This is a genomic window from Winogradskyella pacifica, from assembly GCF_013403915.1.
Taxonomy (GTDB): Bacteria; Bacteroidota; Bacteroidia; order Flavobacteriales; family Flavobacteriaceae; genus Winogradskyella; species Winogradskyella pacifica.
On the sequence record NZ_JABFDI010000012.1, the window covers coordinates 57,672 to 115,342 of the forward strand.

Here is a 57,671-nt window from a genome sequence, read left to right on the forward strand (position 1 = left end):
AAAGTTGTCTCTATCGTTTAAAAAATTCAATTTTTCTCGGTATTTAGTAATCGTACCTTTTTCTAAAACTACGACTGCTATAGCATCTTCGTTTTCGGATAAATTATCCATTCTAGTTCCTAAAACATCATACACCACAGAGTGACCAGAGTATTCATGGTTATTTCCATCTAACCCTACTCTATTTACACCAATGCAATACGTCATGTTCTCTATAGCTCTAGCTTCTAACAAGGCATCCCAAGCTTTTATGCGCACTTTTGGCCAATTAGCCACATAAATTAAAAGATCGTAATCTTCGACATTTCTAGCCCAAACCGGGAAACGTAGATCGTAGCATACCAACGGACAAATTTTCCAACCTTTATAGTTAAACATTACTTTCTCAGTTCCGGCTGTGTAAACGTTGTGTTCGCCTGCTAACGTAAAGGTGTGGCGTTTATCGTAAGTTGTAATTGCACCAGAAGGCTCCACACAAACCATACGATTATAGTAATTGTTATTTTCAAAAATTACGAGACTTCCCATAATAGCCGCCTCTTTTTCTTTTGCCAATTGTGTTAACCAAACCATAGTGTCGCCAGTCATAGTTTCAGCGACTAATTTAGGATTCATGGTAAAACCAGACGTAAACATTTCTGGTAAAACAATAAGATCAACACCTTTTGTAATGGTGTTGATCTTATCATTTAGTAAACGTCTATTTTCTTTGGGGTTTTCCCAAACCAAAGACGTTTGTATTAAGGCTACGTTTAAAACGTTAGACATAGTTATATTTTTCGTTTTGCTTTTTCTACTTTTTCAGTAAGCTTAGATAATTTATCTAGCCACTTACTATCATCAACAGGTGACAATTTACCTTTTCTTTTTAACTTCTCATATTTCTGCTGAGACTTGTTTAATTTATCTTCAGCTTTTTTCAAGTTAGATTCTAGCTTTGCTTGTTTTTCTAATGCTTTTTTAGCCTTTTTTTCAGCTTTTTCGGCTTTTTTCTGTGCTTTCTCAGCATCAGCTTTTTCCTTCTCTAAATTTTTAGCAGCTTTCTCCTTTTCTTTTACGGCTTTTTCTTCTTCTTTCTTAAGCTTTGCTGCTGCTTTTTCAGATTTTACAGATTCAGCCTTTGCGGTTTCGGCCTCTAATTTTGCCTTCGCTTCAACTTCTTTAGCTTTTGCTGCTTCTAATTTAGCTGCGGCCTCCATTTTCACTTTTTCTGCAATTGCAGCAGCTTCCTTAAAAATAATAGCTTTTTCTTCTAAACTCAAAGTAGCTGTTACATCTTTTCCTTCTAAAAAGATTTTCTCATTTTTGACCTCATAAATTTTTCCTTCTTTGGTTACTTCTTGCGCGTTTAAAAACAGCACAAACACTAGGCCAACACAAGTTAATATATATTTCATAATTTTTTATTTATTTAAGTTATTCATTTTTTCTTTTGCTTCTTCAAACTCTTCTTTTAAATCGTTTAATTTTTCGGACCATTCGTCCTCTTCATTTGGTGATAGTTTCCCTTTTTTCTTTAGCTTTTCATATTTCTTTTGTTGTTTTTCTAAACGTTTCGTTGTCTTTAAAAAATCATCACGAGCATCTTCTTTTGCTTCTTGCTGTTCTTTTAATGCTTCTTGCTGTTCTTCAAGCTCATCTTGTTTCTCTTCTACAGCTTCTTCTCGTTCTTTTAACGCTTTCTGTTTCGCTTTAAGATCCTCTTCTAGCGCTTCTGCTTCTGCTTTAGCTTTTCTATTCGCTTTTAAAGTCGATTCAATTTCAGACTTACGTTCTTCTGTCAATGTTTCGGTAATATCGATTCCATTGTTTTTAATAGAATTACCTTTTATCTCATAGACGTTTCCATCTTCAGTAATAACACGTTCAGTGCTACCGCAAGACATCATTAAACTTACTAAAAAACACACACATACATAGTGAAATTTCATACTTTATTTTATATTTTGTTTCTATTAATTTAGACACAAAATACCTCCTGAAGTCACCGTATTACGAAAGTTTTAACATTAAATGCTGTTCAAAATTTCAGCAGCTTTAACCAAAGTCTCATCCGTTTTCGCAAAACAAAATCGCAACACTTTATCGTCTTGATTGTTAGTATTAAATACCGAAAGTGGAATGGCTGCAATTTTAAATTCTTTGGTTAATCGTTTTGCGAAATCCACATCCGATTCATTTGTTATTTCAGAATAATCCAACACCTGAAAATAAGTGCCTTGTGACGGTTGAAACTTAAATCTAGATTCTGAAATTAAACTCAAAAACAAATCACGCTTCCGCTGAAAAAAAGTATTTAATCCTAAGTACGTTTCTGGGTCTTGCATATAATCGGAAATTCCTTTTTGCGACGGATGATGAACCGAAAAGACATTAAACTGATGCACTTTTCTAAATTCTACCATTAACGCTTCTGGCGCACAGCAATAGCCAATTTTCCAACCTGTGTTATGAAATGTTTTCCCGAAGGAAGCGCATATAAAACTGCGTTGTTTTAAATCTTCAAATAAACACGCGCTTTGATGTTGTGCGTCATCAAACACAATATGTTCGTAAACCTCATCACTCAATATAATAATATCGGTGTTTCTGGTTAATTTTTGAAGTTGAAGCATATCATCCTTAGACCATATCGTTCCACTTGGATTATGAGGCGAATTGATAATAATCATTTTTGTTTGAGGCGAAATTTTTGAAGCCACCTCTTCCCAATTCACACTGTAATTTGGCGCAGATAGTTGAACCGGAATCGTTTTCCCTCCATTAATTTCAACAGCGGGCTCATAACAATCATAAGCGGGCTTAAACATAATTACCTCATCATTTCGTCTTATAAATGCTGAAATAATTGTGTAAATGGCTTGGGTTGCTCCTGCTGTAACTGTAATTTCTTTTTCAGGATGATAGGTGCTTTTATAGAGTAATTGATATTTATGGGCAATCGCTAAACGCAACTCTAAATTACCTGCCATTGGCGCATATTGGTTATACCCATTATTCATGGCATTCGTAACCAAATCATTCAACTTTTGAGAACTTGGATAATTAGGAAAGCCTTGTGACAGGTTTATGGCATGATGCTCTTTAGCCAAAGCACTCATTACAGTAAAAATGGTGGTGCCCACGTTCGGTAATTTTGATTTGATTTTCATAAAAAGTGGTCTTTATATCTCAAAACATTAAAGATATAAAACAAGCTTTTCTATCTTTACAAAAACTAATAAAATATTAACTATGCGCTTTTTAAAAATTCTTTTTCTTTTCGTTGTTTTTCAAGCTTCAGCCCAACAAGGTGGTATGTGGATCCCTTCACTTTTAGAAGGTATGAATGAAGATGAAATGCAAAGTTTGGGCAGTAAATTAACAGCTCAAGATATTTACGATGTCAATAATTCTAGCTTAAAAGATGCCATTGGTCATTTTAATGGTGGTTGTACTAGTGAAGTGATTTCAGACCAAGGTTTAGTACTGACCAATCACCACTGTGGTTACAGTCAGATTCAATCCCATTCGTCTTTAGAAAACGATTATTTAAAAGATGGTTTTTGGGCCATGAATTTAGATGAAGAATTACCAAACGAAGGCTTATTCATTGAATTTATAGTAAGTATTCACGATGTATCTGAAGTGGTTTTAAAAGGTATTACGGATACTATGACGGAAACTGAAAAGCAATCTCTAATTTCTAAAAACAGTAATGCAGCATTAAAAACTTGGCCTAAAGAATCGTGGCAAGATGTAAAAACAAAAGCCTTTTATGAGGGGAATCAATACTTCTTATTTGTAACAGAACGTTTTGATGATATCCGTTTGGTGGGAACACCTCCAACTAGTATTGGTAAATTTGGAAGCGATACCGACAACTGGGTTTTCCCTAGACATACTGGTGATTTTTCGTTATTCAGAATTTATGCAGACGCTAATAATCGTCCGGCAAAATACAGCAAAGACAACAAACCATACAAGCCAAAACATTTTCTACCAATCTCTTTAGATGGTGTTGAAGAAGGTGATTTTACTATGGTTTTTGGTTTCCCAGGAACGACTAGCGAATATTTACCAGCTGTTGCGATAGAACATATCACAAAAGATTACAACCCTACGAATATTGCGATTCGTGAAGCGGCTTTAAAAGTCATTGATCAAAAAATGAAAGAAAGTGACGCCGTGAGAATTAAATATGCCTCTAAACAAGCACGAATTGCTAACTCTTGGAAACGATGGATTGGTGAAAACTTAGGAATTGAAAAAAGTAATGCCGTTGAAAAACGTCGCGAATTTGAAGCCACATTCACCAAGGCTTTAAAAGAAAAAGGACTAGAAGACAAATACGGAAACATTCTTCCAGAATTTGACAGACTTTACAAAGATTTTGCACCTATAAATATTAAGCGCAGAAACTTTATAGAGGTCTTCTTAACCACCAATGAATTAATGCAAATGACCTTTAGAGCGTATCAAGTTGAGCAGGCTTTAATCGCCAACTCTGAGAATCTAGAAAGAGGAAAAGAAGTTTTAACGGGTCAGTTACAAGGTATTCATAAAAATTATGATGTAGATTTAGATAAAGGTGTGTACGAAAATGTAATGCCTTTATATGGAAAATCTGTAGATGCATCAATTTACGATAAAACAGCGTTTACCAATTTAGAATCGGCATTACAATTATTAGAAGGTGATGCAGAAACCGTAATTAAAAATCTTAATGACGATGCTGCCTATGCCTATGCAAAACCTATAATTGCAGAGTTTTTTGACACGCTTAATCCTGAATATTTACAAAAAAACGAACCCATAACGGCTTTACAAACTAAGTACATGACGGCACTTATGGAAGCTTTACCTAATGAGCGTTATTTTCCGGATGCTAATAGTACACTTCGTGTTACTTACGGTCAAGTAAGAGGGTATTCTCCAAGAGACGCGGTGTATTACGAACCCGTAAGTTACTTAGATGGTGTTATTGAAAAGTACATTCCGGGTGATTACGAATTCGATGTGCCTCAAAAATTAATTGAATTATATGAAGCGAAAGACTACGGACAATATGCTGACAGTAACGGAAAAGTACCTGTTTGCTTTTTAGGAACAAATCATACTACAGGTGGAAACTCTGGAAGTCCTGCAATTGATGCGCATGGAAATTTAGTCGGATTAAACTTCGACCGTGTTTGGGAAGGGACCATGAGTGACATGAATTACGATCCTGAAATTTGCCGAAATATTATGGTAGATTTACGCTACGTACTTTTTATTGTCGATAAATATGCTGGAGCAAAACATCTGATTGATGAAATGGAATTGGTGCATCCTAAGACCGATAGCTCTAAGAAAAAGAAGAAAAGAAAAAGTAAAAAGAAGTAAGCAGTATTTTAGTATTCAGTTGGCAGTTGCCAGTATATAAAAATATTAAGCTCTCACACGTTTCACAAACTTGTGAGAGCTTTTTTTATGGGCTACATCTTTAGAGGCTTCTCGATACAATTTTCTCGTACCTCGAAAATCACTCGAAGTGACGTAATGATTGTAATTAGAAGTTTTTAAAATTGAAACACAAGTATCAGTTCGAGTGGAATTGCTTTTTTTTGCAATTTTGTAGTTCGACTGCGCTCAGTAAAGCTATCGAGAACCTGTAAGCGTTAAATCTTAATTACTTCAATATACTCTTCACAATTTTTAAATGGTGATTGGTATGTGCATCCAAGAACTGCACAACTTTATATTTATTTATATTACCAAATAAAGGATGCTTAAAATAAGCATTGTCGTCTAAACTAGATATCGTTGTTATCTTCGCTCTCGCTTCTGCTAATTGTAATAAAATATCAGCCTCTAAAATGACTTCAGGTGGTGTCACATATTTTGGTGCTTTCGCTTTTCCTCTTGGAAAGAATCTAAACTTCAATAACAATTTACCTATAAAACTAAAATTATCCTCATACAAAGCCGGGTCTGAATTCTGCATTGTTGTCACCACAGCGTTAATCACTTTTAAGCTATGATCTAAATGCCAAGCGACATTAGCTTTTGAAACATTAGTATTTAGAATTTCACATTGTGGAATATAACCTTCAATTTGGTTTAATGCATTTTGTAAAACTGTAATATCTAACTTTTTCATTTAAATTTATTTTGTTGAAAGGTAATTAAAATGAATCTGGCTAAAAAGTTTGTTTTGTCAAATGCACTAACGATTGAAACGGCATCCTTTTTTGAGGCACGAGAAAAAGATATAGTGAAAAGCGTGGTTTAATTTGGTGCTAAAAACCAAATTAAAATTGCCCAAATAAAAAAACCCCAAACACGAATGCTTGGGATTTTTAAAATTCAGTTTCTATTAATGAGATTGCCACGTCGCTATAAAGCGCCCCGCAATGACATTCTTTGATTAGTATCTGTAATGCTCAGGCTTATAAGGACCTTCAACTTTCACACCAATATAATCAGCTTGGTATTCTGCCAATTCAGTCAACTCAACACCAATTTTTTCTAAGTGTAATTTTGCTACTTTTTCGTCTAAAACTTTAGGTAACATGTAAACATCGTTTTCGTAGTTTGCACTGTTTTTCCAAAGTTCAATCTGCGCTAAAGTCTGATTTGTAAATGAATTACTCATTACAAAACTTGGATGACCAGTTGCACAACCTAAGTTTACTAAACGACCTTCAGCAAGTAAAATAATATCTTTTCCGTTGATGTTGTATTTGTCTACTTGAGGCTTAATGGTATCTTTAGTAGCACCATGTTTCTCGTTTAACCAACCTACTTGAATTTCGTTATCAAAGTGACCAATATTTGCTACAATCACTTTGTCTTTCATTGCTTCGAAATGTTCAGCACGTACGATATCTTTATTTCCAGTTGTTGTGATAATAATATCAGAATTACCAACAACAGTTTCTAATTTCTTTACTTCAAAACCGTCCATTGCAGCTTGTAACGCACAAATCGGGTCAATTTCTGTAACGGTAACAATAGAACCTGCACCTTTAAAAGAAGCCGCTGTACCTTTACCAACATCACCATAACCACAAACCGTTACACGTTTACCAGCTAACATAATATCTGTTGCGCGACGAATTGCATCTACTGCAGATTCTTTACAACCGTATTTATTATCAAACTTAGATTTAGTTACAGAATCATTCACGTTAATTGCTGGCATTGTTAAAGTACCATTCTTAACACGCTCGTAAAGTCTGTGAACTCCAGTCGTTGTTTCTTCCGAAAGACCTTTTATACCTTCTGATAATTCTGGGTATTTATCTAAAACCATATTAGTTAAATCACCACCATCATCTAAAATCATGTTTAATGGCTTACGATCTTCACCAAAGAATAATGTTTGTTCAATACACCAATCAAATTCTTCTTCTGTTAATCCTTTCCATGCATAAACCGCAGTTCCTGCAGCAGCAATTGCAGCAGCAGCTTGATCTTGCGTAGAGAAAATATTACAAGAACTCCAAGTTACTTCAGCTCCAAGAGCTTGTAAAGTTTCTATTAAAACTGCTGTTTGAATCGTCATGTGAAGACATCCAGCAATTCGCGCTCCTTTTAAAGGCTGCTCATTTTTGTATTCTTCACGTAAACTCATTAAACCTGGCATTTCTGCTTCAGCTAAATTAATTTCTTTTCTTCCCCAAGCCGCAAGCGACATATCTTTTACCTTGTTAGGCACGTAAGCAACTGTTTTATTACTCATATTATTTTCTTTGTTTTTATATTTTAAAACACCTTTGGGTTTAGCACTTAAATAGTTAAATTCGCTTATCTAAAAAATGCTAAATCTGCCTTAGGCGATGCAAAGATAATCAATAACATTCAGAATTCTAAATGCCACTATACAAATCCATTAGTGTAAATTCACAAACTACTGTTAAAATCTGGAAGATTGAAGAATCTTATGATGCTCTATTTCAGCCCCTAGACCTAAAACCACAAAGTTTACAACGTGTGTTAGGCATGAAAAGTGAGCTACATCAACGTGGTTTTTTAAGTGTTAGACATTTGCTACACGAGTTTGGTTATACAGACCAAGATTTATATTATGACGATAATGGAAAACCGCACCTTAAAGATGGAAAACACATTTCCATAACCCATTCCTTTACATTTGCTGGTGTTATTATTAGTGATAATGAAGTCGGAATTGATATCGAAAAACAACGTGAAAAAATAGAAGTCATAGCACATAAATTTGTCGATTATGAATCTAATTATTTAAAATCTACAGACGAAGATTACATTAATAGATTGACCGTCATTTGGGGAATTAAGGAATCTCTTTATAAGCTTTTTGCTACTCCAGGCATGTTATTTAAAGAGCATTTTTTGGTCATTCCATTTATGCTAAAAGATGGAGAAACTGTCGCTTGGATAGATTATAAAAACAAAAAACACAGATATAACACGGCTTTTTTAGAGTTTGAAGGTTTTACTTGTGCTTATGTGGTTCCATAATGAATAATCTCCTCAAAAATATAATCGACGCTGTAAAAAAGGACATTAAACAATTAGCTGTTTTAATAGATCCTGATAAGATGAGGATTGAAACCGTTTCTAGTTTTATAGCTAAAGTCAACCAATCTATTGCTACACATATTTTTGTTGGAGGAAGCGAAGTTGACGACGGTTTAACTGAAACTTTAGTCATCGAAATAAAAAAATACACCGCACTTCCTATAATTCTATTTCCTGGAGATGTCATTCAAATTACAGATAAAGCGGATGGCATTTTATTTTTGTCTTTAATTTCTGGACGAAATCCTGATTATTTAATAGGAAAACAAGTAGAAGCCGTTTCAAAATTAGCCAAAACTAATCTTGAAATTATTCCAACAGGCTATGTGCTTATAGAAAACGGAAAAGAAACCGCAGTACAACGTGTTAGTGAAACAAAACCGATTAAACGAAGTGACATTCAAATTATAAAAGACACCGCTAAAGCTGGTGAATTATTAGGAATGAAACTTATTTATCTCGAAGCTGGTAGCGGAGCCACACACCCTATTGAACCTCATATTATTTCTGAAGTTAAACAACTATTAAACATCCCGTTGATAGTTGGAGGTGGCATTAGAAGTAAAGCAGAAATAGAATCCGCCTATAAAGCAGGAGCAGATTTGGTGGTCATTGGAACAGCTTTTGAAGAGGAAGAATCCTTCTTTAATGAATTAAAAAACTTAACCTAATATGGAAATATCAGTAGATCTTACGCTTTCACCGTTACAAAATGATTACGAAAAGCATGTCATTAATTTTATTAAAGCACTGCGCAATTCAAAATTTAAAGTTTTAGAAAACCCCTTAAGCACACAAATATTTGGAAACTATGATGAGCTTATGCCTTTTCTAACTCAAGAAATAAAGCGTTCTCTTAATGATGTGGATATTTCTGTGCTCACCATGAAATTAGTTAAGACAAATAGAAGCGACTATGAACCAAATTTTTGATTTCTTTCTAGAGCCCTATAGAACAGCTTCAACATTCAATATTATTATTGAAATTATAGCCGTAATATTTGGTATTGCTAGTGTTTGGTATGCTCAAAGAGAAAACATATTAGTATTTCCTACAGGAATCATTAATACCGTTATTTTTGTTTATCTGTGTTATGTATTTACTCTATATGGTGATTTAACCATTAACATTTACTACACTTTAATGAGTGTTTATGGTTGGTATATGTGGAAAAAAACCATAAAAGGAGAAGAAATATCTGTAACAAAATCGACTTCAAAAGATTGGAAAACAGCGATTCTAATCTTTACGACGACCATTATATTTGTCGTTTGTGTCTATTTGTATTTTGATCGCTTTGATAGAATAACAGATTATATAGATACAATAACAACTGGTATTTTCTTTGCAGCTATGTGGCTAATGGCAAATAAAAAAATAGAACATTGGATTTTGTGGATTGTTGCAGATATCATTTCTATTCCCTTATATTTTGTAAAAGGATTAGGGTTTACCGGACTGCAATTCATCATATTTTTAATATTAGCAATTCAAGGCTATAGAGCATGGAAGACGCACTTAAACAACAACCATCAAACTGCATAAAAGTAGTTTTATTTGGTCCTGAATCTACAGGAAAAACAACACTTTCGACACAGTTAGCCAAGCATTATAATACCGTTTGGGTACCAGAGTATTCACGAACTTATCTTCAAGATAAGTGGGACAATGAGGGGAAAATTTGCGAACCCAAAGACATACTTCCCATAGCAATTGGGCAAATGAAACTTGAAAACGAATTAGCACAAAAAACGGACTCAGTTTTAATTTGTGACACTAATTTACTGGAAACTAAGGTCTATAGCGAAGTATATTACCAAGGAGCATGTGACCCGATTTTAAATATATATGCTCTAAAAAATTTTTATAATCTTTACTTTTTAACCTATATTGACACACCTTGGGAAGATGACGACCTGAGAGACAAGCCCAATGAACGCGAACATATGTTTAATGCTTTCGAATCTGCTTTAAAAACCTATAAAAAACCTTATATAATTTTAAAAGGGAATAAAAAAGAACGACTAGAACTAGCTGTTAAGCATATTGATAACTTATTAATGAACAAGATATGAGTTTTACTGAAAACGACATCTACCAAATAGAATCTAACGATTTAACTTTAACAGGAATTAAAAATCAAATCGAGATTTTTGAAACCGGAATTCCATTTACAAATGTTTCAGATGCGGCTACATTAAATAACGGAATTATGCCATTAAACGATTCTAAAATTGAAGCGTATGTTGCATTATTTGAGGCCGAGAAAGATAAAAAATCGTTATTAAAGTTTGTGCCAGCTTCTGGAGCAGCAACACGGATGTTCAAATTTCTGTTCAAATTTGTTGGTGAATATAATTCCAATGAGCAATCTCTAAATTCATATATAAATAAAAACAACCTTAGAGAGCTATCCTTATTTATGGTCGGCTTAGAGAAGTTTCCATTTTACAATCAGGTATTAGAATTGCTAGAAACTAAAGGGATTGATTTTGAAAACTTATCTAATCAAGAAAAGGTTTGGCATTTTGCAAAGGCTATGTTAGATGAAAATCAACTCAACTTTGGAAACCAACCTAAAGGATTATTACCGTTTCACGATTATAAAAAGAACCATATTTCTACCGCTTTTGAAGAACACTTATACGAAGCCGCTTTATACGCAACAAGCAATGGAGTCGCTAAACTTCACTTTACGATTTCAGAAGTTTATGAACACAGGTTTACCGATGAGTTTAAAAATATTCAAAATCAGGTTGAAGAAAATACCGGAGTAACATTCGATATATCGTTTTCATACCAGCAACATTCTACGGATACAATTGCTGTAACGTTAAAAAATAGACCTTTTAGAGAAACCGACGGCACGTTATTGTTTAGACCATCTGGACATGGTGCCTTACTAAAAAACTTAAATACTTTAGAAGCTGATATCATTTTTGTTAAAAATATTGATAACGTCGTTGTCTATAAATACATAGATGAAGTCGCAAAGTATAAAAAAGTATTAGCTGGCATCTTAATTGAATTACAAACTAAAGCATTCGAGTATTTACACGAATTAGACTCAGAACAGATTAATGAAGGTACATTGGTCGCGGTAGAGAATTTCTTAACGCACAAATTAAGCATCAAAATATCCGATGAGTACAAAAAATATACCGATCGTTATAAAATTGAATATTTAAAAGAAAAATTAAACCGACCAATTCGTGTATGTGGTATGGTAAAGAACGAAGGTGAACCTGGCGGTGGTCCGTTTTGGGTAAAAGATCATAAATCTAACCAATCACTTCAAATTGTAGAGTCGGCACAAATCAATTTAAAAGATCCAAAACAAGAAGACATTCTTAAAAATGCCACACACTTTAATCCCGTAGATTTAGTTTGTGGGGTAAAAAATTACAAAGGTGAGAAATTCGATTTAGAAAAATATGTAGACCATAATGCCGCTTTTATAACCGAGAAAACCAAAAACGGCAAGGACTTAAAAGCATTAGAATTACCTGGACTTTGGAACGGAAGTATGGCACATTGGAGTACTATTTTTGTTGAAGTTCCAATCATTACGTTTAACCCAGTAAAGACTGTAAACGATTTATTAAAATCACCACATCAAATTAAATAATAGTGGATGTAACCTTACTTAAATCTGAAATAAACTACAAATACGTCCGAAGCTCGGGAAGCGGAGGGCAACATGTAAATAAGGTATCTTCAAAAGCTGAATTATACTTCGATCTTAGCAAGTCATCTGTTTTTAACGATGAGGAAAAACAAAAGCTTTCCGAATTTTTCAATAATCGTTTAACCAAAGATGGTGTTTTAATTCTAGCCTGTGACGAAAGTCGAAGTCAGTTTAGAAACAAAGCTTTAGTTACGCAGCGGTTTTTAGAATTAATTCAAGAAGGTTTAAAGGAAGACAAAAAACGAATTTCAACTCGGGTTCCAAGATTAGTAAAACGAAAACGTTTAAAAGCAAAACGTATTAATGCTGATAAAAAAGCAAATCGGAAGCCACCAACGCTTGAATAAACTCTCAAAATCAAAGCATTAAACTCCACAAAAATGCACGCAAAGGCGCAAAATTGTGCGGTTACTCCTTGTATTTTAGTTCCTTTGTGAGCATGTTTTATCAGGGTTCATTATTCAGTACAAATTGTAAAGTAATAAGATTGTATTTTTCTCATTCCTCATCTTTTTTCCTTTGCACCTCTGCGCCTTTGCACCTCTGCATGAAAAAAACTTCAAGTATTCATACCACAACAAAAAAAATCAAATTCATAATTCTTAATTCTAAAATCCGTTATATCTTTGCCGCGTTCTCAATAAAGGGGTGCCTAATATCGGCTGAGATCATACCCATTGAACCTAGAACAGGTAATGCTGTTTAGGAAACGAGCGTAAGAAAATGTTTAGTAGACATTTTTAGCGAGTGCGATAAGGTTATCAATGATTGTTTTTCCACTTCTGAATTTTGATCTGTTATAATTTAATTATACATAGACAATTTCAAAAAGGAAAAAAGCAAGATTTAACTATCGCATAAGCATTAAGCTCACAGTAATTAATTATTTACCAAGAATAATGACCTCTTTTTATTCGATTATAAATTTATAGTCGTATGAAATCTAGTATTCTTAAATTTCAATCTAACAACTTTACGTGGTTGTCTAGATTCAGTTTCGTCTTTCAAAATAATATAGCCGAAACTAAAATTTTATTCAACAATCTCTCAAAAAAAAGTAGGCAGAGATTAACACTTTCAATTGCCTTTTTAGGTATTTGTTCAGCTTATGGACAAGAAAAACAACAAGACTCAACCAAAGTTGAAAAACTAGACGAAGTTCTAGTAAGAGCTGTAAGAGTGGATGCCAAATCGCCCATTACACATTCTAATGTGACCAAAGAAGCTTTAGCTAAACGTAATTTAGGACAAGACATTCCGATGCTATTGAACTTCTTACCTTCGGTAGTGACCACTACAGATGCAGGTGCAGGAATTGGTTACACTGGCATTAGAGTTCGTGGTGTAAGCTCACAATCTACCAATATCACTATCAACGGTATTCCGTATAACGATGCAGAATCTTTAGGTACGTTTTGGGTAAATCTAGGTGACTTTGCGTCTTCAACAGAAAGTTTACAACTACAACGTGGTGTGGGAACCTCTACCAATGGGTCTGGTGCTTTTGGAGCTAGTATTAATGTCCTTACCGATGCAATTTCAAAAGATGCTTCAGGCGAAATTTCTAATTCATTTGGAAGTTATAATACTAGAAAACATACCGTAAAATTCAGTACGGGTCTTATGAATGATCATATTGAAATCGCTGGTCGTTTATCAAATATTGTTTCAGATGGTTATATCGATCGTGCTTCAGCCGATTTAAAATCTTATTTTTTACAAGGATCTTATGTAGATGATAATACCTTAATTAAAGCGATAACTTTTGGTGGTAAGGAAGTTACATATCAGGCTTGGAATGGCTTAGAAGATTTAGAAAAACTAGAAGACGACCGTACGTATAATACAGCAGGAGAATACACAGACAATAATGGTGATCCTCAATTTTACGATAATGAAGTCGATAATTATAGCCAAGATCATTACCAGTTACATTGGAATCAGCGTTACAACAACCAATGGTCAACCACATTGGGATTAAACTACACCAAAGGTCAGGGTTACTTTGAACAGTACAAAGAAGACGAAGGGTTTGACGATTATGGATTAGACCCATTAGACTTCAATGGTGACATCATTGATGAAACCGATTTAATTAGAAGACGTTGGTTAGATAATGATTTTTATGTTATCAATGCTAACGCTAACTATAAAGACGATAATCTTAATTTAATTTTTGGAGGCTCTTTTAGTCATTATGATGGTGATCATTTTGGTGAAGTGATTTGGGCAGAATACGCCAGTCAAACTGAAATTAGAGATCGTTATTATGATGGAAATAGTATAAAAAACGATTTATCTATGTTTACTAAAGCCAATTACAGACTCAACGAAAAAGTAAGTTTGTATGGAGATTTACAAGTTAGAAATGTCACTTATAAAACAACTGGCACAACATCTGATATTGTAGAATTTGCAATAGATAAAGATTTTACATTTTTTAACCCAAAGGCAGGAATCACCTATTCCTTAAATACAGGCAATGATCTATACTTTTCGTATGCTAGGGCCAACAGAGAGCCAAACCGAACGGATTTTGAAAGCAATGAAAACATAGAATCAGAACAATTAGATGATTTTGAATTAGGTTGGAGACATCAAAAGGGAAACTTTTCATTTAATGCCAATGCATATTACATGAGCTACAATGAGCAATTAGTGTTATCTGGAAGATTAGACGACGTAGGAAATCCAATAAGAACCAATAGTGGAAAAAGTTACCGTTTAGGTTTAGAATTAGAAGCTATAATTCCTGTAACATCGAAATTAACATTACAACCTAATTTAACGCTAAGTACTAATAAAAATAAAGAAACAATTATTTCTTTTGATGATGAACTGCAGAACTTAGGCAAAACAGATATCTCTTTTTCTCCAGATTTAGTCGCTGCCAATGCCATCGTTTTTCAACCTATTGAGAATCTGCAAATGTCGTTGCTAAGCAAATTTGTTGGAGAACAATTTATGAGTAACACAGAAGCTAAATCCTCTAAATTAGACAGCTATTTTATTAACGATTTCAATATTAACTATACTTTAAAAACAGATTCTATATTTGATGCTATTGTATTTTCAGGTTTAGTTAATAATATTTTTGATGTGAAGTATATTTCTAATGGATTTTACTACACTTATGATGATAGTTGGTCTAACCCAGGAACAATCGCTACTATTGAAGGAGCCGGTTTTTACCCACAGGCAACGACAAACTTTTTGGTTGGTGTGACGTTGAAATTTTAAGCAAAAAGCAAAAACTGATCTCCTTTTTTGATAGAGACCAAAAACTTTAACATTTTTTTAATGAGGTTTTTCCGTACTTTCTAGAATTAACAGTAGTTACAAGCATGCACTTTTTTTGTAATTTCTTTGATATTAGTTTTTTTTTTTTTTTGTTAATTTTAACATAATATCATTATCCCCTCAATTAGTTACCCCTAGAATTAAAATATATTGTAATAACCAATAGCGTTTGCCTATGTAAATAATTTATGCCCAAAAATGAGAAAGCTCCTACTAGGTAGAAGCTCCTCCAGTCCGTCAAAACTGGTTAAACGTTGTGTTTAACTTTACAAAAGTAATATTTTCTTTTGTGACTATACACGAATACGCAACGTTTAATCTTAATTATTAATTTAAATTTTATAAAAAATGAAAAATGTATTAAGATTAACATTGTTAGCAATGTTATTGATCTTTTCATCCTGCCAAAAAGAGGATGTTACGATAGATGAAACTACACAATCTGCTGAAGATGGTATAAGGTTTATTACACCATCAATTGCTAAAGCCGGTCCTGGCTTAGTAAATGGGATGTTGGAATTTCCTGATGTTGCTACTTTTTTAAGTACAATTGAAACTCTAGAGTCGCAAGCAGAATTGTATGATGATAACTTCATAAAGTATTGGAATCATCTTAATGATGATGATATTGATGCCAAAGAGGATGATTTAAATTATGACCCCCAAACACCATTTATTGAATTTGAAAATGGATTTCCAGGGTTTAGGTCATTAAGAAACAAGATTGAGAGTGATATAGTTACATGGCTCAATAATTCAGTTTTAGATGAAGCAAATGACCCAGAGGATCATTTTATTTTTGATGATGAGATGCGTGCAGTATTAAATGAAGACGCTCAAGTAAAAATTGGAAAATCGTTATTTCAAATGACACGTTTTGGCTATGTTGAAGTTACTGATGGCAACTTTAATACTTTAGCTCTAGTCGCTTCATCCGATGCTTCGCAGTTATTTATGCAAAATGTTAATGTTGAAGGAGGCTATTACGGCAGTAGCTCTGGAAATAACAATCAAACTACAACTACTTGTAGAACTGATATTGAAGATGGTGGAAGTCATTATCCGGCTTCAAATAGAAGAATTAAAGTTCAACAAAAGCTTAAAGGTTATAGTGCAGTTTTTGGTTCTAAAATTAAGGCAAAAACAATTCATTACAAAAAGAAAAATGGTAAATGGAAAAGGAGAAGAGGTTGGATAACTGCTAAAGTTCTTGGCGAATCAGTTAATGTTAATTGTGTTTTACCTGCAACTCATAATAAAAGCAAGAACAAAAGACGTAGGAAAGTAAAAGCTAAAGTGACGTCAAGTGGTCTTTCTAATAATTGGTATAAGACTGAACAATTGGAACTTAATACTTTACATGCTAGAGAAAATGTTTCCTATATAGATTATTACTACGAATAGAGAATTAACAAATTTGGTGTTAGTAAAATTTAAAACTTTACTAACACCTTTAATAATAAAAGCTTATGAAATATTTATTTATTTTTATTTTTATCCTGTTTAGTAACAAGGTTTACCTACAAACCGCCAAACCAACATTCTTTGGTGCTAAAATCGGTTACAACAACAGCAATATTAGTGGTGAAACGACTGATGGTGAAAAATCTGGCTATTTGGGTAATGAGTTCTACATAGGGCTTTTTACCGAAACACAGTTAACAACCAAAATCAATTTACAAACAGAACTTATTTATTCTTTTACTGAGGATTATAGTTTCTTGGAAGTACCCATTACTATAAAATATAATGTATATAAAAAACTGCAAGTGTTCTTAGGACCAAAATTAGATTTTCTATTAGATAATGATGATGATGTTTTTGAGTCTAATTATAAATTTAAAAACTTTGGTATTTCCGCAGATTTCGGTGCTCAATATCCAATTAGTAAAAGATTTTTTGCAGAGGCAAGATACTCAATTGGTTTTACAGAACAACTAACTCAAGACATACAACTAGATATTAACAATGCCAAAAGGAACACATTTAGAATAGGTGTTGGGTATAGATTTTAATTGCTATATGAAAACAAACATTTTAATTGGTTTCTTGCTAGTCTCATTTCTTACATATTCGCAGACAACAAGTCTATTTAACGACTATCACAAATTATCCTTCCAATTTGGGCTTTCAAGATATACAGGTTCAGAAACGACAGCATTACCAAACACATTAACTTATAAATTAAATAATTTTTCTTCACCACATTTCGGATTTTACTATGATATTTTACAAACTAAAAAATTTAATTTCAAAGTAGGGATATCTGCTTTGTTAATTAGAGAAATTGTAGAGTTTAGAATTGACGCAAATGAAATACCTAATGTGAATGAAGATTTTGGTTATACTATTGAGTATATCACAGATGGTAGTTGGCGATTTAATCTTCCTATTGTTACAGAATACCTTATTAACACTTCTTTTGGTAAAATTAGTGTTAACGGAGGCGCTATAATTGGCTGTAATCAAGAATTTGGAGAAACAGAGACAGAATACCATATTAAAGCACCTCAAAATCAAGAATTCACAACTCTTAATTCAATTTATAGCAGAAGTTCTTCACCATGGTACGCAAATGCTCAATTTGGAGTGGGTATGTATTTTCCATTTGAGAAATGGATGCTAAGAACAAATGTATATTACAACGTTGCTTTACAAGATTTATACAATAGTGAATTTACTTTTAGTAATTTAGCCCAATCACCAGATACCTCAGGTAATTTTAGTTTTAGAGGAGACTCTTTTGGTATGGAGCTTTCTATTTATTTAAAGAAGAAAAAGAAAGACTAATTACTTATCAAATAACTATTATTCCCGATGGCTTCAACTCTGTATGGTTTTAACGTACAGGGTTGAGCATTATCGTTAAGTGCTGTCCCCGCAAGTAAACTATATTCATTACCATCTTCACAACCACAAACCGCATTTAAACCTACAATTGTTAATTTAGAACACGAGGACGATGTATGATTAGGATCCGCACCATCCCAAGCTAAAATGGAATTCGCATTCGCTCGCACCAAAATGATTCCGTTATTGCCATAATTTTCGACTCTTATCGCATTTACAGGAAATAAAAGTTGATTAAATTGAGGAAGATTAAGATTCACAGTTAGATTAACTCCTACATCCAATAAATAATTACAATTATATATAGGATCGTTTTTACTACAACCTAAAACAACCACACAACTTAGCATTAAAAATAATTTTTTCACAGATTTAATTTTTATTTTAATAGTTTGAAATTTAGTGAATTGAAAAACCAAATTACCCGAAGCCACGATAACACTCGTCTTCTAGTTTAGCTTTTAAATTATTAACATTTTTTCTAAATTTTAACTTCAATTTTTGAAGGGCAATTTACTATTAATTCAACAATACGGTAAATATTTTATATATTTGCATAGTAATCTCGTCAGCGCGAGGTTTTTTTTATGCTAACATTATAATTATACAATAACAAACTTCTAAGAAGCACATAATATCTAAAGTCATTTTTGAGCCTGTCTGATTTTCAGACAGGCTCAAAAATGATAAAGAATCTGCTAATTAGATCGCGTTATATTTAAAACGATTAAATTATGAGTAAAGTATCTTATTACACAGCTGAAGGTTTAAAAAAGTTAAGAAACGAGTTAAGCCATCTTAAAGATGTGGAACGACCTAAGGCATCACAAGCTATTGGTGAAGCTAGAGACAAAGGCGATTTGAGTGAAAACGCAGAGTATGATGCTGCGAAAGAAGCACAAGGTATGCTAGAGATGAAAATTTCTAAAATGGAAGAAATTTTATCTGGAGCACGTGTCATCGATGAGTCTCAATTAGATTTGACTAAGGTTTTAGCTTTATCTAAAGTTAAAATTAAGAACCAAATCAATGGTATGGAGATGACTTATACTTTGGTTGCAGAAAGTGAAGCTGATTTAGCTACCGGTAAAATTTCAGTGAACTCACCTATTGGTAAAGGTTTATTAGGTAAATCTGTAGGAGATACTGCCGAAATACAAGTACCAAATGGTATTATGAAATTTGATATTCTAGAGATTTCTAGATAACAATCATTTTATTTTAAATAAAATACCAAACTAATACAACAAAAAAGATTCCTCATTACAGGAATCTTTTTATATTTATAAAAGACAAGAATTATAAGATTATGGCAACTATTTTTACAAAAATAATTTCAGGTGAAATACCATCGTATAAAGTCGCCGAAACTGAAGATTTCTTTGCGTTTTTAGATATCAATCCAAATTCTAAAGGACATACACTTTGTATTCCTAAGAAAGAGGTAAATAAAATTTTTGATTTAGACGAAGCGACTTATTTAGGCTTAATGAAATTTTCGCGTCGTGTTGCAATTGCCTTAGAAAAAGCAGTTCCCTGCGAGCGTGTTGGTATGTCTGTAATTGGCCTAGAAGTTCCACACACACATGTGCACTTAATTCCTTTACACACTATGGAGGATGCTCGTTTTACAAATAAACAAAAAGTGACTCCCGAAGAGTTTAAGTCTATAGCCAAAAAAATTGGTTCGTATTTATAGTACTTATTCTGAAAATACTCCTGTAGCAAATAAGATAATTGCAACCAACACCAAAACACCAAAAGCAATTAATGCCCATGCAATTGGTTTTAACTTAGTTGATTTAGGTTTTCTTTTAAGTCCTCTATTATGATAATCCACAACGCGTTCAATATCATCTGTCCAACGGATTGGAAAAATTTGAACATCACAGTTTAAACACGATAATTGACTCACTGTTTCGTCAGTTATAGCCTTGTAAAATTTAGTTTCAATTAATTTTTGCTTTAACGTAAGTTCTAAACTATCGTTAGAATAGCATTCAGGACAATTATTACCTATCCTGGCTTCTTTTAAAGTAAAAAATCGTGAAGAATTCATCGTCAAATTTAAACTAAAATTTCAACATTTCAATTTTTAAATTTTTTCTCAGACCTGTCTAGCTTCTAAAACTTGCCAATTATTCTTTAAACTAAACTTGCCTCAACAAAATCTGTATGGTTGTGCCATTTCCGATTTCTGAAGTTAATACTCTTATTTTACCATTGTGGTAATCTTCTACAATTCGTTTTGCTAAAGACAATCCTAGTCCCCAACCCCGTTTCTTAGTGGTGTAACCTGGCTCAAAAATTTTGGTAAACGACGACTTGGGAATGCCTTTTCCTGTATCTGAGATATTAATGAATATTTGGTTTTCAAGCTGTGTAAGTTCTAATTTTAAATCGCCTTTACCTCTCATGGCATCAATAGCATTTTTCACTAAGTTTTCGATGGTCCAACTATAAAGTTCTTCATTCAAATTCACTTGTATTTCGCGATCTGGTGTAACAATTTCGAAATTAATTAACTTCGAAGATCTCGATTTTAAGTATTCGTAAGATGATTTGGTAACCTCAACAATGTTCATGCTTTTAAGCGTAGGCACAGATCCTATTTTACTGAAACGTTCCGTTATAGTTTGAAGCCGATCAATGTCTTTTTCTATTTCTAAAATATACTCAGGGTTAACCGCTTCGGTCTTTAAAATCTCTGCCCAACCCACAAGCGATGATAAAGGAGTACCTATTTGATGTGCAGTTTCCTTTGCCATACCTGTCCAAAGTTTATTCTGTTCGGCAATTTTAGAACTACGATAAAAGAAATAAACAACGGCACCGAAGAGCAATATAATTAGCAATAAGGCCAACGGATAGTATTTTAATTTATTTAATAGTGGGGAATTACCGTAATAAACTGTTTGAAACACTTTATTGCCAATAATAACAGGAATAGGCTCATTCTCATTAGAAAATTTTTGTATTAGTTTTTCTAATTTTTCAGGGTCGTTTAATTCTTTGTCATCAATATTAATAGACGTTCCCAAGCTTCCATCTGCAATAACAACTAACATTGGTGTACTAGTAGTCATTTCTGTAAGAACATGAGATGTAACATTATTTACATCTTCATCGAGGTTATCCATATTCTTTAAAAGATCTATTTGTGCCACAGACCAAGTGTTCATTTTAACGCGTTCCTCTTCTTTAAAATTTTGAAAAAAGGTATAGGTATTCCAAAGGATAAGTGAAATAATAATAAAAGATGAAATAATAATAATCCATCGGATTATATTTCGGTCGAAGCTAAAGGTCATTGGTTAATTTAATTTCATGTATTTAAAATAATAGGTTATTAAAAACACATGCTGTTTGCTATTAATCATTTATTTGGACGCTAAAAGTTTTAGCATGCACATTTCAATTTTAAATATAATGCAATTATGTTGATATTATTGTGCCAATACAGCTGTAAAATACTTTTGTCCCCAACCTAATATAATTATATTTGTTAAAAACCAGTATACTACATGGCTACATTTGACCCTCAAGACCTTACAACAGGCATTTTACATGGCTTTTTATTAAGTGCCGTTGCACCAAGACCTATTGCCTTTGCGAGTACAGTTGATAAAGATGGTAAACCCAATTTATCTCCTTTTAGCTTTTTTAATGTCTTTAGTGCCAATCCGCCAATTTTGATTTTCTCTCCTGCAAGACGCGTTAGAGACAATACCACCAAACATACACTGCACAATGTAGAAGCTACAAGAGAAGTGGTTATTAATGTGGTAAATTACGATATGGTACACCAAATGTCTTTATCGAGTACTGAATATCCTGAAGGCACAAATGAATTTGAAAAAGCAGGTTTATCAATGCTACCTTCAGATATGGTAAAACCATTTAGAGTGGCAGAATCGCCTATTCAATTAGAATGTAAAGTCAATGATATTCTTTCTTTAGGTTCTGAAGGAGGCGCAGGTAATTTAGTAATCTGCGAAGTCGTAAAACTTCACATTTCGGAAGAGGTTTTAAACGCTGACCAAACTATAAACCAAGAAGCCTTAGATTTAGTAGCAAGAGCTGGAGGAAGTTATTACAGTAGAGCTAAAAAAGGGTTTTTCGAAATCCCTAAACCCTTAGCGTCTATGGGTATTGGAGTCGATAATATGCCAGATCACATAAAAAACAGTATGATTTTAACTGGAAATAACATTGGGATGTTAGCAAATGTTGAAACCTTGCCAAATACAGACGATGTTAATAAGTTTATTAATGACATTAGTGAGCGATATCCAGACATTAAAACGGCATCTCACAGAGAAAAACACAAGTTGGCTCAAAATTATTTGAGCTATGGAGACGTAGAAAGTGCTTGGAAGTTATTACTTTCGTAGTCTGAAAATATTTAAGTATTATAATAAATTATAGATTAAGCAAAAATGGAAGTACAAGGACGAATTAAGATGGTAGGTGAGACTCAAACCTTTGGCAGTAACGGATTTAGAAAAAGGGAGATTGTAGTGACTACAGAAGAGCAGTATCCACAACATATTATGGTGGAGTTTGTTCAAGACAAATGTGATTTACTTAATAGCTACCAAGCTGGTCAGCAAGTTAAAGTTAATATTAACTTAAGAGGTAGAGAATGGGTGAATCCACAAGGTGAAACTAAATACTTTAATTCTATACAAGGATGGAGAATTGAAGCTGTGCAAGCGCAAGCTGCAAGTGGAGATATGCCTCCTGTTCCACCAACAGAAGCTTTTGAACCTGTTAGTGATTTAAACGAAGGTGATAACGATGATTTACCTTTCTAAATAAGGCAAATTAAACCCATATAAAAAGACTTGTTTTTAATTTAAAAACAGGTCTTTTTCTGTATATATCCTTCAACAAAAAAAGTCCTGATGGTTAGTCAGGACTTAGTACTTTGGTTTTAGGTTAGACCTTCAAAAAAAAGCAATGATGAACAAAAAATATTTGATAAAGGCCTACTCAAATATCAACAAAAATCTTTTAACATCAAAGCCAAAGCCTTAATTTTAAATACTGAAAAGCCCACTCAATCTTAACGGATGTACTTTGTAACTGATAAAATAGAATTTCCAGATGTATCTGAAGCCTCCGCAGAAGGGCTTCTTGCTGTTGGTGGTGATTTATCTCCAGAACGCTTAATACATGCTTATTCCAATGGTATATTTCCATGGTTTCAAGATGAGGAACCTATACTTTGGTGGTCTCCAGATCCACGGTTTGTTTTGTTTCCAGAAGAATTGAAAGTCTCTAAAAGCATGAGACAAGTGCTAAAAAAAGGCAATTTTAAAGTTACGATAAACAAAGCGTTTAAAGCTGTAGTAGAAAATTGCGCTACAGCAAAACGGAACGACCAAGATGGTACTTGGATTACGGAAGGCATGGTAAATGCGTACTACAGATTACATCAACTTGGCTATGCAAAATCTATTGAAGTTTGGCAAAATGATGAATTAGTTGGCGGCTTATATGGTATTGAAATTACCGATTCTGTTTTCTGTGGCGAAAGTATGTTTGCTAAAGTGAGTAATGCAAGCAAAGTGGGTTTTATAACCTTTATTCAAAATTCCAACTATAAATTAATTGATTGTCAACTACACACTAAACATCTCGAAAGTTTAGGTGCTAAAAACATATCGCGACCAGCGTTTCTAAATTTTATTAAACCTCATGATACCTAAAACAAGAAACTTCATGGTCATTTACCATACCTGTAGCTTGCATCTGTGCATAAATCACAGTTGAACCTACAAACTTAAATCCACGTTTCTTTAAGTCTTTACTTATGGTATCGCTCAATGGCGTATTTGCGGGAGCCTCTTTATAGATTTTTACCTTGTTTTTTATCGGTGTTCCATCTACAAAATTCCATATGTATTTAGAAAATGACCCAAACTCTTCCTGAATTTTCATAAAAGCCTGTGCATTGCTAATTGTGGCATTCACTTTCAGTTTATTTCTAATGATACCAGCGTCTTGTAATAAGTCTTCAACTTTAGAAGCATCATAGTTTACAATCTTCTTATAATCGAAATTATCGAAAGCCTTTCTGAAATTTTCACGCTTCTTTAAAACAGTGATCCAACTTAATCCCGCTTGAAATGTTTCTAAAATTAAAAATTCAAATAACCTAGCATCATCATATACAGGAACTCCCCATTCTTCATCGTGATAGGCTTCATATAACGGATCACCAACACACCAACCACATCTGTTTTTACTCATCTTGTAAGGAATTTTATTAGTAAGAATTAATTTATACGTTTTCTGTTTAGGCGAAAATTAGGAATTTTAAAATTAAATGAAAGCTTTTTCTAGTTGCATAGCATCGTTAAGGAACTCTAAAAAGAAAACATTTAAGCTTAAAAGAACAATTTTTTAGCAAATAGAAAGGGTCTAAATTAGTTCTCGACTAATGTAACAACTGTTGCATAAAAAATGGCAATAGATTCTTATTTTTATCCTATGGAAACAGACACACTCACATTAAAAGATATCATCTCAGAAAGTCTAAATAAAAGTATGACTTATGCCGAGTACAGAAACTTAGTTGGCACATTAGTGGAAGAAAAATCAACAACCGGAACTGACCAATCAGACGCCTTAGTTGAATACACATACCTTAACGACAGACGTATGAAACGTTGGGATAAAACCGCAAAAGTTTCGGACGCCGCGAATATTAAGATTGCAAATTTTGATAGAAAAATAACGTGGTTAGTTATTTCGGAAAGCTGGTGTGGAGATGCTGCGCATATTATGCCCATAATTAATAAAGTGGCTGAACTTAATAGTAATATTGACTACAAAGTGGTACTCAGAGATGAAAACGAAGCACTAATGGATCAGTTTTTAACTAATGGAGGTAAATCAATTCCAAAGTTAATTATGTTAGATACTGAAACCAATACGGTCATAGATTCATTTGGACCACGACCTACAGTTGCGACAAATATGGTGCAAGCTTACAAAGCTGAACATGGCATGTTGACTCCAGAATTTAAAGAAGATTTACAACGTTGGTATAATAAGGATAAAGGGCAATCTACTATTGAAGATTTGGTAAGCTTATTAAAATAAGTAATGAATTTTAGTGGCTGAGCGTAATCGAAGCCACTATTTTATTTCCCTTTAAATAAAAAGGTAATCGTACCTAATTGCTCTTTCTTGTCTGACCTATCAAACTGAACTGTTTCAGCATAAGAAATCGCATGATTTATTAAGCACTGATTAGCAGAATTAGAAGCCCCATTAATATATGCATCAATAACATCGCCTGCTCCATTAACTCTAATACTCACCACTATTTTTCCACCACTTTCGCATAAATATCGTGGTGTTTTATAATGGGTTAATGTTCTACCTTTTAAAGAGTAGGTTAGCGTACTTTTTGTTTTAGCGTGCTCGTCTGCTTGTCTTTTATTCTTGAGACGTTGTTTTAACTCTTCTTGTAATTTTTTATACGATTCTGTGTCTTCAGAATTTAAAGCATAAGCATTACTATCTGCATACGATTTAGTAATGCTTGTTTCCTCTTGTACGTCTTCGCTGGCCTTAGCTTCTTCCATGGCCTTTGTGGTACGTTCAAAATCATTTGAGCTAACAGTTTTAAAGTTACGCATCATCTCTTTAAACTCTTGGTCTTCGTTAAACGCTTTGTTTGTAGATTTTCCGTTTATAGCTTCTATATCCTGAAGGTTTTCTTTTTCGATTTCAGGTTCTGGCTCCATGAGATAGTAGCTTTCAGAAATTAAATCTTGATGACGTTTTAACTGAATACTAAACATACCAAAGACTACAATTCCTGCTAGAAGAAATGTAATGATTGCGGCTTTATGTTGATCAACAAAATTCAGTATACAATAGTTTTAGTCTATTAATAGATACGAATATAATGAAGAAATAGATTAAGCACCAACCTTAAACCGGTGTTAAATCAGTCTTTAGAAGGTAAATTGGCTATAAAATCTTCTGGAGTTAGTGCATCGTCAACTTTAAAATCGCCAATACGTGTACGTCGTAATGATGATAAATGTGCACCAGAATTTAAAGCTTTCCCGAAGTCGTTCGCTAAAGATCTAATGTAAGTTCCTTTACTACACACCACTCTAAAATGTAATTCTAGGCTACTTGTATTGAGCGCAGTCGAAGTATTAATTTGAGTGATTTCAAATTCGGTAATTTCTACTTGTCTCGATTTAATTTCAACCTCCTCACCTGCTCTTGCAAATTCGTATAATCGTTTTCCATCTTTCTTAATCGCAGAAAAAACCGGTGGAAATTGATCTATCTGACCTATAAATTGTGGAATTGCATTCTGAATTAATTCTTCTGTAATATGATCCGTCGGAAAGGTTTCATTGACTTCTGTTTCTAAATCAAACGAAGGTGTTGTTCCTCCTAAAACAAATGTCCCAGTATATTCTTTTTCTTGACCTTGAAAAATGTTGATTTGCTTGGTCATTTTACCTGTACAAATCACCAATAAACCTGTCGCTAATGGATCTAAAGTCCCGGCATGACCTACTTTAATTTTTTTAATATCAAAAGCATGTCTAATTTCCCAGCGCAATTTATTAACCGCCTGAAAAGAGGTCCATGTTAATGGTTTGTCTATGAGTAAGACTTGTCCACTTAAATAATCTTCTTTAGTTTTCATTTATACGAGAGACCAAATTATAGCAATAACACCAACAACTACACAATAGATAGCAAAATACGATAACTTACTTTTTTTCACTAAAGCAATCATCCACGTACAAGCAAATAAACCGGCAACAAAGGCGGCTATAAAACCGACGCTTAAAGCTGTTATATTCGAACTGTCATAGGTTAATTCACCTCCTAAAAGGTCTTTTGCAATCTTACCAAATATTAAAGGCACCACCATTAAAAATGAAAAACGTGCCGCTTTGGTTTTATCGTTTCCTAATAATACTGACGTCGAGATTGTGGCACCAGAACGCGAAATTCCTGGTAGCATAGCAATAGCTTGAGAAACACCAATGATAAAGGCGTTAGAAAATGTCACCTTTTTCTGTGTATCTTTTGCTTTATCTGCTAAGAATAAGAGAATCGCTGTAACAATAAGCATGCAACCGACAAGCAGAATATTTCCGTTAAAAAGTTGTTCTAATTCTTCTTCAAAAAAGACACCAACAATAACGGCTGGCAACATGGATAAAGCGATTTTTGAAATAAATTGAAGGTCTTCATTCCATTCAAATTTTAAAACACCTTTTATAATTTGAAGAATATCTTTTCTAAAAATAACCATCGTACTTAATGCTGTCGCAAAATGAAGTACAACCGTAAATAACAAGCTTTCTTTTGGCACAGAATTATCACCAAGAATGGCTTTCCCTATTTCTAAGTGACCACTTGAGGATACAGGCAAAAACTCAGTTAGACCTTGAATAATTCCTAATATAATTGCATCTAAAATTTCCATGAGACAAAAGTATCAATTAAGAGAATGATACGTTGTAAATGTATGTAAAATATGACTTATTTTTTGGCGTCCTTATTAGGGTTTAAAAGAATAGCATAAACCTGAATACCAAAACCAATTAACACAAGCGTTGGAGCTAAACGAATGCGTCTCCAATTATATATAGACTCGTCAAAAACATTAGGGTCGTCACTACCACCTCCAGACATTAATATAAAACCAATAACAATGAATGCTAAACCTATAAATAAGAATTTATAGTTTTTCTTTCCGAAGATGAATTCAGATTTAGAATCTTCCTTACGTTTTTGTTCTCCCATGGTTTTTTTGAGCTATGCTTTAATACGTTGCAAAGAAACAGATTTATTTATTAATATAACTTCGGATTAGTATTTTCCTAACACTTCAATATTATAAAGACTTATTAAATAGCCTTAATATTCAACATGAAGTCATCAAATTAGTAATACAGATGATCCGTTTTCAAGTTTAAGAAACGTTGTGTAGCAATAAACGTACTAATCCAAGTAATTAAAATACCTAAAACGAATATTCCAATAAACAAACCAGCAATCAATACCGTGTTTCTTAGTAGTTCTAATTCTGGGAACGTTAGGTCTAAATAGTATAAAACAACGGCCATTCCTGCTAATGCAACTAGTGCACCAATGATTCCTAATTGCACACTTTTCCAAACAAAAGGTCTTCGGATAAAGCTTTTTGTCGCCCCAACCATCTGCATGGTTTTTATAATAAAACGCTTAGAGTATACTGCTAAACGAATAGAACTATTAATTAATAACACTGCAATTAAAGTAAATAAACCACTAATGATTAATACCCAAAAGGTAATCTTCTTCACATTATCATTCATCAATTCTACTAAATCATTATCGTATCTAATTTCCTCAATAAACGCTTTGGTAGATAGATTCTCTGTAATTTCTGTCAATTGCTCTGTCGTTACAAAATCGGCTTTTAAGTGTACATCAATCGAATTCTTTAAAGGGTTATAACCCACAAAATCCATAAAATCCTCACCTGTTTCCGCTTTCATAAACTCAGCCGCTTCTTCCTTAGACACGTAAAGCGCATCTTTGGTATAATCTGCCATCGCTAAACTCTTTTTTAGCTGATTGACTTCAACCTCTTTTGCAGTATCGTTTAAATAAATAGTCATTACCACTTGCTCTTTAAAGTGATCGGCTACTTTTTTAGAGTTGATAACTAAAAGACCTAAACAGCCTAAAAGAAACAAAACCAAAGCGATACTTATCACTACAGAGACGTAAGACGATATAAGTTTACGTTTTTGATATTTGTCAAAAGATGATGCCATGAATGAATGCAGATTTATGCTGTAAAAATAATAAAGAATTTGCTTTCTTACTATTTAATGTTTGGAATAACTACAAGTGAAACTGTTGATTTTTTAAACGCAATAATTTCAAGTTATAAATAGTCTTTAAGTATTACAACGTTTCGTTTTTAATTGTGTTGTAATAGCTTTAAATTTGTCCTTTAAATTAAAGAAAAATTCGGGCAAAGGCGCTAAGTCACAAAGAAAATTTTTATAAAGATATGCTTTGAGATTCTGCGCCTTTGCGTGAAAAGACAATTAATATGACATACGATTTTAACAGTATAGAGAAAAAGTGGCAAGACCATTGGGCAAAAAACGAAACTTTTAAAGCCTCAAACACCAGCGATAAACCAAAATATTACGTTTTAGATATGTTTCCTTATCCATCTGGAGCAGGTTTGCACGTTGGTCACCCATTAGGTTATATTGCTAGTGATATCTATGCACGTTACAAACGTCATAAAGGATTTAATGTCTTACATCCACAAGGCTATGACTCTTTTGGTTTACCAGCAGAGCAGTATGCCATTCAAACTGGTCAGCATCCTGCGGTAACTACCGAAGCGAATATAAAAACGTATCGTCGTCAGTTAGACCAGATTGGTTTTTCTTTCGATTGGAGTCGTGAAGTACGTACTTCTAATCCTGAATATTACAAATGGACCCAATGGATTTTCATTCAATTATTTGAATCTTGGTATAATAACGATTCAAATAAAGCGGAAGATATCGCAACATTGATTGAAAAATTTGCTACAGAAGGTAATGCAACGGTAAATGCCGCTTGTGATGAAAACATTGAATCATTTACATCTGAAGACTGGAATTCTTATTCCTCAGAACAACAGCAAGACATCCTTTTAAAATATAGATTAACCTATTTAGCAGAAACGGAAGTGAACTGGTGTCCAGCATTAGGAACCGTTTTAGCTAACGACGAAATTGTAAACGGAGTTTCAGAACGTGGCGGTCATGCTGTAGTGCGTAAAAAAATGACCCAATGGAGTATGCGTATTTCTGCTTATGCGGAACGTTTACTACAAGGTTTAGATACCATTGATTGGACCGATGCGTTAAAAGATATTCAAAAAAACTGGATTGGAAAATCGGTTGGAGCAAGTGTGACTTTTAATGTGAATGGACATGACGAGGTGATAGACGTCTTCACCACAAGACCAGATACTATTTTTGGAGTGTCTTTTATGACCTTAGCGCCAGAACACGAATTAGTCTCAAGAATCACAACAGCTGAACAAAAAGAAGCCGTTGAAGCCTACATAGAAAAAACAGCGAAACGTAGCGAACGCGATCGTATGGCAGATGTAAAAACCATTTCTGGTGTATTTACTGGCGCTTATGCAGAACATCCGTTTTCTAAAGAACCAATCCCCATCTGGATTGGCGATTACGTATTAGCAAGCTACGGAACAGGAGCTGTAATGGCGGTGCCTTGTGGAGACCAACGTGATTACGATTTTGCAAAGCATTTTGATATCGCCATTCCAAATATATTTGAAGGTGCCGATATTTCTGAAGAAGCTTTTGCGTCTAAAGACAATGTAAAAATTGCGAATAGTGATTTCCTAAACGGCATGAACTATAAAAAAGCCTCTAAACTCGCGATTTACCAATTAGAGCAATTAGGACAAGGCGAAGGTAAAACCAATTACCGTTTACGAGATGCGGTTTTCTCTCGTCAGCGTTATTGGGGAGAGCCATTCCCAGTGTATTACGTTAACGGTATGCCACAAATGATAGACAAAGCACATTTGCCTATTGTGTTGCCAGAAGTTGAAAAATATTTACCAACCGAAGAAGGCGAACCACCTTTAGGACGTGCAGATGTTTGGGCTTGGGATACAACTCAGTCTTTAGTTGTTAGTAATGAGTTGATAGACCATAAAACCGTATTTCCTTTAGAGCTTAATACAATGCCAGGTTGGGCAGGTAGTTCTTGGTATTTCTTCCGTTATATGGAAGACGCAGCTAATAGAGATGGTGTATTTGCAAGTGAAGACGCCCTTAAGTATTGGGAGAATGTAGATTTATATATTGGTGGTAGCGAACATGCTACAGGTCACCTACTCTATTCTCGTTTTTGGGTAAAATTATTGAAAGATCGCGGTTTTGTTAATGTTGAAGAGCCTTTTAAAAAGTTGATTAACCAAGGGATGATACTTGGGACTAGTGCTTTTGTTTATAGAGTTGATCTTTTATCTCATTTATCTACAACATCAAAAGATTTTAAAGACCCTAGCTTAAGCAAAGCTCTTTATATTTCATATGATAGCTTTAAGAAATATGAAGACTTATATAAATTTATACTAAGTTCAAAAATTTCTGCAGAAGATAAGAACACATTTGCCAATGGTAATGGTTTCACTAAAGGTTTAGCTAGCATTATTGAAGATACTGTATTTTTCGATTTATTAAACGATGATCAAAAAGAGACTATAAGTACTTTTCAAGAATTATATAAAGCAGTTCAAAAAGATATATATAGTCAGAATACAGGTGCAATCATTGAAGGCCTTAATTTTTCAGCTATTCATGTAAAAGTACAATATGTAAATGCTTCGGATGAGTTAGATATTGAAGGTTTAAAAACTGATGGAGAATTTGGTGAAGATTTTAAAGATGCTGAATTTATAAGTGAAGATGGAGTCTATAAAGTTGGTAGAGATGTCGAAAAAATGTCTAAATCTAAATATAACGTCGTCAATCCAGATAGTATTTGTGCCGACTACGGAGCAGACAGTCTAAGATTGTATGAAATGTTCTTAGGACCATTAGAGCAATACAAGCCTTGGAATACCGCTGGTATTACAGGAGTCCATAACTTCCTTAAAAAACTATGGAAATTATATGTTGGTGATGATGGCCTAAAAGTTAATAATGCACAACCGACTGCAGACAACTTAAAAACATTACATAAAACGATTAAAAAGGTTGAAGAAGACATTGAGAATTTCTCTTTCAATACGTCGGTTTCTACTTTTATGATTGCTGTAAATGAATTAACAGCTCAGAAGTGTACAAGCAAAGATATTTTAGAACCTTTATTGATTTTAATTTCTCCTTATGCTCCGCATATTGCTGAGCATTTATATGCTTGTATTCATTTTAATAAAATAATTGAAGTAGAAAACCTACCAAAGGATTTCGAAGGAATCTCCACTTTAGATTTCCCAGAATTTGACGCAAGTCACTTAGTAGAAAGCAGCAAAAAATATCCAATTTCTTTTAATGGTAAAATGCGTTTCACGCTAGAATTACCAATGGATATGAGTAAAGACGATATTGAAAAAACCGTTATGGCTCACGAAAAAACAATTGCACAATTAGAAGGTAGAACACCTAAAAAAGTGATTGTAGTGCCTGGTAAAATTGTAAATATTGTTGGGTAAACTTCTAAAACATATCATCATAACTTTGTTGCCAATTATAAGTTGGTCTCAAAGTTATGTTGGTACGGTTTCTAACTATCCTATTCATTTAGAACTTAGTAGTTATCCACATGATAACGACTCCACTTCTGGCGAATTAGAAGGCTATTATTTTTACGATTCTAAATTGATTAGCATTCCTCTAAAAGGACGCTATAATGATGAATCTATCACTTTAATTGATGGTTATTATTTCAGTCCTGACAGAGTTAGTGATGCTGATGAAGTTTTTCGATTAACTAAAAAAGGCAATCAACTTATTGGACATCTTACTTTAAAAGAGGAAACCCATAATGTTATTTTAACTGAAACAGAACAAGAGCCTTTAGAGGAATTCAGAAATCCTAAACTGACATTTATTAAAGATAGTATCGTTAATTACAAGGACAAACAGTTAGTTTGGTTTCATGAAAAATATTCTAAGCTCCCCTTATTTAGATTAGGCAACGGATTTTCAAAAGAACAACGTGCGGTATTTAATCCTATTCTAGATGCTATTCATTTGGAAGATGCCAAAGATAATTTAGATTGTAATTCTTGGTTCGAAATTTCATACGACATCAACCTCGTCGATAGTAAATTTATAAGTTATTTAAAATATTACAGTGTCTATTGTGGTGGCGCGCATCCTGCTCATGGCAATGTTGCTTATAATTTTAATCTTGAAGACTTAAAAGTTATTGAGAAGATTGAATCGTTATATCCAAAGGTTGATTTCTTTCAAAAGTTAAAAACCAAATATGATAATACAGAAGCTGATCTACAGGAAGAATGCGAAACCTTTGTTGACGACAGTTATTGGCAATACAAAACATGGAATTTAACACCCGAAGGTGTACTACTTATTCCTAGTTATCCGCACGCTTTAACACCTTGCGAAGAAAATTATTTTTTAAGTTATTCTGAACTTACCAAAGCCTAGCCTTATGATTTCAGATAAACCATCTTTAGAGAAACCAACACCAAGAAAGAAGCCTAAGCAGTTAAAGGATTATTTTGATTTTCGTAATAATCAGATCAATCAAATTGGTTTGATACTTTTTTCTGCATTTATAATTAGCACCTCTATACATTTCTTTTTTGAAGAACGTTTTACCGAAGCGCAGTGGCAAACACAACCCATGACGCGTCATAAAATTGTAAATGACCTTATTGACTCTCGTGTTTTATTGAACGAATCGAAACCCAATGTCATAAAACGCTTAGGTCAGCCAAGTTATATTTTAACTAAAGACATCATATTATATGAGCTTGGCTTAGCGCCACAATTTAACAGCGACCAAGTAGAACATCTCTATATTGAGTTTAGTAATGAGAAGGTTTCTAAAGTGTCTTTAACACTGTATGACTACTAATGCCTCAGCTTTAACCCTATGTTTATTTGTAACATTGTTTAGAGCATCAATATTCACAACACCACTTCCTCCAAGATTTCTATCATTATCCTAATATCATATTGCCCTCAAAGACAACTCGATTTTTAAGAGTTTTCAAAATTAAAGCGTCATAATACTGATTTCATAAAAATAAAATCATCGTTATATTAAAATTTGCACAGCTAGTTTTTTTGATGGTACTTTCTTACTCATATTAATCTCAGAATCTACAAAACACATGAAATGAGCTTAATTAAAAAATTGAATCTAATCGATAATTTAATTAGCGAATTCCATTTGACAGATTTATTAAATTAAAAAAAAACCTATGAAAATCGGAGTTCCAAAGGAAATCAAAAACAATGAAAACAGAGTTGGTATGACACCATCTGGCGTTTTCGAGCTAACAAAAAACAAACACACAGTCTATGTTCAGAAAGATGCTGGTTTTGGTAGTGGATTTTCGGATTTAGATTATATAAATGCTGGAGCCATAGTGTTAGAAACTATAACCGATGTTTATACGTCTAGCGACATGATTGTAAAGGTAAAAGAACCCATTGAAGAAGAATATCCTTTAATACAATCGCATCATGTGGTATTTACCTATTTTCATTTTGCGTCTAGCGAACCTTTAACAAAAGCCATGTTAAAAAGCGAATCGGTTTGTATTGCCTACGAAACGGTTGAAGATAAAGATGGCACACTTCCATTATTAACACCAATGTCTGAAGTTGCCGGAAGAATGGCGATTCAACAAGGTGCTAAATATTTAGAAAAACCGATTAAAGGTCGTGGTGTATTATTAGGTGGAGTGCCAGGTGTACCACCGGGTCGTGTTTTAGTTTTGGGTGCTGGTATCGTTGGTATCCAAGCAGCTAAAATGGCTGCGGGTTTAGGTGCTCATGTTACTGTTATGGACATCAATATGAAACAACTGCGTTATGTAAACGACGTTATGCCTAGCCATGTGGTGACTGAATTTTCAAGTGAATATAATATTAGAAGACGTATAAAAGATCATGATTTAATTATTGGTGGCGTCTTAGTAAGAGGAGCAAAAGCACCGAAACTAATTACAAGAGATATGCTTAAAGATATGCGCCCAGGCACTGTTTTGGTAGATGTCGCTGTAGATCAAGGTGGTTGTATGGAAACCACAAAAGCAACAACACACGAGGACCCAACATTTATTATTGATGATGTTGTACATTATTGTGTCGCTAATATGCCAGGAGCTGTGCCCTACACGTCAACTTTAGCTTTAACTAATGTTACCTTACCTTATGTATTACGTTTAGCAAATCAGGGTTGGGAAACGGCATGTAAAAATGACGAAACCTTAGCAAAAGGATTAAACATTGTTAAAGGCAAAATCGTTTATGAAGAAATCGCTGAAGCCTTCAATTGGTCTGTTGATGCGATGTAAAGTAAGCCATTGTCATCTAAAATCCTGACAAAATTTCTTAACTCAAATTTGGCTCATTATTTGCAATTCATTTATTAAATTTACATGAATTAAAAATTTCAAATTATGAGTGGAATGATAGGATATTACATACTAATTGGTGCTATTGCTTTAGTGAGCTGGTTAGTGAGTAATCAACTTAAAAAGAAATTTGCCAAATACTCTAAAATTCAATTACGAAATGGTTTATCTGGTAGAGAAATTGCAGAAAAAATGTTGGCGGATAATGGTATTACTGATGTAGAGGTTATTTCTACACCAGGACAATTAACAGATCATTACAATCCAAAAAATAAAACAGTAAACTTAAGCGAGTCTGTTTATAATCAAAGAAACGCTGCTTCGGCTGCTGTTGCTGCTCACGAATGTGGACACGCCGTACAACACGCACAAGCTTATAGTGCTTTAGGTATGCGTTCGGCATTAGTGCCAATTGTAAGTGTTACTTCTGGAATGTCGCAATGGTTAGTCATTGGTGGTTTAATCTTAGGTGCCGCTGCAGGAGTTGGTTTAGGGTATTGGGTAGCCGTTGCTGGTTTAGTTTTTATGGGCTTTGCAACACTATTTAGCTTTATTACCTTACCTGTAGAATACGACGCAAGTAACAGAGCTTTGGCTTGGTTAAAAAACAAAAACATGCTTACACCAGACGAATACAAAGGTTCTGAAGATGCGTTGAAATGGGCAGCTAGAACGTATTTGGTTGCTGCAATAGGTGCATTAGCGTCTTTATTGTATTGGGCATTGCAAGTATTTGGAGGTAGAGATTAATAACTTAAAACATATACATACAATTAAAGCTCTGAGTAATCGGAGCTTTTTTTATTTGAAATACTATTGAAATTACATACATTAGTTAAACTAACCAATCCTTAAATCTAAAATGGAACAACAATTCCCAGGAAAAATTATGATCGGCAGTCTATCTGAAGTTGATCGTGTTGCTTTTTACAAAAAAACATATTCACATGTGGCCGGCGGTGTGCTTGTCTTTATTTTGTTTGAATACCTTTTACTCCAAAGTGAAATGGTCGTCAGTTTTATGCTCTCTATGACACAAGGCTATAAATGGCTATTGTTACTAGGAGGTTTTATGTTAGCCACAAATTATGCTGAAGGCATGGCTATGAAAACAACCGATAAAAACATGCAGTACCTAGCCTATGGTATTTATATATTTTTTGAAGCTTTAATTTTTGTCCCAATGCTATATATGGTAACAGAATTAATGGGACCTTCTGGTTCAGATGTTCTTTATCAAGCTTCTATAGTGACTTTAGCACTGTTTACAGGTTTATCTGCAGCAGTATTAATGACAAAAACTGATTTTTCATTTCTAAAAACAGGATTAACTATTGGGTTTTTCATTGCTATTGGATTAATCGTTGCTGGAACCCTATTTGGTTTTGACCTAGGCTTATGGTTTTCTGTTGGGATGTGTCTGTTAGCTGGTGGATCGATCTTATATCAAACATCTAATTTGGTAAAAACTTATGGAGTGGAAGATTACATTCCTGCAGCCTTAGGTTTGTTTGCTTCATTAATGTTATTGTTTTGGTATATCCTTAGAATATTTATGTCTAGAGATTAATACCAACTCGTATATAATTTACAAAAGCCCAACTAAAAATCTTAGTTGGGCTTTTCTATTAAGTAATTTATTTTATCTCCAATTATGTTAAAAAAACCAAAATAAAGGTAATATAGCATATAATTATATTAAATCTGTTGTTTTCTAAAGCTTATAAGTGGCGTAAATTTGCACCCGCTTTAAAAAGCACAATACATTAAATATAAAAATTATGAAAACAAGTAACAGAACAGTAACAGAGAGTAAAGTAGGAACGAAAACGTTAAAATTTAGTAACGCAAGTTCACTAGTTTGGAATACAAAAAGACGTTACAGATAGATATAAATTTACTTTAAAAGTAAAAAGCCCAACTGAAATTTCAGTTGGGCTTTTCTAATAGATATTATTCAATTTTGTCACCATTTTTATCGTAAAAATGATATTCAAGATAAGTGTAAGCATCTCTAGGTAAAATTTTCACCCATTTTTTATGTTCAATAAACCACTTTGAACGCACTGATGGAAACCCTTTGGTTAAAAAGGCCGCTATAAAAGGATGTGTATTAAGAGTCACCTTTTTATAGTCTTTTTTCAAAATCCGTTGTAGGTCTTGATTAATACGTTCCACCACTTTAATTGGTGCTTCGATTTCATCGCCTAATACATTAGGATTTTCTTCTTTCGTTTTAATATTGCGTTCTGGCCTAACGCGCTGTCTGGTTATTTGCACTAATCCAAACTTACTCGGCGGCAATATTTTATGCTTTGCTTTATCATCTTTCATCTCATCTCTAAGATAATTATAAAGCTTTTTTCTGTTTTCTGCTTTTCCCATATCGATAAAATCGATAACGATAATGCCTCCCATATCACGTAAACGCAATTGTCTGGCAATTTCTTGAGCAGAAATCATGTTGACTTCTAAAGCCGTATCTTCTTGGTTCTTCTCTTTATTAGAGCGATTACCACTGTTTACGTCTACAACATGAAGCGCTTCGGTATGTTCTATAACCAAATAAGCCCCTCTTGACATAGATACTGTACGACCAAATGATGTTTTTATTTGGCGTTCGATACCAAATTTTTCGAAAATAGGGCCATTTTTGTGATACTTCACTATGGATTCCTTGTTCGGTGCAATTTGCTGCACATAATCTTTTACTTGTACATACATTTCTTCATCATCTACAATAATACCAGAGAATGAATCATTAAAAATATCTCTCAAAATTGAGGATGCTTTGTTCATTTCTCCCAATACTTTAGTTGGGTGATGTGCTTTGTACAATTTTTTACACATTGCTGTCCATCGATCCAGCAAATTCTGTAAATCACTATCGAGCTCGGCAACTTTCTTGCCTTCAGCTACTGTACGAATAATAACCCCAAAACCTTTAGGAGTGATACTTTTAACGAGTCTTTTAAGGCGGTCTTTTTCTTCTTGCGATTCAATTTTTTGAGAAATTGAAATACGGTTAGAAAAAGGCACCAAGACAATGTATCTTCCAGCAATAGACAGTTCTGAGCTAATGCGTGGTCCCTTAGTAGAGATTGGTTCCTTTACTACTTGTACTAAAATGGATTGATTAGATTTTATGGCATTTGCAATGCTGCCATTTTTATCTAAATCCTTTTCCATAGGAAAGTCCTTAAGGGTATAATCCTTTAATTTTCCTGTGCTTACACGTTTAATGAATTTTAAAAGCGAAGGCATTTGCGGTCCTAGATCATGATAGTGTAAAAAACCATCTTTCTCATAGCCGACGTTAACAAACGCGGCGTTTAGACCAGGAATGACTTTGCGTATTTTGGCAATAAAAATATCACCAACCGCAAAGTTATTATCCTCTTCGTCTTTGTGTAATTCAATAAGTTTTCCATCTTTTAATAAGGCAAAATCAACAATATCTGAACTCGATCTTACGATTAATTCCTTGTTCATAATGTTAATTTATATCTAGCTCTTCATTGAGATAGATGGATTTCACTAAATTATTTGACACAGGTCTCCCGATTCTAAGTATCGGGAATACCAACAAATTTGGCAACACTCTATTAAATGCCGCAAATTCTATATCAAAGAACGTTTCTCTAAAACTGAAAAAAGTAGTTATAAAACTACTTTTAACAATTTATTTTTTCTTGTGACGATTAGCGCGTCTACGTTTCTTACGCTTGTGCGTCGCTACCTTGTGTCTTTTTCTTTTTTTACCACTTGGCATAATAAATAATGCTTTTTAAATTAATATTTTGTTTAAATGCTTTCTTAGTTAACCTCCACATTAGATTTAACTCCTTCTAAAAATACTTTAGCAGGCTTAAATGCAGGAATGTTGTGTGCAGGAATTTTTATTGTAGTATTCTTTGAAATATTACGACCTGTTTTTTCAGCTCTTGTTTTAATAATGAAACTTCCGAAACCTCTTAAATATACGTTATCTCCGCTCTCTAAAGATGTTTTTACTTCTTCCATAAAGGTTTCAACGGTCGCTTGGACATCACCTTTTTCGATACCTAATTTATCAGATATTTTCGCTACTAAATCAGCTTTTGTCATTTTTTACTAGTTTTAGGGTTACTATAAATTCTAAGGGATGCAAATATAGGTAATTTAATTTCAATAGTTCAAACGTAATTAATTAAAATTTAACACAATAAACATTTAGTTTTGCTTTTCATTAAAAAAACGAAATGGATTTTAATCACAAACTAATCAACTGGTATTCAGACAAAAAGAGGGATTTACCTTGGCGAGAAACCAGCAATCCTTACTACATTTGGCTATCCGAAATAATTTTACAACAAACCCAAGTTAAGCAAGGGTTACCGTATTATAACGCATTTATTACGCAATACCCTACCATTTTTGACCTTGCTAATGCCTCTGAAACGTCAATTTTAAAATTATGGCAAGGCTTAGGTTACTATTCTAGAGCTCGAAATCTACATTTTACAGCAAAACACATTGTTAATGAGTTAAATGGTAAATTTCCAGACACGTATAACGACTTATTAAAATTAAAAGGAGTTGGTGATTATACCGCAAGTGCCATCGCTTCGATTGCATTTAACGAAGTGGCAGCTGTTGTTGACGGCAATGTATACCGCGTATTATCGCGGTATTTCGGTATTGAAACTCCTATAAATTCAACTTTAGGCATAAAAGAATTCAAATCTTTAGCTTCAACATTAATAGATCGCCATCAACCAGCAACATATAACCAAGCGATAATGGAGTTTGGAGCTATACAGTGTAAACCAAAAAATCCAGATTGTTCTGTTTGCCCTTTTCAAGATAGTTGTGTAGCACTCCAAAATCAAATGGTTGATGTACTCCCTGTAAAGTTGAAAAAAACTAAGGTCACTGTTAAATACTTTAATTTTTTAGTGTTTATGGATCCTAATAAAAAGACGCTTTTTGAAAAACGCACTAAAAAAGGCATTTGGCAGCACCTCTATCAATTCCCTTTAATAGAATCTGAAAAAAGTTTGACTCCAGAAGAGTTTCATCTTTTAAATTTTGAAGACTACGTATTAAAACAGGAAACATTAGATTACTCTTTATATAATGAAACAGATATAGTACACAAATTATCGCATCAGCATTTGCATACTAAATTTTGGATTATTGATGTAGCGGCGCTTCCAGAAGAGGCAATTTTAATAAAAACCCTTACAAAATACCCCTCTCCTGTGCTTATAAGTGAATTTATAGACAATTTCAGTTTTTAGAACCCTAAAGAAATCACATTTTTTTACTACTTTTAAAGTAGTGGTTACGCAATTGAGTAACTTTACAACTTATTAAAAATTTATTATTATGTCTGGAACTTTAAATAAAGTAATGTTGATTGGAAATTTAGGCGACGAAGTAAAAATGCATTATTTTGATGATAAAAACTGCGTTGGCCGCTTTCCTCTTGCAACGAGTGAAACTTATGTAAGTAAGCAAACTAACGAGCGTGTTTCAAATACAGAATGGCATAATATTGTTGTTAGAAACAAAGCCGCTGAGATTTGTGAAAAATATCTTACTAAAGGTGACAAAGTCTATATTGAAGGCCGAATTAAAACTAGAAAATGGACCGATGACAAAGGTATGGAGCGTTATTCTACGGAAATTCAGTGTGATGATTTTACGTTTTTAACACCAAAAACGGATCAACAATCCTCACAACAATCAAAAAAGTCTAACCCATCTAATGCGAGTTCTCAATCGCAACCTTCTGCACCGACGAGCTCAGAGTCAGAAGAAAATGATGATTTACCATTTTAACCATTTAATCTCACTTAATTTTGGACCCAGAACCCACGGTTTTAATTTCATCCTTATTAATCGCTAATGCTTCATTTATTTCAAGTATTATCATAATTATAATTTTACTAACCTGTTCAGCTTTAATTTCGGGTGCTGAAGTTGCTGTATTCTCTTTAACAAAAACAAACTTAGACGAGGGCTTAGAAAACAAGTCACCAGCTATGTTAATTATTGCAAAGCTTTTAGAGCGGCCAAAAAAATTACTTGCCACCATATTAGTCGCTAACAATTTTATAAATATTGCGGTTGTTTTGCTCTTTGCTTATGTAGGTGAAACATTGTTTAGTAGCATTACTCATACCCTTTTTCGATTTTTGGTTGAAGTTATTTCTGCAACATTTTTAATTTTATTGTTTGGAGAAATTATTCCTAAAATTTATGCCAGTAGAAATAGCGTAAAATTCTCTTCATTTATGGCGAGACCTTTACGGGTTTTAGATGTTATTTTTTCACCTTTAAGTTTACCGATGCGTTATGTAACCATTCAAATTCATAATAAATTTGGAAAACAACGTTCTAATCTTAGTGTCGATCAATTATCACAAGCTTTAGAATTAACGAATGACAAGGACACTACAAAAGAGGAACAAAAACTATTAAAAGGAATTGTGTCTTTTGGAAACACAGACACCAAACAAGTGATGCGTCCTCGAATGGACTTATTTGCACTAAGTATTAATACTCCTTACGACACCATTATTAGTCAAATTATTGACAATGGCTATTCTAGGATTCCGGTTTACGAAGAAAGTATTGATACCATAAAAGGAGTCCTTTATGTAAAGGATTTATTACCACATTTAAATAAGAAAACATTTGACTGGACTACCATTTTACGTGAACCTTTCTTTGTACCCGAAAACAAGAAACTAGATGATTTAATGGTAGAGTTTCAAACCAAAAAAGTGCATCTTGCAGTTGTTGTTGATGAATACGGGGGGACGTCTGGTTTGGTATCTTTAGAAGATATTATTGAGGAAATTGTTGGAGATATCAGTGACGAATATGATGATGACGATTTAATTTACACTAAACTCAACAATAACAATTATAGTTTTGAAGGCAAAACACCTTTAAAAGACGTTTATAAAATAGTCGGAATTGAAGACGATGCTGAATATTTTGAAGCCAAAAAAGGAGATGCTGAAACCCTTGCTGGCTTTGTTTTAGAGATTTCTGGTGGATTTCCGAGAATAGGAAGTAAAATAAATTTTAAAAATTACGTTTTCACTGTAGAAGCCTTAGAACGCAAACGTATTAAACAAATAAAACTCACTTTATTAGACGCACAAGAGTAATCCACGCCTATTAAACGTATTATTATTTACGAGATTGGTTAATACTAAACACCAGGTGCACCTTATAAAAACAATAAATAAAACACATGAAACGAATAGTTTTACCTCTTTTAAGTGTATTAATGCTAGGTTGTGGGGACGATACCTTACCTAAACCTAAGGGTTATTTAAGACTCGAATATCCAAACGCTGTTTATGAAAAAGCGATTCTTCCTTTACCTTTTTCTTTTGAAAAAAACACATTGGCAGATCCTATTAAAACGGTAACATCATTAGGTAAAACTAATGGTATCAATATTAAATACACACCTTTAAAAGCCACTATTTACCTTACTTATAAAGAAGTTAAAAATGGCAATATTGATAGTTTACTTAGAGATGCTCAAAACCTTACGCAAAAACATGCTATAAAAGCTGATGAAATTTCTCATCAGTTATTTGAGAACAAAGAAGCAAATGTCTATGGTATGTTATATGAAATAGGAGGCAATGCTGCATCACAATCTCAGTTTTATGTTACAGATAGTATCAACCACTTTTTAAGCGGTTCGCTTTATTTCTATGCGAAACCAAATTATGATTCTATTTATCCGGCTTCAGAATATTTAAAAAAGGATATTACACGTATTATGGAAACGGTACGTTGGAAGGAATAAATATTCATAATACCTATTAGCATGCATAATTTAGTATTACTATATAAAATCGCAAATACTTTGAAATAAAAAAAGACAGCCAAATGGCTGTCTTTTTTATTATAAATTATGACTTCAAGTTTAGAAGTTATAACGTAAACTCGCATTGAAAGTTCTTCCAATACCTAAATAGTAACCAAATGCATCTTTTTGGTTAATATAAGCTTCGTTAAATAAGTTATACACGTTAGCTCTAAATGTTAACGGGTTTTCTCCTAAAGAAAATCTGTATGTGATACCTGCATCTGCTAAAGTATACGCTGGTAATTTCACAGACTCATAAACATCATTAGATAAAGCTGCATCGGCAACATCTGCAGGGTCAACGAACTCATATAAACCAGAGTAAATGTTATAATCCATATCTACAGAAAGTCCCTTTGCTATATCAGCTCTAAAACCAAAACCAAAAGATGTCTGAGGTGCATTACCAATTTTAACGTTTGTTAAATCGACATTACCATCAGTAGTAATAAAATCTCCTGTATCGTCATTTTGTAATGTATATGGCGTTTCACCGTCATATTTCCAGTTACCAACAGAACCAAATGTTCTAAAAGACCAAGATCCACCATATGGACGGTATTCCATATCAAACTCAACACCATTATGTTTTTGAGTTACATCCGTTAATCTATAAGTACTAAATTCATCATCAGAAGTTCCAACAGTACCATCAGCACCAGCTTGAACCGGTCCATTTATAGATAAGAATCTATTTCCCCACTGTGTACTATAAATATCTACATTAAGTCTTAATGTTCTATTTTTAAAACGGTAACCACCTTCAAAACCTAGAATCTCTTCATTATCTACGTCTGGCTCAGCAAGTGCATTATCATATCTAATATCTGTAAAAATATTATCTAAGAAAGGTTGACGTGAGTAAAAACCTGCGTTAGCAAAAATAGAATGCTCTGTATTAATCTTATAAGCAGCACCACCTTTAATATTGTAACCTTCTTTACTTATTTTATCAGATTTACCCAATCCATTTCCTCGTCCTGTAAAAAACCCTTCTCTTTGGTAAGATTGTGTAGAAACAGCAGCTTGAACAAATGCAGAGAAGCTATCATTAGAATACTCAGCTTGACCAAATCCACCTAAATACTGAATTACTTCTTCATAGTTGTAATCATATCTCTGATCATTATCAGCAGAATTAAATAAAGAAGACCATGGATCAGCATCAAAAGTTTCTGTAATTACATAATCACTAGGACGATCAGTTCTAAAATTATCGTTATAACCATCTAAACCTAATGTATTTTCTAATTGTCTAAAGTGAATACCGTTATAAGTTCTAGCATCAATACCAAAATTCATTGACCAGTTTTCGTTAGCCTCATATTGTAAATTAGAAAGTAAACCGTACCAGTTATGGTTGTTCATTGAAGAACGTCTTAAATAAGAATCTCCAAATGTACCGTATTGACCTCCGTTAATAGTTGTAGCAGTAGCAATGTTGTTTTCTTCGATTTGATCAAAGTCAATTTCTTCTGCATTTAAGCCATTACCACCAACTCTAACTCTACCGTTACCAACGTTACCAGTACCACCACCACGTCCCCATGATGCATATAATACTGTAGATAAATCTAATTTATCATTGATATCAAAATCCCAGTTTAAGTTAGCCACTGGCTTATGGTAAAAGTTACGACGTTCTGTAAAACGCTCACCTTCATAAAAACCAGAATTACTATTTGCTTTTTCACCATATTCTTGGTAAAACTCAAGGTCTTGAGAGAAGTTTTGGTCGTGCCATTGAGGAGCACCAGTAAGTAAAAAGTTAAATGTATTTTTTTCGTTTGGCTTATAACCTACAGAGAACATATAATTTTGTCCTTGACCAGCAGTACCAACAGAGTATTTTCTATGTGCTTGCCAGTGATCTAATAAGACAGAAAACGCCCATCCTTTATCGTTGATACCAGAATCATAACCTATAGTACTTTTAACATAACTATCGTTACCACCTAAGAATCTTACAAATCCACCTTTTTCTTTGTCTGTAGTCTTAGAAACGATGTTTACCGTACCACCAACAGAAGAAATCGCTAATTTAGAAGATCCTAAACCTCTTTGAACCTGCACTACATTAGCAACATCTGACATACCAGACCAGTTAGACCAGTACATTCTACCATCTTCCATTCCATTAATCGGCTGACCGTTTAATAAATAAGCTGTGTTAGTTTGATCAAAACCTCTTAAGAAGATCTGACTATCACCAAATCCACCTGCTTGGTTAGAAACGTAAACAGACGGTGTGTTTTTCATAGCCTCTCCGAATTCAACATTACCAGAAGACTTAAGTTGAATGTCTCTACCTTTAATAGTAGAAACTGCAACAGGTGTTTCTCTACTATTTGCTAAATCAATAACCCCTGTACCAACAACGATAACTTCATCTAAAGTGTTATCAAGTTCTAACGCTATAGTACCAAGATCAACACTTCCTTTAAATTTAATTATTTTAGTTTGAAACCCTACGTAAGAGATTTCAATTTCACCAGAATTGGAATTAACTGATAGTACAAAATTACCATCAAAATCGGTGTCAGCTCCGTTTGAAGTTCCCTTTTCAAGAACATTCGCACCCGGAAGTGGTGAGTTCGTTTCTGCATCTATTACCTTACCTGTAATAGAACTTTGAGCGTATGCAAATGTTGTTAAACTAGTTACAACAACAATACATAAAAAAAGACTAAATTTTTTCATATAAAATTTAAGTTAATTGGTTTTTTATCAGCGCAAAATTACGCAATACAATAGCTAAAACATTAACTAAATGTTAACAATTAAGCCGTACTAAGATAAATATAGAATTCTTAAATTTTACGCGCGGTTAGTTAAAATTATTAAAACTTTTTAACAATTTTTAACAATTTTCTTTATAGAATGCCAATAAATTTTGTGTTGATGCATCGTGAGTAGCCGACAAGCCCTCTTCTTTAAGTTCGCTTAAAATCGATTTTGCTAATTGTTTTCCCAATTCTACGCCAAATTGATCGTAGCTATAAATGTTCCAAATAATACCTTGAACAAAGATTTTATGCTCGTACATAGCAATCAACTTCCCTAAGCTTTCTGGCGTTAATTTTTGAATTAAAAGTGAGGTTGTTGGTTTGTTTCCTTCAAACACTTTGAAAGGTAAAAGCTCAGATGTAGCATCTTGTGAAAGTGATTGCCCTTCTAATTCCGATAAAACTTCAGCTTCTGTTTTACCATTCATTAAGGCCTCTGTTTGTGCAAAATAGTTAGACATTAACTTATCGTGATGGTCTTTGTTACCATATAAAGATTCAACATAACCAATAAAATCAGTAGGAATAAGTTTTGTTCCTTGGTGTATCAGTTGAAAAAAGGCGTGTTGTGAATTGGTTCCTGGCTCTCCCCAAATCAACGTTCCTGTTTGGTAGTTAACTTTGTCCCCATTTCTATCTACACTTTTACCATTACTTTCCATTATACCTTGTTGAAGGTAGGTTGCAAACTGGTTTAAATATTGTGTATATGGAATTATAGCTTCGCTTTCAGCCTTAAAAAAGTTATTATACCAAACGGTAAGCATAGCTGAAATTACGGGAATATTTTCTTTGAAATCTGCTGTTCTAAAATGCTCATCCATTTTATGAGCGCCTTCTAATAAGCTTTCAAAATGTTTGTAGCCTAGTGCCAAACTTATAGATAAACCGACAGCACTCCACAATGAAAAACGACCACCAACCCAGTCCTTCATAGGAAAGATATTGACTTCATCGATACCAAAAGCTTTTACACTTTCAATATTAGTTGACACTGCCACAAAATGCTTAGAAACCGCTTCTTGTGGCTGAGATTCTAAAAACCAAGCTCTAATAGAATTTGCATTAGATAAGGTTTCTTGCGTTGTAAATGTTTTTGAAACAATAACAAATAGTGTAGTCTCTGGATTTAAGTTTTTAATAACTTCCTGATAGTGATCACCATCTACATTACTTACAAAATGAGTTGTTAGTTGATTTTTATAATACTGTAGCGAATCTACTACCATTGCTGGTCCAAGATCCGAGCCGCCAATACCAATATTTACAACATCGGTAATAGCTTTACCTGTATGCCCTTTATGATCTCCATTAACAATAGAGTTGGTAAAGTTTTCAATTTTCTTCTTAACATCATGAATTTCAGGAATTACATTTTCTCCATCTACAAAAACAGTAGCATCTTTAGGAGATCTTAAAGCCGTATGCAAAACCGCTCTTCCTTCGGTTGCATTAATGATATCACCTTCAAAATACTTAGAAATAGCATCTTTTAAGTCTTGCTCATTTGCTAATTCAATCAATAAATCAATCGTTTCTGTTGTAATTCTATTTTTAGAAAAATCGGCATAAAAGTCATCCCACTTAACCGTTAAATCATTAGCTCTTTCTGCGTCAGCACTGAATAAATCTTTTAAATGCTTAGATTTAATTGTTTCAAAATGTGCTTGTAATTTCTTCCAAGCGTTTGTGGTTGTAGGGTTGGTTGCTTTTAATGCCATTATTTTATATCTGTATTTGTATCTTCTGTTATTGTGTTTTCTGGTTGAATTGATTGCCCTTCCAAGAAAAAGATATCATCTAGTTGTTGTTTTATCGGTTTAATATAATCTAGATATTTCACTTTTAGACTATCTGAAATAGGCATGGCCTCTGGTAATTTTTGTTTAAATGGATCGACTTCTTTTCCATTTTTCCAAAAACGATAGCACACATGGTTTCCTGAAGAGCTACCTGTATTACCAACGTAACCTATAATATCACCTTGTTTTACAAATTCGCCAACCTTAACATTACGACGAGACATGTGCAAATATTGCGTCTCATAAGTAGCATTGTGCCTAATTTTTACATACTTCCCATTTCCACTTCCATAACTAGACTTCGTTACTGTACCACTCGCAGTTGCCATTATCGGAGTTCCGTTTGGTGCAGCAAAATCGGTTCCTCGGTGTGCCTTGACGCGATAACCGTAATGTGCGATTCTTCGTTTTAAATTATAACGCGACGAAATACGACTAAACTGCACAGGTGCTTTTAAAAATGCACGACGTAGGTTTTTTGCGTCTTCATTAAAATAATCTACAATACCTTTAATGGAGTCTGTTTGAAATTTGAATGCATAAAGTGAATCACCGTTATGCTCAAAATAGGCTGCTTTTACATTCTGTATCCCTGCATAAATAGTATCATCAATATATTTATCGGTATAAATGACTTTGAAACGATCTCCCTTTTGCAAGCGCCTAAAATCTATAGTCCATGCATAAATTTCATCTGCCATTTTATAAGCTAACCGCTGACTTAAACCTTTATCTTCAAGCGTCTTGGAAATACTACTTTCTATAATTCCTGTTGCTGTTTTTTCAACATAGGTAATAGGCTTTTTACTTGTATAAGCATGAATGGAATCTTTTAAACCAATAACAACATACTCTTCCTGATTAGGCTGGTATATAAATGTACTTGGACTTGGTAGACTATCTTTTTCGGATTCTTTTGAATATAATAAAGTAAACGGTCGTCCTGGATGTAGTTTCCTAATATCGAACGTATCTTTAGTAATTTCTGCAATTTGAAAAATATTAGGATACCCAATATTATACCGTTGCATAATTTCACCAAAACTATCACCAGATTTAATAGTGTCTCGTTTTACAATGTAATTATTGATATCGAAACCAAACTCTAGAATTTTCTCTTCTTCAACTATTTCGGCTTGTTCTTTTTCGTATGCTATTTCTGCCGAGTTATCTTCTTTACAAGCATATATACTTACTGCAATTACAGCAATTGTCATTAATCGTTTTAACTGCATTAATTAAGCTAATTATAAATTATTTCCCCAATTTTCTAATTCTTCTGCACTCCATAACTCTGGAAAGAAAATACGTCTTTGATATTTTGGATGCATATATTTTTTCCAATCACTACCACCTGTAGCCTCACCATCTCCGATACCACTATCAATATAATGTTTGGCCGCGTTGTAATGTGCCATTACCCAAGAGACATTGACTGTGTAATCGTAATGACGCATCGCTTTTATAAGCTCTTCGTTTTTTTGATCGTTGATTGGCAACTCTTTAAAGCGTGTCCAAAGATTTTTGGTATTATACGTTTCCATAAATCTTAAAAACTCGTCTTTATAACGTTTTTCAAAATTAACCAAAAGCGTGGATTTTTTCCCTGTTTTATGGTCTTTTCCTGCGGCTTGCCAATATAAATGTTCAAAAGCATGTGTAAAAGGAGTATCGCGATCAATATCTTTTCTAAATCTATAGTCTATAAGATTAATCAGTTCAGTAGATGAGAACTCAATAAGTCTGTATTGCGCACTTTGAAAACCACTCGCTGGAGTTAGCGTATATCTAAATTTCATATACTGCTCAACATCCATACCTTCTCTCATAATATTGAAAGAGGTTGACAACATATCAAAATAACGACTAACACGCATCAGTTTGCTTTCGAAAAATGTGACATCTAAATCTTCCTTTTCTGCCACTTGGGAAATTTCCCAAAGAATCATTTTAAAAAGTAATTCATTAATTTGATGATAGGCAATAAATACCATTTCATCGGGTAGCGTTGTACGCTGAATCTGTAAGTTTAATAGAGCGTCCGTCTGAATATAATCCCAATACGTTATTGGCTTGCTATAAAGTAAGCCGTATAAATGGTCGTCGGTATCTTGATCTATTTTTTCGTACTTCTCCTCAAGAGCTTTTATAATTTCGTCGTAGTTTGGTTGGTCTGGCATATACTGGTTAATCTTAGAATTCTATTTTAAAGGAGTGCTTTAAACCTTTAAACTCAACGAGATCTGCACGTAGAGAACCTACGGCTAAATCTGCTTTAATTTTCAATGGAATTTTATTTTTATCGGCACTTACCCAAAGGGTTAAACTTTCCTCTTCTTTAAAAACACGACCGGCCATAACGTAAGGTCTAAATTTAATGGTTTTTACTTTTACATCAGTACCATTTATATCTACCTCTATCGTTTCTTCCCCTAAATACTTGAGTTTAAAACCATAGTTTTCTTCATCAAAAAACATATTGGTTTTTATTTCATCTCCTATTTTTAAGGATTCGGAACGTATATTATTTCTTAAATAATAATACATAGAAACCATATCCTGAACGTCTTGTTCTGTAGTTATGTTTTTAGTTTCCTTATGTTTTTTATTATTGACCTCAGCAATCCTATTCTCATGATCAAAATTAATTTCGATATCCTTAGTATGTCCACCTTCATCTATTTTTCTAATAAATTTATATGGAGCACCTGTTTCTATATCGAAATAACTCTCGTAACGGTCTTTAACTTTAAAGAATAATTTGGCAAGCCCGGTAGTCCAACCTTTCCCAACAACATGGTACACCGGTTTTCTATCTAATTTGGTTTCATTAACGGATAGTGTGGCGTATCCTGCCGTTACAAAACCACTGTAACTCATTTCAAATTTAAACCACTCTCCATCTTGAAAAGCTGATTCTTTCTTCACATCAGAAGCTTGAAATCCTACAAAGAATAATATAATGGTAAATAAATGTTTCATAACTTATAGTTTGTAAATATAAATAATGTAACGCATTTTTTACGTTACAATTATCTTAAATACAATTACTATTCCAAATCTATAAAAACTTTAAAATACCATCTAAAAACACGCAAGACTATAACCTATTGATTATTTAAACTTAAATAGTCAAGGGACTGTAAAGTCAAATCAAACAAAACACTCAAATAGAATTCATAAACTATATAAACTGAAGACTATATGCCTATATAATATTAGCGCGTTTATTTGTAAATAAATAAACGCGCTTTTCTTATTTTAAAGAGTACCTCTTTTTTCTTGCTCTCGCTCAATAGACTCAAACAAGGCTTTAAAATTACCAGCACCAAAACCACGAGCACCCATACGTTGAATAATCTCAAAAAACAAAGTTGGTCTATCTTCTACTGGCTTTGTAAAAATTTGGAGTAAATACCCTTCTTCATCCGCATCTATCATAATACCTAAACCTTTTAGGGTTTCAATATCCTCTCTAAGTTCGTGACTATACTCGTCTAATCTCCCTGGCACTGCTCTGTAATATTCTTCTGGTGGAGTGGATAAAAACTCAACTCCTCTAGATTTTAATTGTGATACGGTTTTAATAATATCATCTGTTGCCACTGCAATATGCTGCACACCTGAGCCTTCATAAAAATCTAAATATTCTTCAATTTGCGATCTTTTAGCAGCTTTTGCAGGTTCGTTAATTGGAAACTTAATTCGTCCATTTCCATTACTCATTACTTTACTCATTAAAGCTGAATATTCGGTATGGATTTGCTTATCATCGAATGATAAAAAGTTAACAAAGCCCATAACATCTTCGTACCATTTTACCCATGTGTTCATTTGTCCCCAACCTACATTACCCACCATGTGGTCTATATATTTTAAACCTGTTGGCTCTGGATTGTAATCACTTTTCCATTCTACAAAACCTGGCATAAAGGTGCCTTTGTAGTTTTTACGCTCTACAAACATATGTACGGTTTCTCCATACGTGTAAATTCCGGCTCTAACGACTTCACCAAATTCATCTTCTTCTACAACTGGTTCCATATACGACTTAGCTCCTCGCTTAGTCGTTTCTTCGTAAGATTTACGAGCGTCTTCTACCCACAAAGCCACAACCTTAACTCCATCACCATGCTTTACAATATGCTTATTAATTTCAGATTTACTGTTTAAAGGAGTGGTAAGCACTAAGCGGATTTTATCTTGTTTCAACACATAACTTACAGAATCTTTTGACCCCGTTTCTAAGCCTTTGTACGCATACGATTGAAATCCAAATGCTGTTTTATAAAAGTGCGCTGCTTGCTTTGCATTGCCTACATAAAACTCAACATAGTCTGTACCTAAAAGCGGCAAAAAATCTTGCGCTCCTTCAAATATTTTTTCTAAACCGTAATTTACATTTTCTACTTCTTTTGCCATACTATTTATTTTAGAATCGAGACATTAGAAAAAAGAGAAGTGACTCGTATAGTTTATTTTGAAAACCCATGGTCATCTTTTGAAATTCTTCTAATTTTTTTCGATTTTTGTTAACTTTTTAATTTTAAAAACTATCTTTTTCTATAATTGTTTCTTCTATCACTTCATCTATCGTAGAATCTAGTTCCTCTTCAATAATATAGGTATCATCCTCCCAAACATCAGAATTCTCAGGTTCTATAGTTGTGTCATATTCCGATTCGTAATAATAATCATCACCTTCAAAATCTCCATTATCTAAACCATCTAAGACCGCAGAAGACAGTAATGTACCGTAGATTGCTAAGACTCCGATAGCTATTAAAAAAACAAGTCCATTAAGCACAATAGCTATAATATTTATAATTTTAGCCGTATTTACATTGCTTCGCGATTGCGGATTATACGCCTCTGGATTCTCACCAAACTCACGTAAACTTCTATTTGCAGCGACCAACCCAATAATAGCCATAGCTAATGGAATAATAGCAGTAATCCCATAACAACAACAGCCAGCGATACCAATAACTAAAGCTAATATTCCTAATATAAGCGATAGCGGATCTGCAGGTAATTTATTTTGATTCATTTTTTAATTCCCAACCTTACCTTTCTGTATGAGCCACTATTGACATTACTTTAAAAAGGGACTCTGTTTGCTGAGTATGGAGCCTTTGTTAAACTTCTATTTAATTTTAATCAATCTAGTGATCTAACCACGATTTAAAATAATCTTCATCTGCAATTTTCAAAGCCTCTTCCGTTACTTTTAAAGGCTTAAAGGTGTCTACCATTACTGCTAATTCTTCGGTTTTAACCTTACCAATGCTTTTTTCCATAGTGCCAGGATGTGGCCCATGTGGAATACCTGCTGGATGCAAGGAAATGTGGCCTGCTGCAATATCATTCCGACTCATAAAATCGCCATCGACGTAATACAACACCTCATCACTATCTATATTACTATGATTATATGGTGCAGGCACCGCAATAGGGTGATAATCGTATAAACGCGGTACAAAACTACACACTACAAAAGCATCCGTTTCGAAGGTTTGATGTACCGGAGGTGGTTGATGCACTCTCCCTGTAATAGGTTCAAAATCGTGAATTGAAAACGCGTACGGATAATTATAGCCATCGTAACCTACCACATCAAAAGGATGCGAGGCATAGACCATGTCAAAAATCTCGTCTTGCTTTTTTATTTTGATTAAAAAGTCACCAGACTCATTATAGGTTTCTAATTCTTGTGGTTGCCTTAAATCGCGCTCACAAAATGGTGAATGTTCTAATAACTGTCCGAAATAATTACGGTAGCGTTTTGGAGTATAGATTGGTCTGCGAGATTCTACGATAAATAAGCGGTTGTCTTCAGTATCAAAATCGAGTTTATAAATCACACCTCTTGGCACTAAAAGATAATCTCCGTATTTAAAATCTAAATTCCCAAGATGTGTTCTTAATTTCCCTGTGCCTTTATGGATGAAAATTAATTCGTCGGCATCTGTGTTTTTATAGAAATAATCTTCTGTTGATTGCTTTGGCGCGGCCAATATAATATTACAATCGCTATTGGTGAGTACAATTTTGCGACTCTCTAAATAATCGTTTTCGGGCTTCACTTGGAATCCTCTAAACCGATAGGATTGCATATTGTTTTCCTTAGCAATTTTAGGCGCAACACTGTATTGATTCTTTATCTCTTTGACTTGCGTTGGGCGTTGCTCATGGTAACTGTTGGTGGACATGCCGTCAAAACCAATAGTACCGAACAATTGCTCATAGTAAAAATCGCCATTTGGTTTTTTAAACTGCGTGTGGCGTTTTGGTGGAATTTTCCCTAATTTATGATAGAATGGCATGATTTTGAATGGTTTTAAATATTACAAAGACCTTTCGACTGCGCTCAAGGTGACACTTTATTTACAACTTTAAAGGTACAAAATTTGTAGAGATTCCTGTGTGAGCAGGAATAAGACGTATTTATTCTGGATTCCTTTTGATAAGGAAATGAAGATGCAATTTTATGTTGGCCCAGAATGGTGTCATGTGTTTAAAACTATTGCTTTTTATGGTCACATGCTGTTCGCGATAAGAACATACGCTGAGCTACAAAATTTTATCTTGCGCTCAAGTCATGTGCTACAAATATCAATAAATTTTTGTTATTTTTAAAGTATTAGAAAAATCATTTAAAATGAAATTACGCATTACTTTAGTTTTAATGTTTGTATTGGGTTCATTTTGTTTTGCTCAAACGTCGGGCTTTAGTAGTGCAGAATTTAATTCTTCTATGTTTTTAAATGAGAAATTGGCTGAATTTAAATTCACAAAAATTGAAAAGCCATTTGCCTTTGATTTTCAACGAGACGATTCTAACTTTACCATGCTAGAGATTGACAATAATTCTGAAATCAATTCTGAAGTACTAAACACAAGTTTATTCTCTAATTTGAAACTTTTTGAAAACAACTACCAAAATGATTATAACTATTCTAGAGGTTGTGGTCCTTTAGATGGTTTGACCCACACAATTAATAGTAGTGATATTATGATCTCAAGGTTTGTAGATTATGCGGTTAATGAATTTTTGAAATCTCTAATATTTAACGATTAATTTCATTCTACATACCACAACAACTCATTCACATACAAAAACTTAGTATTAAAACCCAAACACAAAACTGTTAAAGTTTTAATTATTTTATAGTTTCAATTACGGTTTTTCCGCAGTTAACATTTAGAGCGTTTTTTAATTAGGTGGTTTCCATTTTTTTTTTTTAGATTTACAGAGTTGAAAGCATTTTATAGAGTAATGTAAGAAGTCGCTCTTAAGAATGCGGACGACAAAAATGTTTAAACACCTAGCTTGTGCAAGCTTTTTTATTTTTATCCCTAAGAATTAAAATTAATAGCAAAAAAGACTTCTAACCAAAAATGACTTCTATTTCTCATTCCCTTAATGAGAAAACAAATGACTTCTAATTATAAGACTTCTATTCCCTAAATTTTAGGGAGACATTAGTTATTAACCAACCTATCTTAAAAAAAGTGATGGGTTTAAAAATCTTAAATTATGAAGAAAAGAGTATTTAGCCTTATGGCAGTAGTGCTGTTTATGAGTAGTTCATTAGATTTAAATGCAAACGTACAAAATGAGAATTTAGACACTGGCACTTGTTTTGATGTGGCTGCTGAAGCTGAACAAAAATTCATGAATGACATGGCTACTAGATTCCGAATTATTCCGCGAGATGAAACAGCATATAACGTATTTGCAGCTGCATATGATGCTTGTGTAGAAACTGGTGGACCTTATTAGAATTAAATTTTGAATCAATTAATAATTTAGACAGTTAAAAGTATAATTTTGACTGTCTTTACAACAAATAACAGAAATGGTTAAAAAACAAATTTCCTTCTTTTTGTTTTACTTTTTTACAATATCCATGTTTTGCCAAGTTGGTAAAGCGGTTTATGGCAAGCAATTAAAATCATATGAATCAGACACACCTGATAACGCAAGCCAATATGCAAAAAAAATAGTCGAAAATCTTAAGACTCAAGAATTCCAATTAACATTTAATAACCAGAAGGCAACATACAAAAAAATTAAATTTTTAAATAATAATACAAGTCCTGTTCTCAAAGCCATGACAGAAGGAATTATTGATTTCAGAGGTGCTATTTATTATGACAAAGCATCTGACATAATTTTACATGAAAAAGAATTTGCTGGTGTGAATTACCTTATAAAACGAAATAAAATAGACTGGATTTTAACTAAAGATACTTTAAAAATTGACAACTATTTGTGTTATAAAGCAACAACTACATACACTATTGAAAACACAAAAGGAAAACATACATTAGAAGTTGTAGTTTGGTATGCGCCAGAAATCCCTATACCTTATGGTCCGGACGGTTATGGTGGGCTACCAGGTTTAATACTTCAATTAGACAATAATGGAATACTAACGTCTTTAAAAAAAATAGAATTTTTTAAAAAAGATAACAAAATCGATATAGAGTTACCTACAAAAGGAAAAAAAGTTTCTGAAGAAGAATTTAATAGTATAGTTTCAAAACAATATACAAACAGAAAAAACTGACACTAATAACTTTGTTACAGAGATTTTCCAATCACTATGTTTTAACAATCCTACTAACTTTAGTAGGATTTTCCTCTTTGGCTCATGCTCAACAACTTTTAATGTCTGGCAAAGTAACAGACACCATACAAAACCCATTACCATACGCCAATATCTTAGCAATACCAAAAGCAGATGACCAAAATGTAAAATTCGCCATTACAGAAAATGACGGAAGTTATAACCTTATTTTAATAACAAGAATGTGTATTTAAAACCTCTAATTCTTAAAGATTAATTACATTACAAATGAAACAACAACTGATTCACTAACAAAAACTTAGTGTTAAAATCCTAATGCAAAACTGTTAAAGTTTTAATTATTTTAAAGTTTCAATTACGGTTTTTCCGCAGTTAACATTTCATTAACATTAAAGGTGCTTTTTTTTTAGTTGGTTTCCGTTTTTTTTTTTTTAGCTTTGGTTTGTCAACAACTGATAATGTGTGTTTTAACGAGGCATTATATTGCAGTTAGCGACATTAGTTAACTAAAAACCTGTGCAGGTTTATTTTATTCTTCGTTACTCGTTAGTAAATCCCTCGTTAGCTTATTCTCGTTATTATTTATTAACCAACCTATTAAAAAAAAATGCAATAGGTTTTAAAATTTTAAATTATGAAGAAAAGAATTTTTAGCCTAATGGCTGTGGTGATGTTTGTAGGGAGTTCATTAAATTTAAATGCAACTCAAAATGTAATAGCTCAAGAGGATAGTGCCTCTTGTTTTGAACAAGCTCATTATTTTGCGGATTGGATTGGGAGTATGTTTGAAATGAACGCTTTGGATAGATTAGATCTTATATTAGATTATACTGAACAATGCGAAAATCAAAACGGATTCCAACCTTAATTACAATTTTAAATGATAAAATACCTCATATTAGCTTTTTTTATTCCTTTATTTTCGCTTGGACAATCGAATCTTAAAGTTACTTACAAATCAAGTATTTCTATTAATCTCGATACGCTCAAAGGACCTCTAAATTTTAAAAAGTCATTTGAAAAAGCGATCAATAAAAGTGAATTATTAGATTTCAATTTATCGATTAATAGTAAAGACAAT

General features: G+C 33.4%; 60 protein-coding genes (3 of these 60 running past the window's edge). 35 read left to right on the forward strand and 25 right to left on the reverse strand.

The window, feature by feature from the left end; translation table 11 throughout:
• A protein-coding gene (locus HM984_RS11655) for an Ig-like domain-containing domain (protein ID WP_179349289.1) crosses the window boundary here: on the forward strand, positions 1 to 2 show a 2-nt sliver of it. 1,609 nt of this gene lie to the left of the window's left edge; only 2 of the gene's 1,611 nt are visible here; the start codon falls outside the window, past its left edge; only part of the stop codon is in view: it crosses the left edge, with 2 bases visible at positions 1 to 2.
• On the opposite strand, the gene HM984_RS11660 is transcribed toward HM984_RS11655, so the two are convergent.
• The 4 genes from HM984_RS11660 to HM984_RS11675 form a co-directional block, all read right to left on the reverse strand.
• Positions 1 to 768, reverse strand: partial view of an amidohydrolase gene (locus HM984_RS11660; RefSeq protein ID WP_179349290.1) — the 5' portion only. Its footprint begins 15 nt before the window's first position; only the first 768 of its 783 coding nucleotides appear in the window; its start codon is at positions 766 to 768; the stop codon falls past the left edge of the window. The two genes, HM984_RS11655 and HM984_RS11660, sit on opposite strands and share 17 nt — an antisense overlap.
• A 2-nt stretch (positions 769 to 770) precedes the next feature.
• A complete protein-coding gene (locus HM984_RS11665; RefSeq protein WP_179349291.1) occupies positions 771 to 1,397 on the reverse strand; it encodes a hypothetical protein in 627 nt (208 codons plus the stop codon).
• A 6-nt stretch (positions 1,398 to 1,403) separates the two neighbouring features.
• Positions 1,404 to 1,931: a hypothetical protein gene (locus HM984_RS11670; RefSeq protein WP_179349292.1), complete on the reverse strand. Its 528-nt coding sequence runs from the start codon at positions 1,929 to 1,931 to the stop codon at positions 1,404 to 1,406.
• Positions 1,932 to 2,009: 78 nt separating this feature from the next.
• Positions 2,010 to 3,152: a methionine aminotransferase gene (locus tag HM984_RS11675; protein ID WP_179349293.1), complete on the reverse strand. Its 1,143-nt coding sequence runs from the start codon at positions 3,150 to 3,152 to the stop codon at positions 2,010 to 2,012.
• Positions 3,153 to 3,234: 82 nt separating this feature from the next.
• Here HM984_RS11675 and HM984_RS11680 point away from each other — a divergent pair, with 82 nt between their 5' ends.
• Complete coding sequence (locus HM984_RS11680; RefSeq protein ID WP_179349294.1) at positions 3,235 to 5,364, forward strand: S46 family peptidase; 2,130 nt, start codon at positions 3,235 to 3,237, stop codon at positions 5,362 to 5,364.
• Between the two features lie 286 nt (positions 5,365 to 5,650).
• Here the strand turns inward: HM984_RS11680 and HM984_RS11685 are convergent, their stop codons facing one another.
• Together HM984_RS11685 and ahcY are read right to left on the reverse strand one after the other, a co-directional pair.
• On the reverse strand, positions 5,651 to 6,121 hold the full coding sequence (locus HM984_RS11685) for a DUF1569 domain-containing protein (RefSeq protein WP_179349295.1): 471 nt from the start codon (positions 6,119 to 6,121) through the stop codon (positions 5,651 to 5,653).
• Between the two features lie 267 nt (positions 6,122 to 6,388).
• A complete protein-coding gene (gene ahcY, locus HM984_RS11690; protein ID WP_115808083.1) occupies positions 6,389 to 7,705 on the reverse strand; it encodes an adenosylhomocysteinase in 1,317 nt (438 codons plus the stop codon).
• 131 nt (positions 7,706 to 7,836) lie between these two features.
• On the opposite strand from ahcY, the gene HM984_RS11695 reads away from it, so the two are divergent.
• The 11 genes from HM984_RS11695 (at position 7,837) to HM984_RS11745 (ending at position 18,302) form a co-directional block, all read left to right on the forward strand.
• Complete coding sequence (locus tag HM984_RS11695) at positions 7,837 to 8,463, forward strand: 4'-phosphopantetheinyl transferase family protein (RefSeq protein WP_179349296.1); 627 nt, start codon at positions 7,837 to 7,839, stop codon at positions 8,461 to 8,463.
• Entirely contained in the window at positions 8,463 to 9,194 is a 732-nt protein-coding gene (locus tag HM984_RS11700) for a phosphoglycerol geranylgeranyltransferase (protein WP_179349297.1), read from the forward strand. Before HM984_RS11695 ends, HM984_RS11700 begins: the two co-directional genes overlap by 1 nt.
• Position 9,195: 1 nt before the next feature.
• A complete protein-coding gene (locus tag HM984_RS11705) occupies positions 9,196 to 9,456 on the forward strand; it encodes a hypothetical protein (RefSeq protein ID WP_115808086.1) in 261 nt (86 codons plus the stop codon).
• On the forward strand, positions 9,440 to 10,069 hold the full coding sequence (gene pnuC / locus HM984_RS11710) for a nicotinamide riboside transporter PnuC (RefSeq protein ID WP_115808087.1): 630 nt from the start codon (positions 9,440 to 9,442) through the stop codon (positions 10,067 to 10,069). Before HM984_RS11705 ends, pnuC begins: the two co-directional genes overlap by 17 nt.
• Complete coding sequence (locus tag HM984_RS11715; protein WP_179349298.1) at positions 10,030 to 10,599, forward strand: AAA family ATPase; 570 nt, start codon at positions 10,030 to 10,032, stop codon at positions 10,597 to 10,599. Before pnuC ends, HM984_RS11715 begins: the two co-directional genes overlap by 40 nt.
• On the forward strand, positions 10,596 to 12,152 hold the full coding sequence (locus tag HM984_RS11720) for a DUF4301 family protein (RefSeq protein ID WP_179349299.1): 1,557 nt from the start codon (positions 10,596 to 10,598) through the stop codon (positions 12,150 to 12,152). The genes HM984_RS11715 and HM984_RS11720 overlap by 4 nt, the downstream gene beginning before the upstream one ends.
• 2 nt (positions 12,153 to 12,154) lie before the next feature.
• On the forward strand, positions 12,155 to 12,559 hold the full coding sequence (gene arfB / locus HM984_RS11725) for an alternative ribosome rescue aminoacyl-tRNA hydrolase ArfB (RefSeq protein ID WP_179349300.1): 405 nt from the start codon (positions 12,155 to 12,157) through the stop codon (positions 12,557 to 12,559).
• Positions 12,560 to 13,148: 589 nt separating this feature from the next.
• Positions 13,149 to 15,452 carry a TonB-dependent receptor gene (locus HM984_RS11730; RefSeq protein ID WP_179349301.1) on the forward strand — a complete coding sequence of 768 codons (2,304 nt, stop codon included), beginning with the start codon at positions 13,149 to 13,151 and terminating at the stop codon, positions 15,450 to 15,452.
• Between the two features lie 408 nt (positions 15,453 to 15,860).
• On the forward strand, positions 15,861 to 16,916 hold the full coding sequence (locus HM984_RS11735) for a hypothetical protein (protein ID WP_179349302.1): 1,056 nt from the start codon (positions 15,861 to 15,863) through the stop codon (positions 16,914 to 16,916).
• A 65-nt stretch (positions 16,917 to 16,981) separates the two neighbouring features.
• Positions 16,982 to 17,527 (forward strand): outer membrane beta-barrel protein, encoded by a 546-nt coding sequence (locus tag HM984_RS11740; protein WP_179349303.1) that lies wholly within the window; start codon positions 16,982 to 16,984, stop codon positions 17,525 to 17,527.
• 7 nt (positions 17,528 to 17,534) lie between these two features.
• On the forward strand, positions 17,535 to 18,302 hold the full coding sequence (locus HM984_RS11745) for a hypothetical protein (protein ID WP_179349304.1): 768 nt from the start codon (positions 17,535 to 17,537) through the stop codon (positions 18,300 to 18,302).
• Here the strand turns inward: HM984_RS11745 and HM984_RS11750 are convergent.
• Positions 18,299 to 18,730, reverse strand: a complete 432-nt coding sequence (locus HM984_RS11750; RefSeq protein WP_179349305.1) for a hypothetical protein — start codon at positions 18,728 to 18,730, stop codon at positions 18,299 to 18,301. The two genes, HM984_RS11745 and HM984_RS11750, sit on opposite strands and share 4 nt — an antisense overlap.
• Before the next feature lie 366 nt (positions 18,731 to 19,096).
• Between HM984_RS11750 and greA the strand changes: the two genes are divergently transcribed.
• Entirely contained in the window at positions 19,097 to 19,570 is a 474-nt protein-coding gene (greA, locus tag HM984_RS11755; protein ID WP_115808093.1) for a transcription elongation factor GreA, read from the forward strand.
• A 101-nt stretch (positions 19,571 to 19,671) separates the two neighbouring features.
• Positions 19,672 to 20,061 (forward strand): HIT family protein, encoded by a 390-nt coding sequence (locus HM984_RS11760; RefSeq protein WP_115808094.1) that lies wholly within the window; start codon positions 19,672 to 19,674, stop codon positions 20,059 to 20,061.
• 3 nt (positions 20,062 to 20,064) lie between these two features.
• Here HM984_RS11760 and HM984_RS11765 read toward each other — a convergent pair whose 3' ends face one another.
• Positions 20,065 to 20,421, reverse strand: a complete 357-nt coding sequence (locus tag HM984_RS11765; RefSeq protein ID WP_115808095.1) for a hypothetical protein — start codon at positions 20,419 to 20,421, stop codon at positions 20,065 to 20,067.
• 91 nt (positions 20,422 to 20,512) lie between these two features.
• The gene (locus HM984_RS11770; protein ID WP_179349306.1) at positions 20,513 to 21,673 is read right to left on the reverse strand and encodes a sensor histidine kinase; all 1,161 of its coding nucleotides are present in this window, start codon (positions 21,671 to 21,673) and stop codon (positions 20,513 to 20,515) included.
• A gap of 213 nt (positions 21,674 to 21,886) precedes the next feature.
• Between HM984_RS11770 and HM984_RS11775 the strand changes: the two genes are divergently transcribed.
• From HM984_RS11775 to aat, 3 genes are all read left to right on the forward strand, one after another.
• The gene (locus HM984_RS11775) at positions 21,887 to 22,756 is read left to right on the forward strand and encodes a flavin reductase family protein (protein WP_179349307.1); all 870 of its coding nucleotides are present in this window, start codon (positions 21,887 to 21,889) and stop codon (positions 22,754 to 22,756) included.
• Between the two features lie 45 nt (positions 22,757 to 22,801).
• Complete coding sequence (locus tag HM984_RS11780; RefSeq protein WP_115808098.1) at positions 22,802 to 23,179, forward strand: DUF3127 domain-containing protein; 378 nt, start codon at positions 22,802 to 22,804, stop codon at positions 23,177 to 23,179.
• Positions 23,180 to 23,437: 258 nt separating this feature from the next.
• Positions 23,438 to 24,076 (forward strand): leucyl/phenylalanyl-tRNA--protein transferase, encoded by a 639-nt coding sequence (aat, locus tag HM984_RS11785; RefSeq protein ID WP_179349308.1) that lies wholly within the window; start codon positions 23,438 to 23,440, stop codon positions 24,074 to 24,076.
• Here aat and HM984_RS11790 read toward each other — a convergent pair.
• Positions 24,057 to 24,620 carry a DNA-3-methyladenine glycosylase I gene (locus tag HM984_RS11790; RefSeq protein ID WP_115808100.1) on the reverse strand — a complete coding sequence of 188 codons (564 nt, stop codon included), beginning with the start codon at positions 24,618 to 24,620 and terminating at the stop codon, positions 24,057 to 24,059. The two genes, aat and HM984_RS11790, sit on opposite strands and share 20 nt — an antisense overlap.
• 213 nt (positions 24,621 to 24,833) lie before the next feature.
• Here HM984_RS11790 and HM984_RS11795 point away from each other — a divergent pair, with 213 nt between their 5' ends.
• The gene (locus HM984_RS11795) at positions 24,834 to 25,475 is read left to right on the forward strand and encodes a thioredoxin family protein (protein ID WP_257018495.1); all 642 of its coding nucleotides are present in this window, start codon (positions 24,834 to 24,836) and stop codon (positions 25,473 to 25,475) included.
• 41 nt (positions 25,476 to 25,516) lie between these two features.
• Here HM984_RS11795 and HM984_RS11800 read toward each other — a convergent pair whose 3' ends face one another.
• The 5 genes from HM984_RS11800 to HM984_RS11820 form a co-directional block, all read right to left on the reverse strand.
• On the reverse strand, positions 25,517 to 26,182 hold the full coding sequence (locus tag HM984_RS11800) for a hypothetical protein (protein ID WP_179349309.1): 666 nt from the start codon (positions 26,180 to 26,182) through the stop codon (positions 25,517 to 25,519).
• 149 nt (positions 26,183 to 26,331) lie between these two features.
• Positions 26,332 to 27,054 carry a tRNA pseudouridine(55) synthase TruB gene (gene truB, locus HM984_RS11805; RefSeq protein WP_179349310.1) on the reverse strand — a complete coding sequence of 241 codons (723 nt, stop codon included), beginning with the start codon at positions 27,052 to 27,054 and terminating at the stop codon, positions 26,332 to 26,334.
• Positions 27,055 to 27,846: an undecaprenyl-diphosphate phosphatase gene (locus HM984_RS11810; RefSeq protein WP_092466287.1), complete on the reverse strand. Its 792-nt coding sequence runs from the start codon at positions 27,844 to 27,846 to the stop codon at positions 27,055 to 27,057.
• 56 nt (positions 27,847 to 27,902) lie between these two features.
• Complete coding sequence (locus tag HM984_RS11815) at positions 27,903 to 28,166, reverse strand: DUF3098 domain-containing protein (protein WP_179349311.1); 264 nt, start codon at positions 28,164 to 28,166, stop codon at positions 27,903 to 27,905.
• A 140-nt stretch (positions 28,167 to 28,306) separates the two neighbouring features.
• Complete coding sequence (locus HM984_RS11820; protein WP_115808104.1) at positions 28,307 to 29,185, reverse strand: cell division protein FtsX; 879 nt, start codon at positions 29,183 to 29,185, stop codon at positions 28,307 to 28,309.
• Between the two features lie 284 nt (positions 29,186 to 29,469).
• Between HM984_RS11820 and HM984_RS11825 the strand changes: the two genes are divergently transcribed.
• The 6 genes from HM984_RS11825 to HM984_RS11850 all read left to right on the forward strand — a co-directional run bounded on the left by HM984_RS11825 (position 29,470) and on the right by HM984_RS11850 (position 37,090).
• Complete coding sequence (locus HM984_RS11825; protein ID WP_179349312.1) at positions 29,470 to 32,616, forward strand: leucine--tRNA ligase; 3,147 nt, start codon at positions 29,470 to 29,472, stop codon at positions 32,614 to 32,616.
• The gene (locus HM984_RS11830; protein ID WP_179349313.1) at positions 32,609 to 33,577 is read left to right on the forward strand and encodes a polysaccharide deacetylase family protein; all 969 of its coding nucleotides are present in this window, start codon (positions 32,609 to 32,611) and stop codon (positions 33,575 to 33,577) included. Before HM984_RS11825 ends, HM984_RS11830 begins: the two co-directional genes overlap by 8 nt.
• Positions 33,578 to 33,581: 4 nt before the next feature.
• On the forward strand, positions 33,582 to 34,010 hold the full coding sequence (locus HM984_RS11835) for a hypothetical protein (RefSeq protein WP_179349314.1): 429 nt from the start codon (positions 33,582 to 33,584) through the stop codon (positions 34,008 to 34,010).
• Between the two features lie 349 nt (positions 34,011 to 34,359).
• Complete coding sequence (gene ald, locus HM984_RS11840) at positions 34,360 to 35,460, forward strand: alanine dehydrogenase (RefSeq protein ID WP_115808108.1); 1,101 nt, start codon at positions 34,360 to 34,362, stop codon at positions 35,458 to 35,460.
• Positions 35,461 to 35,574: 114 nt separating this feature from the next.
• Positions 35,575 to 36,270: a zinc metallopeptidase gene (locus HM984_RS11845; RefSeq protein WP_040756752.1), complete on the forward strand. Its 696-nt coding sequence runs from the start codon at positions 35,575 to 35,577 to the stop codon at positions 36,268 to 36,270.
• 112 nt (positions 36,271 to 36,382) lie between these two features.
• A complete protein-coding gene (locus tag HM984_RS11850) occupies positions 36,383 to 37,090 on the forward strand; it encodes a Bax inhibitor-1/YccA family protein (RefSeq protein WP_115808109.1) in 708 nt (235 codons plus the stop codon).
• Positions 37,091 to 37,473: 383 nt separating this feature from the next.
• Here the strand turns inward: HM984_RS11850 and HM984_RS11855 are convergent, their stop codons facing one another.
• Positions 37,474 to 39,012: an Rne/Rng family ribonuclease gene (locus HM984_RS11855; protein ID WP_115808110.1), complete on the reverse strand. Its 1,539-nt coding sequence runs from the start codon at positions 39,010 to 39,012 to the stop codon at positions 37,474 to 37,476.
• A 324-nt stretch (positions 39,013 to 39,336) separates the two neighbouring features.
• Positions 39,337 to 39,627 (reverse strand): HU family DNA-binding protein, encoded by a 291-nt coding sequence (locus HM984_RS11860; RefSeq protein WP_008270198.1) that lies wholly within the window; start codon positions 39,625 to 39,627, stop codon positions 39,337 to 39,339.
• A 134-nt stretch (positions 39,628 to 39,761) separates the two neighbouring features.
• Here HM984_RS11860 and mutY point away from each other — a divergent pair, with 134 nt between their 5' ends.
• The 4 genes from mutY (at position 39,762) to gldD (ending at position 43,342) form a co-directional block, all read left to right on the forward strand.
• A complete protein-coding gene (gene mutY / locus HM984_RS11865; RefSeq protein WP_179349315.1) occupies positions 39,762 to 40,802 on the forward strand; it encodes an A/G-specific adenine glycosylase in 1,041 nt (346 codons plus the stop codon).
• Positions 40,803 to 40,890: 88 nt separating this feature from the next.
• Positions 40,891 to 41,346: a single-stranded DNA-binding protein gene (locus tag HM984_RS11870; protein WP_179349316.1), complete on the forward strand. Its 456-nt coding sequence runs from the start codon at positions 40,891 to 40,893 to the stop codon at positions 41,344 to 41,346.
• Positions 41,347 to 41,366: 20 nt separating this feature from the next.
• A complete protein-coding gene (locus HM984_RS11875) occupies positions 41,367 to 42,686 on the forward strand; it encodes a gliding motility-associated protein GldE (RefSeq protein WP_179349317.1) in 1,320 nt (439 codons plus the stop codon).
• An 86-nt stretch (positions 42,687 to 42,772) separates the two neighbouring features.
• A complete protein-coding gene (gene gldD, locus HM984_RS11880) occupies positions 42,773 to 43,342 on the forward strand; it encodes a gliding motility lipoprotein GldD (protein ID WP_115808116.1) in 570 nt (189 codons plus the stop codon).
• Positions 43,343 to 43,462: 120 nt separating this feature from the next.
• Here the strand turns inward: gldD and HM984_RS11885 are convergent, their stop codons facing one another.
• From HM984_RS11885 to HM984_RS11920, 8 genes are all read right to left on the reverse strand, one after another.
• Positions 43,463 to 46,105: a TonB-dependent receptor gene (locus tag HM984_RS11885; protein WP_115808118.1), complete on the reverse strand. Its 2,643-nt coding sequence runs from the start codon at positions 46,103 to 46,105 to the stop codon at positions 43,463 to 43,465.
• A 160-nt stretch (positions 46,106 to 46,265) separates the two neighbouring features.
• Complete coding sequence (gene pgi, locus HM984_RS11890) at positions 46,266 to 47,912, reverse strand: glucose-6-phosphate isomerase (protein ID WP_179349318.1); 1,647 nt, start codon at positions 47,910 to 47,912, stop codon at positions 46,266 to 46,268.
• Positions 47,912 to 49,210: a M23 family metallopeptidase gene (locus HM984_RS11895; protein WP_179349319.1), complete on the reverse strand. Its 1,299-nt coding sequence runs from the start codon at positions 49,208 to 49,210 to the stop codon at positions 47,912 to 47,914. Before HM984_RS11895 ends, pgi begins: the two co-directional genes overlap by 1 nt.
• 30 nt (positions 49,211 to 49,240) lie before the next feature.
• Positions 49,241 to 50,173, reverse strand: a complete 933-nt coding sequence (locus HM984_RS11900; protein ID WP_115808122.1) for a tryptophan 2,3-dioxygenase family protein — start codon at positions 50,171 to 50,173, stop codon at positions 49,241 to 49,243.
• A gap of 13 nt (positions 50,174 to 50,186) precedes the next feature.
• Positions 50,187 to 50,975: a DUF3108 domain-containing protein gene (locus HM984_RS11905; RefSeq protein ID WP_115808123.1), complete on the reverse strand. Its 789-nt coding sequence runs from the start codon at positions 50,973 to 50,975 to the stop codon at positions 50,187 to 50,189.
• 279 nt (positions 50,976 to 51,254) lie between these two features.
• Complete coding sequence (gene hppD, locus HM984_RS11910; protein ID WP_179349320.1) at positions 51,255 to 52,415, reverse strand: 4-hydroxyphenylpyruvate dioxygenase; 1,161 nt, start codon at positions 52,413 to 52,415, stop codon at positions 51,255 to 51,257.
• Between the two features lie 124 nt (positions 52,416 to 52,539).
• On the reverse strand, positions 52,540 to 53,043 hold the full coding sequence (locus tag HM984_RS11915; RefSeq protein WP_179349321.1) for a CCC motif membrane protein: 504 nt from the start codon (positions 53,041 to 53,043) through the stop codon (positions 52,540 to 52,542).
• A gap of 115 nt (positions 53,044 to 53,158) precedes the next feature.
• Positions 53,159 to 54,319, reverse strand: coding sequence for a homogentisate 1,2-dioxygenase (locus tag HM984_RS11920; RefSeq protein ID WP_179349322.1), 1,161 nt, complete (start codon positions 54,317 to 54,319; stop codon positions 53,159 to 53,161).
• Between the two features lie 335 nt (positions 54,320 to 54,654).
• On the opposite strand from HM984_RS11920, the gene HM984_RS11925 reads away from it, so the two are divergent.
• The 6 genes from HM984_RS11925 to HM984_RS11950 all read left to right on the forward strand — a co-directional run.
• Positions 54,655 to 55,074 (forward strand): hypothetical protein, encoded by a 420-nt coding sequence (locus HM984_RS11925; RefSeq protein ID WP_115808130.1) that lies wholly within the window; start codon positions 54,655 to 54,657, stop codon positions 55,072 to 55,074.
• Between the two features lie 459 nt (positions 55,075 to 55,533).
• Positions 55,534 to 55,779, forward strand: a complete 246-nt coding sequence (locus HM984_RS11930) for a hypothetical protein (protein ID WP_179349323.1) — start codon at positions 55,534 to 55,536, stop codon at positions 55,777 to 55,779.
• A 76-nt stretch (positions 55,780 to 55,855) separates the two neighbouring features.
• Positions 55,856 to 56,569, forward strand: a complete 714-nt coding sequence (locus tag HM984_RS11935; protein ID WP_179349324.1) for a GLPGLI family protein — start codon at positions 55,856 to 55,858, stop codon at positions 56,567 to 56,569.
• A gap of 101 nt (positions 56,570 to 56,670) precedes the next feature.
• A complete protein-coding gene (locus HM984_RS11940) occupies positions 56,671 to 56,823 on the forward strand; it encodes a peptidase associated/transthyretin-like domain-containing protein (protein WP_115808135.1) in 153 nt (50 codons plus the stop codon).
• 401 nt (positions 56,824 to 57,224) lie between these two features.
• Complete coding sequence (locus tag HM984_RS11945; RefSeq protein ID WP_179349325.1) at positions 57,225 to 57,458, forward strand: hypothetical protein; 234 nt, start codon at positions 57,225 to 57,227, stop codon at positions 57,456 to 57,458.
• 12 nt (positions 57,459 to 57,470) lie between these two features.
• Positions 57,471 to 57,671 carry the start of a GLPGLI family protein gene (locus tag HM984_RS11950; protein ID WP_115808138.1) on the forward strand. Its footprint extends 513 nt past the window's final position, so the window shows 201 of its 714 coding nt (coding positions 1-201); the start codon lies at positions 57,471 to 57,473; its stop codon lies beyond the right edge, outside the window.

Bases quoted from the DNA above. Each gene is read 5' to 3' on its own strand.
- HM984_RS11665 (WP_179349291.1), bottom strand. From the start codon at position 1,397: ATGAAATATATATTAACTTGTGTTGGCCTAGTGTTTGTGCTGTTTTTA.
- HM984_RS11670 (WP_179349292.1), bottom strand. From the start codon at position 1,931: ATGAAATTTCACTATGTATGTGTGTGTTTTTTAGTAAGTTTAATGATG.
- HM984_RS11675 (WP_179349293.1), bottom strand. From the start codon at position 3,152: ATGAAAATCAAATCAAAATTACCGAACGTGGGCACCACCATTTTTACT.
- HM984_RS11680 (WP_179349294.1), top strand. From the start codon at position 3,235: ATGCGCTTTTTAAAAATTCTTTTTCTTTTCGTTGTTTTTCAAGCTTCA.
- HM984_RS11685 (WP_179349295.1), bottom strand. From the start codon at position 6,121: ATGAAAAAGTTAGATATTACAGTTTTACAAAATGCATTAAACCAAATT.
- ahcY (WP_115808083.1), bottom strand. From the start codon at position 7,705: ATGAGTAATAAAACAGTTGCTTACGTGCCTAACAAGGTAAAAGATATG.
- HM984_RS11695 (WP_179349296.1), top strand. From the start codon at position 7,837: ATGCCACTATACAAATCCATTAGTGTAAATTCACAAACTACTGTTAAA.
- HM984_RS11700 (WP_179349297.1), top strand. From the start codon at position 8,463: ATGAATAATCTCCTCAAAAATATAATCGACGCTGTAAAAAAGGACATT.
- HM984_RS11705 (WP_115808086.1), top strand. From the start codon at position 9,196: ATGGAAATATCAGTAGATCTTACGCTTTCACCGTTACAAAATGATTAC.
- pnuC (WP_115808087.1), top strand. From the start codon at position 9,440: ATGAACCAAATTTTTGATTTCTTTCTAGAGCCCTATAGAACAGCTTCA.
- HM984_RS11715 (WP_179349298.1), top strand. From the start codon at position 10,030: ATGGAAGACGCACTTAAACAACAACCATCAAACTGCATAAAAGTAGTT.
- HM984_RS11720 (WP_179349299.1), top strand. From the start codon at position 10,596: ATGAGTTTTACTGAAAACGACATCTACCAAATAGAATCTAACGATTTA.
- HM984_RS11730 (WP_179349301.1), top strand. From the start codon at position 13,149: ATGAAATCTAGTATTCTTAAATTTCAATCTAACAACTTTACGTGGTTG.
- HM984_RS11735 (WP_179349302.1), top strand. From the start codon at position 15,861: ATGAAAAATGTATTAAGATTAACATTGTTAGCAATGTTATTGATCTTT.
- HM984_RS11740 (WP_179349303.1), top strand. From the start codon at position 16,982: ATGAAATATTTATTTATTTTTATTTTTATCCTGTTTAGTAACAAGGTT.
- HM984_RS11745 (WP_179349304.1), top strand. From the start codon at position 17,535: ATGAAAACAAACATTTTAATTGGTTTCTTGCTAGTCTCATTTCTTACA.
- greA (WP_115808093.1), top strand. From the start codon at position 19,097: ATGAGTAAAGTATCTTATTACACAGCTGAAGGTTTAAAAAAGTTAAGA.
- HM984_RS11760 (WP_115808094.1), top strand. From the start codon at position 19,672: ATGGCAACTATTTTTACAAAAATAATTTCAGGTGAAATACCATCGTAT.
- HM984_RS11765 (WP_115808095.1), bottom strand. From the start codon at position 20,421: ATGAATTCTTCACGATTTTTTACTTTAAAAGAAGCCAGGATAGGTAAT.
- HM984_RS11770 (WP_179349306.1), bottom strand. From the start codon at position 21,673: ATGACCTTTAGCTTCGACCGAAATATAATCCGATGGATTATTATTATT.
- HM984_RS11775 (WP_179349307.1), top strand. From the start codon at position 21,887: ATGGCTACATTTGACCCTCAAGACCTTACAACAGGCATTTTACATGGC.
- HM984_RS11780 (WP_115808098.1), top strand. From the start codon at position 22,802: ATGGAAGTACAAGGACGAATTAAGATGGTAGGTGAGACTCAAACCTTT.
- aat (WP_179349308.1), top strand. From the start codon at position 23,438: ATGTACTTTGTAACTGATAAAATAGAATTTCCAGATGTATCTGAAGCC.
- HM984_RS11790 (WP_115808100.1), bottom strand. From the start codon at position 24,620: ATGAGTAAAAACAGATGTGGTTGGTGTGTTGGTGATCCGTTATATGAA.
- HM984_RS11795 (WP_257018495.1), top strand. From the start codon at position 24,834: ATGGCAATAGATTCTTATTTTTATCCTATGGAAACAGACACACTCACA.
- HM984_RS11800 (WP_179349309.1), bottom strand. From the start codon at position 26,182: ATGTTTAGTATTCAGTTAAAACGTCATCAAGATTTAATTTCTGAAAGC.
- truB (WP_179349310.1), bottom strand. From the start codon at position 27,054: ATGAAAACTAAAGAAGATTATTTAAGTGGACAAGTCTTACTCATAGAC.
- HM984_RS11810 (WP_092466287.1), bottom strand. From the start codon at position 27,846: ATGGAAATTTTAGATGCAATTATATTAGGAATTATTCAAGGTCTAACT.
- HM984_RS11815 (WP_179349311.1), bottom strand. From the start codon at position 28,166: ATGGGAGAACAAAAACGTAAGGAAGATTCTAAATCTGAATTCATCTTC.
- HM984_RS11820 (WP_115808104.1), bottom strand. From the start codon at position 29,185: ATGGCATCATCTTTTGACAAATATCAAAAACGTAAACTTATATCGTCT.
- HM984_RS11825 (WP_179349312.1), top strand. From the start codon at position 29,470: ATGACATACGATTTTAACAGTATAGAGAAAAAGTGGCAAGACCATTGG.
- HM984_RS11835 (WP_179349314.1), top strand. From the start codon at position 33,582: ATGATTTCAGATAAACCATCTTTAGAGAAACCAACACCAAGAAAGAAG.
- ald (WP_115808108.1), top strand. From the start codon at position 34,360: ATGAAAATCGGAGTTCCAAAGGAAATCAAAAACAATGAAAACAGAGTT.
- HM984_RS11845 (WP_040756752.1), top strand. From the start codon at position 35,575: ATGATAGGATATTACATACTAATTGGTGCTATTGCTTTAGTGAGCTGG.
- HM984_RS11850 (WP_115808109.1), top strand. From the start codon at position 36,383: ATGGAACAACAATTCCCAGGAAAAATTATGATCGGCAGTCTATCTGAA.
- HM984_RS11855 (WP_115808110.1), bottom strand. From the start codon at position 39,012: ATGAACAAGGAATTAATCGTAAGATCGAGTTCAGATATTGTTGATTTT.
- HM984_RS11860 (WP_008270198.1), bottom strand. From the start codon at position 39,627: ATGACAAAAGCTGATTTAGTAGCGAAAATATCTGATAAATTAGGTATC.
- mutY (WP_179349315.1), top strand. From the start codon at position 39,762: ATGGATTTTAATCACAAACTAATCAACTGGTATTCAGACAAAAAGAGG.
- HM984_RS11870 (WP_179349316.1), top strand. From the start codon at position 40,891: ATGTCTGGAACTTTAAATAAAGTAATGTTGATTGGAAATTTAGGCGAC.
- gldD (WP_115808116.1), top strand. From the start codon at position 42,773: ATGAAACGAATAGTTTTACCTCTTTTAAGTGTATTAATGCTAGGTTGT.
- HM984_RS11885 (WP_115808118.1), bottom strand. From the start codon at position 46,105: ATGAAAAAATTTAGTCTTTTTTTATGTATTGTTGTTGTAACTAGTTTA.
- pgi (WP_179349318.1), bottom strand. From the start codon at position 47,912: ATGGCATTAAAAGCAACCAACCCTACAACCACAAACGCTTGGAAGAAA.
- HM984_RS11895 (WP_179349319.1), bottom strand. From the start codon at position 49,210: ATGACAATTGCTGTAATTGCAGTAAGTATATATGCTTGTAAAGAAGAT.
- HM984_RS11900 (WP_115808122.1), bottom strand. From the start codon at position 50,173: ATGCCAGACCAACCAAACTACGACGAAATTATAAAAGCTCTTGAGGAG.
- HM984_RS11905 (WP_115808123.1), bottom strand. From the start codon at position 50,975: ATGAAACATTTATTTACCATTATATTATTCTTTGTAGGATTTCAAGCT.
- hppD (WP_179349320.1), bottom strand. From the start codon at position 52,415: ATGGCAAAAGAAGTAGAAAATGTAAATTACGGTTTAGAAAAAATATTT.
- HM984_RS11915 (WP_179349321.1), bottom strand. From the start codon at position 53,043: ATGAATCAAAATAAATTACCTGCAGATCCGCTATCGCTTATATTAGGA.
- HM984_RS11920 (WP_179349322.1), bottom strand. From the start codon at position 54,319: ATGCCATTCTATCATAAATTAGGGAAAATTCCACCAAAACGCCACACG.
- HM984_RS11925 (WP_115808130.1), top strand. From the start codon at position 54,655: ATGAAATTACGCATTACTTTAGTTTTAATGTTTGTATTGGGTTCATTT.
- HM984_RS11930 (WP_179349323.1), top strand. From the start codon at position 55,534: ATGAAGAAAAGAGTATTTAGCCTTATGGCAGTAGTGCTGTTTATGAGT.
- HM984_RS11935 (WP_179349324.1), top strand. From the start codon at position 55,856: ATGGTTAAAAAACAAATTTCCTTCTTTTTGTTTTACTTTTTTACAATA.
- HM984_RS11940 (WP_115808135.1), top strand. From the start codon at position 56,671: ATGTCTGGCAAAGTAACAGACACCATACAAAACCCATTACCATACGCC.
- HM984_RS11945 (WP_179349325.1), top strand. From the start codon at position 57,225: ATGAAGAAAAGAATTTTTAGCCTAATGGCTGTGGTGATGTTTGTAGGG.